The organism is Paenisporosarcina sp. NPDC076907, from assembly GCF_050269735.1.
Classification (GTDB): domain Bacteria; phylum Bacillota; class Bacilli; order Bacillales_A; family Planococcaceae; genus Paenisporosarcina.
In genome coordinates this window covers 1,428,149-1,484,623 of sequence record NZ_JBNNIX010000001.1, presented here as the reverse complement: position 1 = coordinate 1,484,623, position 56,475 = coordinate 1,428,149, and the positions used below count along the sequence as shown (strand labels likewise).

The 56,475-nt window shown below is 37.3% G+C and carries 65 protein-coding genes and 3 pseudogenes (2 of these 68 only partly in view); 21 read left to right on the top strand and 47 right to left on the bottom strand.

Going from position 1 to position 56,475, the window contains the following annotated elements; translation table 11 throughout:
- The 5 genes from lysA to ACQKEV_RS07230 form a co-directional block, all read right to left on the bottom strand.
- Positions 1-304 carry the start of a diaminopimelate decarboxylase gene (lysA, locus tag ACQKEV_RS07250; protein ID WP_427447933.1) on the bottom strand. The gene continues 1,025 nt to the left of window position 1, outside the view, so only the first 304 of its 1,329 coding nucleotides appear in the window; it begins with the start codon at positions 302-304; its stop codon lies beyond the left edge, outside the window.
- A 71-nt stretch (positions 305-375) separates the two neighbouring features.
- Positions 376-1,830: a spore germination protein gene (locus ACQKEV_RS07245; RefSeq protein WP_427447975.1), complete on the bottom strand. Its 1,455-nt coding sequence runs from the start codon at positions 1,828-1,830 to the stop codon at positions 376-378.
- Complete coding sequence (locus ACQKEV_RS07240) at positions 1,827-2,609, bottom strand: SigF/SigG family RNA polymerase sporulation sigma factor (RefSeq protein WP_427447935.1); 783 nt, start codon at positions 2,607-2,609, stop codon at positions 1,827-1,829. Before ACQKEV_RS07240 ends, ACQKEV_RS07245 begins: the two co-directional genes overlap by 4 nt.
- Positions 2,606-3,058, bottom strand: a complete 453-nt coding sequence (spoIIAB, locus tag ACQKEV_RS07235) for an anti-sigma F factor (protein WP_427447936.1) — start codon at positions 3,056-3,058, stop codon at positions 2,606-2,608. The genes ACQKEV_RS07240 and spoIIAB overlap by 4 nt, the downstream gene beginning before the upstream one ends.
- Positions 3,048-3,404, bottom strand: coding sequence for an STAS domain-containing protein (locus ACQKEV_RS07230; protein WP_016427460.1), 357 nt, complete (start codon positions 3,402-3,404; stop codon positions 3,048-3,050). Before ACQKEV_RS07230 ends, spoIIAB begins: the two co-directional genes overlap by 11 nt.
- A 541-nt stretch (positions 3,405-3,945) precedes the next feature.
- On the opposite strand from ACQKEV_RS07230, the gene ACQKEV_RS07225 reads away from it, so the two are divergent.
- On the top strand, positions 3,946-4,131 hold the full coding sequence (locus ACQKEV_RS07225; RefSeq protein WP_427447937.1) for a hypothetical protein: 186 nt from the start codon (positions 3,946-3,948) through the stop codon (positions 4,129-4,131).
- 223 nt (positions 4,132-4,354) lie between these two features.
- Here ACQKEV_RS07225 and ACQKEV_RS07220 read toward each other — a convergent pair whose 3' ends face one another.
- The 6 genes from ACQKEV_RS07220 to ACQKEV_RS07195 all read right to left on the bottom strand — a co-directional run bounded on the left by ACQKEV_RS07220 (position 4,355) and on the right by ACQKEV_RS07195 (position 9,680).
- Positions 4,355-5,659, bottom strand: a complete 1,305-nt coding sequence (locus ACQKEV_RS07220) for a pyrimidine-nucleoside phosphorylase (protein WP_427447939.1) — start codon at positions 5,657-5,659, stop codon at positions 4,355-4,357.
- 17 nt (positions 5,660-5,676) lie between these two features.
- Entirely contained in the window at positions 5,677-6,861 is a 1,185-nt protein-coding gene (gene deoB, locus ACQKEV_RS07215) for a phosphopentomutase (protein WP_427447941.1), read from the bottom strand.
- An 82-nt stretch (positions 6,862-6,943) separates the two neighbouring features.
- Positions 6,944-7,846 (bottom strand): site-specific tyrosine recombinase XerD, encoded by a 903-nt coding sequence (gene xerD, locus ACQKEV_RS07210; protein ID WP_427447942.1) that lies wholly within the window; start codon positions 7,844-7,846, stop codon positions 6,944-6,946.
- Positions 7,847-7,996: 150 nt separating this feature from the next.
- Positions 7,997-8,461 carry a Fur family transcriptional regulator gene (locus ACQKEV_RS07205; RefSeq protein WP_269924846.1) on the bottom strand — a complete coding sequence of 155 codons (465 nt, stop codon included), beginning with the start codon at positions 8,459-8,461 and terminating at the stop codon, positions 7,997-7,999.
- A gap of 100 nt (positions 8,462-8,561) precedes the next feature.
- Positions 8,562-9,080: a hypothetical protein gene (locus ACQKEV_RS07200; RefSeq protein WP_427457782.1), complete on the bottom strand. Its 519-nt coding sequence runs from the start codon at positions 9,078-9,080 to the stop codon at positions 8,562-8,564.
- A 51-nt stretch (positions 9,081-9,131) separates the two neighbouring features.
- Positions 9,132-9,680 (bottom strand): NUDIX hydrolase, encoded by a 549-nt coding sequence (locus tag ACQKEV_RS07195; protein ID WP_427447945.1) that lies wholly within the window; start codon positions 9,678-9,680, stop codon positions 9,132-9,134.
- Between the two features lie 70 nt (positions 9,681-9,750).
- On the opposite strand from ACQKEV_RS07195, the gene ACQKEV_RS07190 reads away from it, so the two are divergent.
- The gene (locus ACQKEV_RS07190) at positions 9,751-10,653 is read left to right on the top strand and encodes an aldo/keto reductase (RefSeq protein WP_427447947.1); all 903 of its coding nucleotides are present in this window, start codon (positions 9,751-9,753) and stop codon (positions 10,651-10,653) included.
- A 606-nt stretch (positions 10,654-11,259) separates the two neighbouring features.
- Here the strand turns inward: ACQKEV_RS07190 and ACQKEV_RS07185 are convergent.
- On the bottom strand, positions 11,260-11,922 hold the full coding sequence (locus ACQKEV_RS07185) for a carbon monoxide dehydrogenase (protein ID WP_427447948.1): 663 nt from the start codon (positions 11,920-11,922) through the stop codon (positions 11,260-11,262).
- A gap of 126 nt (positions 11,923-12,048) precedes the next feature.
- Here ACQKEV_RS07185 and ACQKEV_RS07180 point away from each other — a divergent pair.
- Both ACQKEV_RS07180 and ACQKEV_RS07175 read left to right on the top strand, forming a co-directional pair.
- Positions 12,049-12,243 (top strand): annotated as a pseudogene (locus tag ACQKEV_RS07180) (IS3 family transposase); the annotation flags it as partial.
- Positions 12,244-12,263: 20 nt separating this feature from the next.
- A pseudogene (locus ACQKEV_RS07175) lies at positions 12,264-12,335 on the top strand (IS3 family transposase); the annotation flags it as partial.
- Between the two features lie 55 nt (positions 12,336-12,390).
- On the opposite strand, the gene ACQKEV_RS07170 reads toward ACQKEV_RS07175, so the two are convergent.
- Together ACQKEV_RS07170 and ACQKEV_RS07165 are read right to left on the bottom strand one after the other, a co-directional pair.
- Positions 12,391-12,801, bottom strand: a complete 411-nt coding sequence (locus tag ACQKEV_RS07170; protein ID WP_427447950.1) for a hypothetical protein — start codon at positions 12,799-12,801, stop codon at positions 12,391-12,393.
- Between the two features lie 417 nt (positions 12,802-13,218).
- Complete coding sequence (locus ACQKEV_RS07165) at positions 13,219-13,719, bottom strand: hypothetical protein (protein ID WP_427457779.1); 501 nt, start codon at positions 13,717-13,719, stop codon at positions 13,219-13,221.
- A gap of 177 nt (positions 13,720-13,896) precedes the next feature.
- On the opposite strand from ACQKEV_RS07165, the gene ACQKEV_RS07160 reads away from it, so the two are divergent.
- From ACQKEV_RS07160 to ACQKEV_RS07145, 4 genes are all read left to right on the top strand, one after another.
- Positions 13,897-14,211, top strand: a complete 315-nt coding sequence (locus ACQKEV_RS07160; RefSeq protein WP_427447954.1) for a hypothetical protein — start codon at positions 13,897-13,899, stop codon at positions 14,209-14,211.
- Positions 14,212-14,323: 112 nt separating this feature from the next.
- The gene (locus ACQKEV_RS07155; protein WP_427447956.1) at positions 14,324-15,565 is read left to right on the top strand and encodes an ABC transporter permease; all 1,242 of its coding nucleotides are present in this window, start codon (positions 14,324-14,326) and stop codon (positions 15,563-15,565) included.
- An 11-nt stretch (positions 15,566-15,576) separates the two neighbouring features.
- Positions 15,577-16,458, top strand: a complete 882-nt coding sequence (locus ACQKEV_RS07150) for an ABC transporter ATP-binding protein (RefSeq protein ID WP_427447958.1) — start codon at positions 15,577-15,579, stop codon at positions 16,456-16,458.
- On the top strand, positions 16,458-17,570 hold the full coding sequence (locus ACQKEV_RS07145; RefSeq protein ID WP_427447960.1) for an ABC transporter permease subunit: 1,113 nt from the start codon (positions 16,458-16,460) through the stop codon (positions 17,568-17,570). The genes ACQKEV_RS07150 and ACQKEV_RS07145 overlap by 1 nt, the downstream gene beginning before the upstream one ends.
- A gap of 358 nt (positions 17,571-17,928) precedes the next feature.
- On the opposite strand, the gene ACQKEV_RS07140 is transcribed toward ACQKEV_RS07145, so the two are convergent.
- Entirely contained in the window at positions 17,929-19,119 is a 1,191-nt protein-coding gene (locus ACQKEV_RS07140; protein ID WP_427447962.1) for an IS110 family transposase, read from the bottom strand.
- Between the two features lie 418 nt (positions 19,120-19,537).
- Between ACQKEV_RS07140 and ACQKEV_RS07135 the strand changes: the two genes are divergently transcribed.
- Positions 19,538-19,831 (top strand): hypothetical protein, encoded by a 294-nt coding sequence (locus ACQKEV_RS07135; protein ID WP_427447964.1) that lies wholly within the window; start codon positions 19,538-19,540, stop codon positions 19,829-19,831.
- 251 nt (positions 19,832-20,082) lie between these two features.
- Here ACQKEV_RS07135 and ACQKEV_RS07130 read toward each other — a convergent pair whose 3' ends face one another.
- The 4 genes from ACQKEV_RS07130 to ACQKEV_RS07115 all read right to left on the bottom strand — a co-directional run bounded on the left by ACQKEV_RS07130 (position 20,083) and on the right by ACQKEV_RS07115 (position 23,162).
- Positions 20,083-20,370, bottom strand: coding sequence for a hypothetical protein (locus tag ACQKEV_RS07130; protein ID WP_427447965.1), 288 nt, complete (start codon positions 20,368-20,370; stop codon positions 20,083-20,085).
- Positions 20,371-20,455: 85 nt separating this feature from the next.
- The gene (locus ACQKEV_RS07125; RefSeq protein WP_427447967.1) at positions 20,456-20,926 is read right to left on the bottom strand and encodes a hypothetical protein; all 471 of its coding nucleotides are present in this window, start codon (positions 20,924-20,926) and stop codon (positions 20,456-20,458) included.
- 659 nt (positions 20,927-21,585) lie between these two features.
- A complete protein-coding gene (locus tag ACQKEV_RS07120) occupies positions 21,586-22,119 on the bottom strand; it encodes an SMI1/KNR4 family protein (protein WP_427447968.1) in 534 nt (177 codons plus the stop codon).
- Between the two features lie 11 nt (positions 22,120-22,130).
- Positions 22,131-23,162, bottom strand: coding sequence for a hypothetical protein (locus ACQKEV_RS07115; RefSeq protein WP_427447970.1), 1,032 nt, complete (start codon positions 23,160-23,162; stop codon positions 22,131-22,133).
- 100 nt (positions 23,163-23,262) lie between these two features.
- On the opposite strand from ACQKEV_RS07115, the gene ACQKEV_RS07110 reads away from it, so the two are divergent.
- Entirely contained in the window at positions 23,263-23,574 is a 312-nt protein-coding gene (locus tag ACQKEV_RS07110) for a transposase (protein ID WP_427447971.1), read from the top strand.
- 14 nt (positions 23,575-23,588) lie between these two features.
- Entirely contained in the window at positions 23,589-24,524 is a 936-nt protein-coding gene (locus ACQKEV_RS07105; protein WP_427457776.1) for an IS3 family transposase, read from the top strand.
- 1,174 nt (positions 24,525-25,698) lie between these two features.
- Here ACQKEV_RS07105 and ACQKEV_RS07100 read toward each other — a convergent pair.
- The 5 genes from ACQKEV_RS07100 to ACQKEV_RS07080 form a co-directional block, all read right to left on the bottom strand.
- Complete coding sequence (locus ACQKEV_RS07100; protein ID WP_427448180.1) at positions 25,699-26,199, bottom strand: hypothetical protein; 501 nt, start codon at positions 26,197-26,199, stop codon at positions 25,699-25,701.
- Between the two features lie 117 nt (positions 26,200-26,316).
- Positions 26,317-26,667: an Imm32 family immunity protein gene (locus ACQKEV_RS07095; protein ID WP_427448178.1), complete on the bottom strand. Its 351-nt coding sequence runs from the start codon at positions 26,665-26,667 to the stop codon at positions 26,317-26,319.
- Between the two features lie 204 nt (positions 26,668-26,871).
- Positions 26,872-27,345 (bottom strand): GNAT family N-acetyltransferase, encoded by a 474-nt coding sequence (locus tag ACQKEV_RS07090; RefSeq protein WP_427457773.1) that lies wholly within the window; start codon positions 27,343-27,345, stop codon positions 26,872-26,874.
- 402 nt (positions 27,346-27,747) lie between these two features.
- Entirely contained in the window at positions 27,748-28,836 is a 1,089-nt protein-coding gene (locus tag ACQKEV_RS07085; RefSeq protein WP_427444771.1) for a DUF4179 domain-containing protein, read from the bottom strand.
- A complete protein-coding gene (locus ACQKEV_RS07080) occupies positions 28,833-29,387 on the bottom strand; it encodes a sigma-70 family RNA polymerase sigma factor (protein WP_427444769.1) in 555 nt (184 codons plus the stop codon). Before ACQKEV_RS07080 ends, ACQKEV_RS07085 begins: the two co-directional genes overlap by 4 nt.
- 507 nt (positions 29,388-29,894) lie before the next feature.
- On the opposite strand from ACQKEV_RS07080, the gene ACQKEV_RS07075 reads away from it, so the two are divergent.
- A complete protein-coding gene (locus tag ACQKEV_RS07075; RefSeq protein ID WP_427444766.1) occupies positions 29,895-30,041 on the top strand; it encodes a hypothetical protein in 147 nt (48 codons plus the stop codon).
- Positions 30,042-30,101: 60 nt separating this feature from the next.
- Here ACQKEV_RS07075 and ACQKEV_RS07070 read toward each other — a convergent pair whose 3' ends face one another.
- Both ACQKEV_RS07070 and ACQKEV_RS07065 read right to left on the bottom strand, forming a co-directional pair.
- The gene (locus ACQKEV_RS07070) at positions 30,102-30,359 is read right to left on the bottom strand and encodes a YqkE family protein (RefSeq protein ID WP_427444763.1); all 258 of its coding nucleotides are present in this window, start codon (positions 30,357-30,359) and stop codon (positions 30,102-30,104) included.
- 17 nt (positions 30,360-30,376) lie between these two features.
- The gene (locus ACQKEV_RS07065) at positions 30,377-31,564 is read right to left on the bottom strand and encodes an acetyl-CoA C-acetyltransferase (protein ID WP_427444760.1); all 1,188 of its coding nucleotides are present in this window, start codon (positions 31,562-31,564) and stop codon (positions 30,377-30,379) included.
- 82 nt (positions 31,565-31,646) lie between these two features.
- Here ACQKEV_RS07065 and ACQKEV_RS07060 point away from each other — a divergent pair, with 82 nt between their 5' ends.
- Both ACQKEV_RS07060 and ACQKEV_RS07055 read left to right on the top strand, forming a co-directional pair.
- Entirely contained in the window at positions 31,647-32,549 is a 903-nt protein-coding gene (locus ACQKEV_RS07060; protein WP_427444757.1) for a hydroxymethylglutaryl-CoA lyase, read from the top strand.
- Between the two features lie 11 nt (positions 32,550-32,560).
- Positions 32,561-33,490, top strand: a complete 930-nt coding sequence (locus ACQKEV_RS07055; RefSeq protein WP_427444755.1) for an alpha/beta hydrolase — start codon at positions 32,561-32,563, stop codon at positions 33,488-33,490.
- 71 nt (positions 33,491-33,561) lie between these two features.
- Here the strand turns inward: ACQKEV_RS07055 and ACQKEV_RS07050 are convergent, their stop codons facing one another.
- The 6 genes from ACQKEV_RS07050 to yneA all read right to left on the bottom strand — a co-directional run bounded on the left by ACQKEV_RS07050 (position 33,562) and on the right by yneA (position 37,966).
- The gene (locus ACQKEV_RS07050) at positions 33,562-33,780 is read right to left on the bottom strand and encodes a YneF family protein (protein ID WP_427444753.1); all 219 of its coding nucleotides are present in this window, start codon (positions 33,778-33,780) and stop codon (positions 33,562-33,564) included.
- Between the two features lie 78 nt (positions 33,781-33,858).
- Positions 33,859-34,314: a sporulation inhibitor of replication protein SirA gene (sirA, locus tag ACQKEV_RS07045; protein ID WP_427444751.1), complete on the bottom strand. Its 456-nt coding sequence runs from the start codon at positions 34,312-34,314 to the stop codon at positions 33,859-33,861.
- Positions 34,315-34,593: 279 nt separating this feature from the next.
- Entirely contained in the window at positions 34,594-36,600 is a 2,007-nt protein-coding gene (gene tkt, locus ACQKEV_RS07040) for a transketolase (protein WP_427444749.1), read from the bottom strand.
- Between the two features lie 88 nt (positions 36,601-36,688).
- Positions 36,689-36,922: a DUF896 domain-containing protein gene (locus ACQKEV_RS07035; protein ID WP_269924832.1), complete on the bottom strand. Its 234-nt coding sequence runs from the start codon at positions 36,920-36,922 to the stop codon at positions 36,689-36,691.
- Positions 36,923-36,989: 67 nt separating this feature from the next.
- Positions 36,990-37,649 (bottom strand): YneB family resolvase-like protein, encoded by a 660-nt coding sequence (locus tag ACQKEV_RS07030; RefSeq protein WP_427444746.1) that lies wholly within the window; start codon positions 37,647-37,649, stop codon positions 36,990-36,992.
- Positions 37,649-37,966 (bottom strand): cell division suppressor protein YneA, encoded by a 318-nt coding sequence (gene yneA, locus ACQKEV_RS07025; protein WP_427444744.1) that lies wholly within the window; start codon positions 37,964-37,966, stop codon positions 37,649-37,651. Before yneA ends, ACQKEV_RS07030 begins: the two co-directional genes overlap by 1 nt.
- Before the next feature lie 170 nt (positions 37,967-38,136).
- On the opposite strand from yneA, the gene lexA reads away from it, so the two are divergent.
- Positions 38,137-38,757, top strand: a complete 621-nt coding sequence (lexA, locus tag ACQKEV_RS07020) for a transcriptional repressor LexA (protein ID WP_427444741.1) — start codon at positions 38,137-38,139, stop codon at positions 38,755-38,757.
- A 237-nt stretch (positions 38,758-38,994) separates the two neighbouring features.
- On the opposite strand, the gene ACQKEV_RS07015 is transcribed toward lexA, so the two are convergent.
- The 3 genes from ACQKEV_RS07015 to ACQKEV_RS07005 all read right to left on the bottom strand — a co-directional run bounded on the left by ACQKEV_RS07015 (position 38,995) and on the right by ACQKEV_RS07005 (position 40,909).
- The gene (locus tag ACQKEV_RS07015) at positions 38,995-39,240 is read right to left on the bottom strand and encodes a phage holin (protein ID WP_427444739.1); all 246 of its coding nucleotides are present in this window, start codon (positions 39,238-39,240) and stop codon (positions 38,995-38,997) included.
- Between the two features lie 189 nt (positions 39,241-39,429).
- A complete protein-coding gene (rlmN, locus tag ACQKEV_RS07010; protein WP_427444736.1) occupies positions 39,430-40,500 on the bottom strand; it encodes a 23S rRNA (adenine(2503)-C(2))-methyltransferase RlmN in 1,071 nt (356 codons plus the stop codon).
- A 223-nt stretch (positions 40,501-40,723) separates the two neighbouring features.
- Complete coding sequence (locus ACQKEV_RS07005; RefSeq protein ID WP_427444733.1) at positions 40,724-40,909, bottom strand: hypothetical protein; 186 nt, start codon at positions 40,907-40,909, stop codon at positions 40,724-40,726.
- A gap of 293 nt (positions 40,910-41,202) precedes the next feature.
- On the opposite strand from ACQKEV_RS07005, the gene ACQKEV_RS07000 reads away from it, so the two are divergent.
- Positions 41,203-41,376 (top strand): hypothetical protein, encoded by a 174-nt coding sequence (locus tag ACQKEV_RS07000; RefSeq protein WP_427444730.1) that lies wholly within the window; start codon positions 41,203-41,205, stop codon positions 41,374-41,376.
- 135 nt (positions 41,377-41,511) lie between these two features.
- Here ACQKEV_RS07000 and glnA read toward each other — a convergent pair whose 3' ends face one another.
- From glnA to ACQKEV_RS06985, 3 genes are all read right to left on the bottom strand, one after another.
- On the bottom strand, positions 41,512-42,846 hold the full coding sequence (glnA, locus tag ACQKEV_RS06995) for a type I glutamate--ammonia ligase (RefSeq protein WP_427444728.1): 1,335 nt from the start codon (positions 42,844-42,846) through the stop codon (positions 41,512-41,514).
- A gap of 39 nt (positions 42,847-42,885) precedes the next feature.
- Complete coding sequence (locus ACQKEV_RS06990) at positions 42,886-43,266, bottom strand: MerR family transcriptional regulator (RefSeq protein ID WP_427444727.1); 381 nt, start codon at positions 43,264-43,266, stop codon at positions 42,886-42,888.
- Positions 43,267-43,379: 113 nt separating this feature from the next.
- A complete protein-coding gene (locus ACQKEV_RS06985) occupies positions 43,380-44,645 on the bottom strand; it encodes an aminotransferase class I/II-fold pyridoxal phosphate-dependent enzyme (RefSeq protein WP_427444724.1) in 1,266 nt (421 codons plus the stop codon).
- A gap of 155 nt (positions 44,646-44,800) precedes the next feature.
- Here ACQKEV_RS06985 and ACQKEV_RS06980 point away from each other — a divergent pair, with 155 nt between their 5' ends.
- Positions 44,801-45,427: a trimeric intracellular cation channel family protein gene (locus ACQKEV_RS06980; RefSeq protein ID WP_427444721.1), complete on the top strand. Its 627-nt coding sequence runs from the start codon at positions 44,801-44,803 to the stop codon at positions 45,425-45,427.
- A 17-nt stretch (positions 45,428-45,444) separates the two neighbouring features.
- Here the strand turns inward: ACQKEV_RS06980 and ACQKEV_RS06975 are convergent, their stop codons facing one another.
- From ACQKEV_RS06975 to glpK, 6 genes are all read right to left on the bottom strand, one after another.
- Entirely contained in the window at positions 45,445-45,744 is a 300-nt protein-coding gene (locus ACQKEV_RS06975) for a rhodanese-like domain-containing protein (RefSeq protein ID WP_427444720.1), read from the bottom strand.
- 70 nt (positions 45,745-45,814) lie between these two features.
- The gene (gene hfq / locus ACQKEV_RS06970; protein WP_427444717.1) at positions 45,815-46,042 is read right to left on the bottom strand and encodes an RNA chaperone Hfq; all 228 of its coding nucleotides are present in this window, start codon (positions 46,040-46,042) and stop codon (positions 45,815-45,817) included.
- A gap of 65 nt (positions 46,043-46,107) precedes the next feature.
- Positions 46,108-47,037 (bottom strand): tRNA (adenosine(37)-N6)-dimethylallyltransferase MiaA, encoded by a 930-nt coding sequence (gene miaA / locus ACQKEV_RS06965; RefSeq protein ID WP_427444714.1) that lies wholly within the window; start codon positions 47,035-47,037, stop codon positions 46,108-46,110.
- The gene (locus ACQKEV_RS06960; protein WP_427444711.1) at positions 47,034-47,954 is read right to left on the bottom strand and encodes an alpha/beta fold hydrolase; all 921 of its coding nucleotides are present in this window, start codon (positions 47,952-47,954) and stop codon (positions 47,034-47,036) included. Before ACQKEV_RS06960 ends, miaA begins: the two co-directional genes overlap by 4 nt.
- Positions 47,954-49,597 carry a glycerol-3-phosphate dehydrogenase/oxidase gene (locus ACQKEV_RS06955; protein ID WP_427444709.1) on the bottom strand — a complete coding sequence of 548 codons (1,644 nt, stop codon included), beginning with the start codon at positions 49,595-49,597 and terminating at the stop codon, positions 47,954-47,956. The genes ACQKEV_RS06960 and ACQKEV_RS06955 overlap by 1 nt, the downstream gene beginning before the upstream one ends.
- A gap of 12 nt (positions 49,598-49,609) precedes the next feature.
- On the bottom strand, positions 49,610-51,100 hold the full coding sequence (gene glpK / locus ACQKEV_RS06950) for a glycerol kinase GlpK (RefSeq protein WP_427444706.1): 1,491 nt from the start codon (positions 51,098-51,100) through the stop codon (positions 49,610-49,612).
- Between the two features lie 326 nt (positions 51,101-51,426).
- Here glpK and ACQKEV_RS06945 point away from each other — a divergent pair, with 326 nt between their 5' ends.
- From ACQKEV_RS06945 to ACQKEV_RS06930, 4 genes are all read left to right on the top strand, one after another.
- Positions 51,427-52,170, top strand: a complete 744-nt coding sequence (locus ACQKEV_RS06945; RefSeq protein WP_427444703.1) for a metal ABC transporter ATP-binding protein — start codon at positions 51,427-51,429, stop codon at positions 52,168-52,170.
- Complete coding sequence (locus tag ACQKEV_RS06940) at positions 52,170-53,033, top strand: metal ABC transporter permease (protein ID WP_427444857.1); 864 nt, start codon at positions 52,170-52,172, stop codon at positions 53,031-53,033. The genes ACQKEV_RS06945 and ACQKEV_RS06940 overlap by 1 nt, the downstream gene beginning before the upstream one ends.
- Positions 53,034-53,055: 22 nt before the next feature.
- Positions 53,056-53,994, top strand: coding sequence for a metal ABC transporter substrate-binding protein (locus tag ACQKEV_RS06935; RefSeq protein WP_427444700.1), 939 nt, complete (start codon positions 53,056-53,058; stop codon positions 53,992-53,994).
- Between the two features lie 153 nt (positions 53,995-54,147).
- Positions 54,148-54,540: an SET domain-containing protein gene (locus ACQKEV_RS06930; RefSeq protein ID WP_427444698.1), complete on the top strand. Its 393-nt coding sequence runs from the start codon at positions 54,148-54,150 to the stop codon at positions 54,538-54,540.
- A gap of 23 nt (positions 54,541-54,563) precedes the next feature.
- Here ACQKEV_RS06930 and ACQKEV_RS06925 read toward each other — a convergent pair whose 3' ends face one another.
- The 3 genes and pseudogenes from ACQKEV_RS06925 to mutL all read right to left on the bottom strand — a co-directional run.
- On the bottom strand, positions 54,564-54,839 hold the full coding sequence (locus tag ACQKEV_RS06925) for a hypothetical protein (RefSeq protein WP_424471001.1): 276 nt from the start codon (positions 54,837-54,839) through the stop codon (positions 54,564-54,566).
- A 161-nt stretch (positions 54,840-55,000) separates the two neighbouring features.
- Positions 55,001-55,102, bottom strand: a pseudogene (locus ACQKEV_RS06920) (cupin domain-containing protein); the annotation flags it as partial.
- Between the two features lie 156 nt (positions 55,103-55,258).
- A protein-coding gene (gene mutL, locus ACQKEV_RS06915; protein WP_427444695.1) for a DNA mismatch repair endonuclease MutL crosses the window boundary here: on the bottom strand, positions 55,259-56,475 show its 3' portion. The gene runs 577 nt beyond the window's last position; the window shows 1,217 of its 1,794 coding nt (coding positions 578-1,794); the start codon falls outside the window, past its right edge — the gene reads right to left on this strand; it ends in the stop codon at positions 55,259-55,261.

Genomic DNA, 56,475 nt, shown 5'->3' with positions numbered 1-56,475 from the left:
CTGGAAATCCTGCGTGAATGGCTGTGTATAATTCGCCGCCAGAAACAACATCCAAAGACAGTCCTTCTTCAGCAGCAAGCTGATACATCGCAATACTTGAGAATGCTTTACTGGCATATGCAACTTGAGCTTTAACGTGCTCACGTTCAAATGTTTGAATAAAAGCTCGGGCACGCTCTTTTATTAAGGCAGTGTCGTATACAAACAATGGCGTTCCATAGTTTTTTGCCAATGTCAGTGCGGATGTTCCTCCAATAGTTAAATGACCCTGTTCGTCCACGGACTGTGTTCCAAATAAATGCATCTTCATCTCTCCCAGTGGTTTTTCAATATAAGAACTTTACCATAGGGAAAGACTCCGATGCAATGAATGGATTAGGAACGTTTACGTTTCGGCGAATGAACAATAAATGGTCTGAGTGCTCCATTGGATGAAGGGAAACGGATAAGTATTCGAGCCAATGCTTTAGGGAAAAATGGGACAAGTGGCCATAAATAAGGCACGCCCATCGGTTTAATTGATACAAGGTAAAAGAATACGAACAGGATGCCAACGAAAAAGCCATTGGACCCAAATGCGACGGTTGCTATTAGCAATACATTCCTAAACATTTTGGCAGCAACACTTAATTCATATGACGGTAATGCAAATGTTAAAATCGCCGATACAGCGGTATATAAAACCACTTCAGGAATGAATAGTCCCACATCGATTGCAATCTGGCCAATAATAATGGCAGCCACTAAACCCATTGCCGTGGATAGAGGTGTGGGGGTATGAATAGCTGCAAGTCTTAAAAATTCGAGACCGATATCAGCTATCACGATTTGAAGGAAAAGTGGTACCTCTCCATTTTCTTTCGGACCAATGTACGAAAGAAACTCTGGAACACGATCTGGTTCTACCACCAGTAAATACCAGAAAGGCAAAAGTGTTAAACTTAGGAAAAATCCTGAGAAGCGGAGCATGCGGACGACCGTTCCAATTATAGGGGCTTGTCGATATTCTTCTGCATGCTGCAAATGATGAAAGATTGTTGTGGGAACTAAAATTACAGAAGGAGACGTATCTACGATAATTGCGATGTGACCTTCCAGTAAATGAGCTGCACATGTATCTGCACGTTCTGTATATCGAACGAATGGTACTGGATGAAACTTTTGTTTAAATAACCATTCTTCAAGCGATTTGTCGGTCATTGTCAATCCATCATGATGGATTTTTTTCATACGCTTGCGAATATAATCGATGTGTTCTTCATTCGCTACACCTTTTACATAGGCAATAACCGTATCCGTTTGACCCCTCGTAGAAAGTTTCGTTAATTCAAAGCGTAGAGATACATCCCGTATTCTTCTGCGGATTAATGCCGTATTCTGCAAAATGTTTTCAGTAAATCCATCTCGTGATCCCCGGATGACTTTTTCATTGTCTGGTTCATCAGGTTGTCTGCCAGGATATGAGCGGACATCCACTGTGAAAACATATCCACCTGATGTCACGATACCCAGCTGTCCACTTAACACCGCGGACAGCCAAGCATCTTTCGAATCGTAAATCGTGACAGAATGATATGGAAAATAACTGTTCATTGCTTCAATTTCATGAATTTCCAAATTACGTTTCACTTGTGATGAGGTACTCTGTGTTAACGTCAAAATTTGAGTAAGTGTTGTCGAGTCAATCAAACCGTTCATATAAACGAATAGCGAAGGAATTGACCAAACATGTGCTTTTTTAACACCTACATCGAAGCTCTCTCCTTTACCAAACTTCGAATAAACAAAAGATTCAGCATCAGTAATATTGGCAAAAAGTGACTTATTTATTGAGATCCATCCTTTAATGTTGCCTGTTTAGGTAACATCCAACTTTTCAGTTGCTTGAGTATTTTCTTTTCTAGCCTGGACACTTGCACTTGTGAAATTCCGAGTCTCTCGGCAATATCACTTTGAGTACAGTCTAGGTAATAGCGTAAATAAATAATCATTTGTTCCCGTTTTCCGAGTTTCGATAAAATATCACGCAATGGAATATGATCGAATGAGCGCTCTGAACGTTCATCTCTCAATTGATCCATCAGAGTCAATGCATCTCCTTCACTCTCAAACAATTGTTCATGAAGGGAAGCTGGATCTCTCAATGCATCAGAAGCAAGTACTATTTCATCCATCGTCACATCGAGCGTTGTGGCAAGCTCCGACAAGGATGGCTGGCGTTCGTTAAGGCGAATAAATTCATCTGTGGCATGACGGATTTTAAAACTCAGTTCACGTATGGAACGACTGACTTTAACCATGCCATCATCTCTGAGGAACCGTTGGATTTCCCCAATAATCATCGGTACCGCATATGTTGAAAATTTCACTTCATACGATAAATCAAATTTGTCGACTGATTTCATTAAACCAATACAACCGATTTGAAATAAATCTTCTAAATCCGCTCCCCGTGAAGCGAATCGTTGGACAATAGACCAGACGAGACGGGTATTTCCTTCTACCATGGTTTGTCTGGCAACTTTGTCTCCTTGTTGGGACAACAAGATTAATTCTCGCATTTTTTCTTGAGTCAACAACACGGGTTGTTGTCCGATAGGCGTCGTCATCGTTCACCTAAAACGAAGTTGGATTGTATGGGTAAGAATTCCTTCGTAAAGGTAATCGCAGTTCCTTTCTGAGGCTCTGACCATACCGACAAATGATCTGAGAAACTTTCCATAATGGTAAAGCCCATTCCGGAGCGTTCTCTCTCCGGTTTGGATGTATAAAGAGGTTCCATTGCTTGCTCAACGTTTGGAATCCCTCTGCCTTCATCACTGATTGTCATCGTGATTGATTGTCCATTCCTTTTGGCACGTATGGTTACGATGCCCTCCCCATCCTCTTCATATCCATGAATGATGGCGTTTGTGACTGCTTCAGAAACAATTGTTTTAAACTCAGCTAATTCATCAATGGTTGGGTCAAGAGATGCAATAAAACTCGTCATCACCATACGTGCCAAACCTTCGTTTTCACTAATGGCAATAAACGATAGCGTCATTTCATTGTCCATTTAAAATACCCCCTAACTGTGCGATTGTTTCTTCTTCTGTTGTTGGCCAAACATAGGAACCGAGACCAGAATATTGAAAGATTTTTTTCATCGTTTCAGAAGGATGTAAAATTACGGTTTGTCCATTGGTAGGAACAAAATCTCTCATTCTTCCTAAGATAAGTCCAATTCCTGCACTATCCATAAAATGTAAGTCTTGCAAGTTCCAAATGATGGCACGAAGAGTTCCTCTATAAAGAGATTGTGAAATTTCGTCACGGATTGTTTGTGTGGCATGATGGTCAAGCTCGCCTTTTAAGCGAATAATTGCTATACCGTCTTCGACAAATAATAGTTGATGTTTCATCTAGTAACTCCTCCTTTCCGTGACTATTCGAGGTAAGCTACTTCAATTCCTTGTCGTTGACAAATAAAGGCTAAACCTCTTATTTCTCGACAGAAATTGCACCATTCTATTCATTAACAGTATGGAAAATCTTTCATTCATTTAAACATCACTGTTGAAAAAAAGTATAAGAATAAAAAGGAATGGATTGTGACAGCGTCACAACCCATTCCTTTTTTGTTTGACTCATCCCTACGGCTTTTGTGCGTTCTTTCTCTTACAACCGTATTAGTTCTCTGCTTTTTAATAAATTTCTTTTACTAAAGAATCGATCTCCTATTTAAATAGAAATTTATCCGAAGATAGAATTCTTCCTACTTTCTTCAACAAGGGATCATTGGTTCAACATTTTTGCACCTTACAACGCGAAATGGAATAACGAAATGCACAAGAAAACGATTCATTTTATGAGTTGAGATTCAAACGTTTTTCATAAAATTTAACATTGGTTCAACTTTCCTTTCATTGGTTCATATAATGTTTTGAGAGGAGGCGTTACCAAATGGATCGATTTATTCTCTTAATGTTAGCTAGTATTTTAGCTGGTTTTGCATTATTAAAGGTTCCCTTATCAGGCACTTTCTTATCAGGTTTAGAGCCCGTAACAAACGTAATCGGTGTTTTAGCTATAGTCATATTCTCTCTATTCCTGATATTTAAAGGTGTAATGGCATTACTGGGGAAATAAAATGGCGTTAAGAAAAAACTGCATCCTGACAGTTAGACACCGTCTATCTGTCAGGGTGCAGTTTTTGTGATCTTCTATGCCGAATCAACAAAATCTCCATATATATCTCCTTGTTTATCTACCATGCTGTTAGCAACTCGCACTTCTAATAAGCAACAATTAAAAAGTTAAACTTTGCCAAGAAAAAAAGCGATCTCCGAAGAGACCGCTTTTTTGATTTACATTATTGAGTGATGATTTCTTCTATTAATTTTGGTGCTTTGGTCGGTTCTTTTGAGAATTCAATGTATTTGTACATTATTTCCATTACTTTATCTACATTTTGAGAGTTAGCGTGGATTGTTGCAAGGGACTCGCCCTCTTTAACAGCGTCGCCAACTTTTTTGTGAAGAACGATACCGACTGCCAAATCAATTTCCGACTCTTTTGTGGCACGACCTGCGCCAAGAATCATAGCAGCTGTACCAATTTCGTCAGCTTCAATGAAAGAGATATAGCCACTTTCTTTTGATGGTACTTCAAACGTAAATTTAGCTTGTGGCAACAATTCTGGTGAGTCAACAACTGCCGGATTTCCACCTTGACCTTCAATGAAGTTTTTCAGAATTTCAATCGCTGATCCATTTTCGATCACTTCAAGAAGCATACCACGTGCTTCTTCCAAATCTTTTGCTTTACCGCCGACAACAACCATTTGACTACCTAGCACCATGCATAGTTCTGTTAAATCTTCAGGACCTTTGCCGCGAAGTGTATCAATCGCTTCTTTCACTTCTAAGGAGTTACCAATGGCAAAGCCTAATGGTTGACTCATATCAGAAATGATGGCCATTGTTTGACGACCTACATTGTTACCGATTTGTACCATTGCTGTTGCTAAGGCACGAGCATCTTCAACAGTTTTCATAAACGCGCCTTCACCCGTTTTCACATCAAGAACGATGGCATCTGCACCTGCTGCAATTTTTTTACTCATAATTGAACTTGCGATCAATGGGATGCTGTTTACAGTTCCCGTAACATCACGAAGCGCATATAATTTTTTGTCTGCAGGAGTCAAATTACCACTTTGACCAATTACGGCAAGTTTCATTTCATTAACTTGTTTCGTAAATTGTTCAGTTGTCAATTCAACGTGGAAGCCTTCAATTGCTTCCAATTTATCAATCGTACCGCCTGTATGACCAAGTCCACGACCACTCATTTTAGCTACTGGTACACCACATGCTGCCACTAAAGGTCCTAGCACAAGTGTTGTCGTGTCACCCACACCACCAGTTGAATGCTTATCTACTTTAATTCCCTCGATACCTGACAAGTCAATTTGATCGCCTGACTCAACCATCGCAAGAGTTAAATCTGCACGTTCACGATCACTCATATCTTTGAAGTAAATAGCCATCAATAATGCGCTCATTTGATAGTCGGGAATACTTCCGTTTGTATATTGCTCAATGAAAAAACGAATTTCTTCCGTTGTTAATTCCGCGCCATCACGTTTTTTTTCAATTAAATCAACCATTCTCATGAATGTTCACCTATCCTTCAGTTTAAGTGGGTCAAGAAACTGCGGCCAAATTTAGGCATAGAAACATTAAAGTTTTCCGCAATTGTCGCCCCTATATCAGCAAATGTTTCGCTTAGTGGAAGTTCTTTTCCTTCCGTAAAGCGAGGTGAATAAGCCAGCACTGGCACAAATTCTCGTGTATGATCCGTACCTGGGAAGGTAGGGTCATTTCCATGGTCTGCTGTAATAATTAGTAAATCTTCATCTGTTAAAGCGTCCAACACTTCTGGCATACGTGCATCGAAAGCTTCCAATGCTTCTCCGTAACCGATTGGATCACGACGGTGACCATACAATGCGTCAAAGTCTACAAGATTCAAGAAACTGATGCCATGGAAATCTCTTTTCACAACTTCAGCTAACTTATCCATGCCGTCCATATTGTCTTTTGTACGCAATGACTCAGTTACACCTTCATTGTTGAAAATATCTGAGATTTTACCAATGGCAATTACATCATAATTTGCATCTTTTAATTCATTCATCACTGTACGTTCAAATGGTTTCAACGCATAGTCATGACGATTTGTTGTACGCTTGAATTCACCCGGTTGTCCGATGAATGGACGTGCAATCACGCGTCCTACTAAAAACTCGGGTGCAAGTGTTAATTCGCGTGCAATTTCGCAGATTTTATATAGTTCTTCTAAAGGGATAATTTCTTCGTGGGCAGCAATCTGCAATACTGGATCTGCAGACGTATAAACGATAATTGCGCCTGTTTCCATATGCTCTTGTCCTAACTCGTCCAAGATTTCCGTACCACTTGCTGGTTTATTGCCAATGACTTTACGTCCTGTCTTTTCTTCTAATGCTTTGATTAATTCTTCTGGGAATCCATCTGGGTACACTTTAAACGGTTGATCAATGTTTAGGCCCATGATTTCCCAGTGACCTGTCATTGTATCTTTACCTACTGAAGCTTCCTGCATTTTCCCATAATAAGATGAAGGAATCGTTACAGGCTGAATACCTTGGAATGGACGAATATTAGAAAGTCCCATTTTTTCAAGGTTTGGCATGTTCAGACCATTCATTTTTTCTGCAATATGTCCAAGTGTATCAGAACCAGTGTCTCCAAAAGCATGGGCATCTGGAGCCTCACCGATACCTACTGAGTCCATAACGACTAAGTGAATTCGTTTAAATGATTTAGTTGTCATACATATCCTCCTTCAACTTCTATTCATATCTTAACAAATGTTTGGAAAAAATACACGTCAGACTTCTGACGAATTTAGTTGATTATGCTCTTGGATGAAACTGTTTGTACACATCTTTTAAACGGGTTTTGCTCACATGTGTGTAAATTTGAGTTGTTGAAATATCCGCATGTCCAAGCATTTCCTGCACCGCACGTAAATCTGCACCGTTTTCTATTAAATGAGTGGCGAAGGAATGGCGCATTGTATGTGGGGTAAGGTCGTTTTGTATGCCTGCTTTCATCGCATACTCTTTCATTAATTTCCATACGCCCTGTCTAGTCAATCCTTTCCCACGTTGATTGACAAAAATAATATCCGTCCGATGTGACGGTTTGATCAATTTTGGACGCCCTTCTTTCAAATATTGTTCACATGCTGCAAGTGCAGTCCGGCCTAAAGGAATAATTCTTTCTTTTCCTCCTTTTCCGAAGCATCTAACAAAGCCCATCGTTAAATGTAAATCTTCCATGTTTAAAGTAATACATTCACTGATTCGCATTCCTGTTCCGTAAAGAATCTCTAATAATGCCCGATCCCTCAAGCCCTGTGGTTTATCCAAACTTGGAGCAGCAATCAATTCCTCTACTTCTTCAATTGACAATATCTTCGGTAACGTACGATCCATTTGTGGCATTTCCAGATGCACTGAAGGATCCGAATTAGCTATTTTTTCACGAAGTAAAAATTGATGAAACGATCTGATCGATGAAATGTGGCGAGCTAAAGTACGAGATGATTTACCTCCTGCTTTTAAGGATTGCAAGTGAGAAAGAATATGAATTCGCTCGACATCATTCAGTGTGGACAATTGTTGAACTTTTGCAAGGTCCTTTATATAGACAAGTAAATCACGTTCGTACGAAGTTAAAGTATTGGTAGATAATTGTCGTTCTACTCGTAGAAAATGAAGATAATCTGCGACGGCATCTTGCATTTCTTTCATATTAAACCCTCCCTGTAAACTCACTTTTATGTACATATATGAATTGGTCAATTTTTTTTATTAAAGTAAACGTAAAAAAGGATAGCAATTCTGCCATCCTTTTGTTTTACAGTATAACATGTCTGAGTCTTGGCGTTAGCCGCTTTTCTGTTACTCAGATTCTTCTTTTTCATCATGGTTATCGTGGCAACGCCAACAAATACCATGAAACGTCAATCGATGATCTTTGATTTGGAAATTCCATCGTTTTTCAACAATGGCTTCCACATCTTCCAACAGGTCTTCCTGGATTTCATCTACGGCTCCACATTCAATACATACGAGATGGTGATGGAAGTGTGCTGCACCTTCCTGACGCAAATCGTACCTTGAAACGCCGTCTCCAAAGTTAATTTTATCGACGACTTTTAATTCTGTAAGAAGTTCAAGTGTTCGATATACAGTTGCAAGTCCAATATCAGGAGCTTTATTTTTAACGAGAAGATATACATCCTCCGCACTCAAATGATCTTCTTCATTTTCAAGAAGCACTCTAACTGTCGCTTCACGCTGTGGCGTCAGTTTATAGCTCGCACCATGAAGCTGCTTTTTTATCCGGTCAATACGGCTCTCCATGTGACGCCCCCCCAAACTTCCTTCATTATACCAAATTGGTCTTTCTCATTACAAGATAGAGAAAGTTAACCAAACGATAACAATTATAATCTAGTATGGATTATAAACCATGAATATATGGAAGGACAAACAATTCAAGTCCGATTAACACAATATAGATAAGACTAAGTACGCCTATTCCTTTAAAACTACGAGCTTGTTTGGATTGATTATAGGATGGTGGAGGCACAAGTAAGAAGCCGATTAGCAACAATAAAGAGCAATAAATCAACTGAAATGGAAACCACCACAATGCATATGCCCAAAATTCAGTTTCCTGCGCAATCAAGAACCCGGAGCAAATTCCCCAGAAAACTGCTCTCATTGTCCCTATTAATAGAATGGCATATTTTAGGATCAAGTGAGTAGCGAACAAAAGAAATAACAAAATCGTTACGAGTTGCGGGAGAATTGAATCAAAACCACTCGGTATATTTTCACTTAACAACCTAGGGTCGATCCAATGAATGACTCTTTCAACTTGATCAAAAGGCATTTTTGAATACAGCCATAATCCACCTAAATAACCGATGACTAACAATCCTAGTAAATAAAATATTGGGAAAGAGCGAGTCAACATCCGCCACCTACCTTTCATAGAGTAGCTTATGCGTGTCCCACTATCAATCATTCATCTTTTCTGTAAATATTCCTTTGCCCATAGAACGCTGTATGCTGTTTTGGCATCAAAGATTTGTCCAGACTTCATCATCTCTTCCGCTTCTTCCACGGTTGCCTCAATGATTTCAACGAACTCATCTTCATCCAGTGACGCTGCATTTTCTATTTTTGATAGTCCTTCTGCCACGAACACATGAATAATTTCATCAGCAAATCCAGGGGAAGTGGCGAAAGATTGAATATGCGTTAATTTTTCACAGCCGTAACCTGTTTCTTCTTCCAGTTCTCTTCTTGCCGTAACTTCAGGCTCTTCTCCCGGCTCTAGTTTCCCGGCAGGAGTTTCAATCAGCGATCGTTCCAGCGCTTTTCGATATTGCTCGACAAAGACAATTTTGCCTTCGTCTGTTATCGGCACGATGGCAACTGCTCCGGGGTGTTTAACCAGTTCCCGCTTCGAAGTTTTGCCATTGGGCAATGTCACTTCATCCACTCGAAGGGAAATAACTTTCCCCTCATAAATCGGTGTTGATGCTATAGATTTCTCTTCATATTTTTTCATATATTTCGCCCTTTCTGTTTGTCTATTTTCAAAGACAATTGTACCATTTATGAAATGAGGAGGCTGACTGATGAATAAACGTGAACTTGGACAAAGTGGATTGATGGTATCGGAAATCGGACTGGGTTGTATGTCGCTCCCTACAAATCATCGTGAAGCGAAACTGATAGTGGATGCTGCCATTGAACAAGGAATTACATATTTTGATACTGCGGATTTATATGATAAAGGTGAAAATGAAGAAGTTGTTGGTTACGCTTTGAAAGGAAAACGACAGGACATCATTTTAGCGTCTAAGGTGGGGAACAAGTGGAAGGAGGATGGTTCCGGTTGGACGTGGGATTCATCCAAGTCTTATATCACATCGCAAATAAAAGAAAGTCTTGGCAGGCTCCAAACAGATTATTTAGATTTGTATCAATTACATGGTGGAACAATGGAAGATGATTTGGAAGAAGCAATCGATGCTTTTGAATCCTTAAAAAAAGAAGGTCTAATTCGAGCATTCGGCATTTCATCCATTCGACCAAATGTTATTCATCGCTTCCTCCGTGACGGTAATGCTAGCTCTGTCATGATGCAATACAGTATGTTAGATCGCAGACCTGAAGAATGGTTTGAGATGATTGCGTCTCATGGTGCTTCAGTTGTTACTCGGGGTTCTCTCGCTAAAGGTCTTCTTACCAAAGATGCATTGAAACGTGCCGAAAAAGCAGATGGATACGGAGAATACAGTAAAGAAGCTTTAATCGAAACACTTTCACAACTTACTCAAAACACACAAAATCTACACAGTTCAGCATTGGCATTTGTGCTTCAACACGACAAAGTATCAGCTATATTGGCAGGCGCAAGCACAGCAAACCAATTAGAGGAGACGATGAATGCATATCATCAATCTACGACCGCGGAGCAGCTTGCACACTTGAAGCAATATTTAAGAGCGGAAATGTATACCGATCATCGTTTATAAGTATTTCTTGGAATACTCATTCATATCTTCGGTATTGCTCATGTTGTAACCATTGAAATAAGTTTGATTAAAATTTAGAGAGTATCCTCTATTTCAAGATATAAAAACAAACCTCGTATTTTCAACCAACATTGATTAAAATACGAGGTTTCGCTTTTTTATTTTTAATCATCTATATAACAAGATTAATTATTTCCGAAATCGAATCTTCAACTAAAGCACTCGTTAGTTGGTTGTGTGCGCTCGCCAAATGGGAAAAAAGCAATAAAAAAAGCAGGCGAATTGTGCCTGCCACCTTGCTCTTATTTACTTGACCTAACGCTCTTGAGATTCGTTCGGTAAGGCCAGGGGCAACGGGAAAGGAACCTACGGATTGTAGGCGTAACCGTACAAGACTTTGTTATCGGGCCTTTTAGTGCTGAAGAGACACGTTTAGATTCCTGGATAGCGTTCTATGCTGTCCTGGAACCTGTAGTGCCACCGCCCAACTTATCTCATCTTTTTGAACTAGGCATAGGGTAACAACGATTGTGATTTCGGACATAATTAGTTAATTTCACTTCACTACCCGGAAACAGAAAAAATAGAAAGATTCTCTTAAGGAATTTATTTCACTGAGTTAGCTATTCGAACTAATGTGTCAAATGTTTCTTTGTTGGATACTTTTTTATGAATTCCGAGTATATATTGCAAATTATTTTTTTCAAAAACAAAAAAGTTAAATAGGTGGTCTTCAAAATAAATGGCTTTACTACCATCTTGAAGTGTATACTCTTTACCTTTGAAGTTTAATTTATCTTTGAAGCTCAATTTATTTTTTAAAGAACGAATATCTATTTTATAAATATTTTCTCTTAAATCTTTATTAACAAACATGATCTGTAGGGAATCATTCATACTATTTTCCTTATCTTCATAAAATCTCCCGAATTTATGTGTAAAAGAAATAGAAGGCATAATTTTGGGTAACTTTACATCACATTCAAAATGATTTTCAAATTCCTTAACTGACACTTCCATGGATTTATATCCCACTTCAGTGAATTTCCCCTCAAAAGAAGGAGGTGTATTTTGGGGATTTGCAATAATCCCTTCTTTAGGATTTTCAAATTCCTTAATTGACACTTCCATGGATTTATATCCCACTTCAGCGGATCTTCCCTCAAAAGAAGGAGATGTATTTTGGGGATTTGCAATAACACCTTCTTTAACCGAAAATAAAATAATAATACTGATAATAGGTATCATATAATAAACTTTTTTTACCATTTGTAATTCACCCTCTTATCAATTAAATAAAAATCAATTCTGTTAGGTATAGCTATTCTTTTCACCATTAACCCACCTCCTTTTTATGTAAGTATTTCTTTAACGGTCGGAAATATACAGATACTGCAAGACAAAGCACAAGTGAGTTTTGAATTAAGGCATGTGTTTAAAATCATTAATTTGGTTAAAATCGGCGACATTCCATGCAGCACATATTATTACTGAGTCAAGCAAATGAAGCGTAATGATATGTATAGTGAGATCTTCAAGGGAAGAATAAAACAGAAATTCGAGGAACACCAAGGAAGATATGGATGCCGTCTACGATGGAGTTAACCATCAAACGGATTAAGGCAAAATTAAAAGGTATGAGCCCGGTTCAATACCGAATTCACACCTTAATTGCCGCCTAATATTGTGTCTAACTTTTGGGTTTAGAACAATTTTGGATGCTTTTTTACTGTATTTTTATTGAGAAACACTTCCTCTACCGAGACACCTTTTCGATGCGGAAGAATCCATACATGTTACTTTAACCCTATAGCTACCTTCTCTAGGTACTGCAATGAACTGTGTATCCGTGAATGCTATTTCTGAACTAATCGGAGTACCAAAAAGATCTACTAATTGAGTTACTAAATTAAATGGTCCATCAGATTGATTACTTACTGCTAATACTTGTCCCCTTGTTGCGTACACATAATCAGAATGATTAAAGTGCGTACCGTATGAAAAAACATTAACTCCCTTGCATTGGAAACCTGCAAAACTACAGTCGAACTTTGAAGATTCTGCCGATGCTACTGATACAAATAATGACAATAGTAATAATAAGCTTATTAAAGATGAAACAATAATTTTTCTTTTCCCTATAGTCAAATTTATCACTTCCTTTCTTGTAATGTAGATATTCGATGTATATATACCAATTTCATTTATTTTATACAAAAATTTCCTAAAGAATTTTTACGAGTCCAATATAGCGTATTTATTATTTACGAGGATGCGCTCAAAACACCCTTTCTGTAGAGACATAAAATATTGAAGGTAATCGGTTATGTAACAAAACTCGTCCTTTTCTGGACACGAATCACTGACATTAAAATACATCTCACTATGGATGTTAATTTGAGCCTGATTAAAGGCTTAATTGGCAATTCCAAATTTAAAAACCCATCTAACCTTCACATGAAAAGATTAGATGGGTTAATTAATTATTACATCCGCCATTTATTAAACGTTGTAAATGGTTCAATAAGAAAGTGACTGCTCATTGTGTAGCAATCGCTTCCGATTCTACTTCACAATAACCGAAAATCCGTAATATGCTTCGCCTTTAATATCTCCTTCAAATGTTGCAAAGTAACCATAATTGTAGCGTCCACTTTCGGTTGGGAGATTGAACTTGTTGTCCGAATTAAGGGGTATCTCTGTAACCTTATCGTCTTTAAATTGGTACAATTTAGTGCTCGTTGGAAGAGGGGCTTTTAATGCGGGATTAGCATCGAAGTGAAAACTAACCAATTCTCCTTTATCCATGAGTTGGGTCTTGTTCCCTTCAAGGTTTTTAGCAGGGTTCTCAATTTTTGTTTGGCAGATTGATACATCTTCATTCCAGCAATAGTCAACTAATACAGTTAATATTCCAACTTTTGTATTACCCGTCATCAACTCTCTTGGCTTCTCACCTGATTCGTAGAATGAAACTTCTTGTGTGATGATAGGTTCTAGCGGTTTTTCTGCACAACCTCCTAATAAAACTAATATAAAAATAGAAAACAATTTGTATTTTGCCATTCCTAAACCACTCCACTTATCAATCATTATTTTATTTGATTTTAACATAGCTCAAGACTAATAAATCTAATATTTTGATTATTTTTACAAAATAAGAAGGAGATTACAATTGTATCGAGAATAGTTAGATTTAGTGTTCGTAGACCGAACACACTAAACATAAAGGAGAAATTAATTATGAAAAAACTCATCATTGGAGCAAGTGCAGCTTTTTTAAGCTTAGGTTTATCGTTTGGAGGGTTATCGCCAACTCATGCTACGGGGAATGAATCAAATGTTGAGGCATCTTCTTATACAAAGAGTGTTTCTCAAACAAAATACTATTCTGGGAATATAACACCTCCTTCTAGCATTCCCTATTCTCAAAGTGGTTGGACTGGCACACTTTACTTGCAGTCAAAAGCCTTCGATGGTACATACACAATCGCTTCGTACTCAGGTAATGTTTCATGTACAAGCAATTGTGCGATGAGTAATAGTGAGGTAGAGTAATAGTTTTAATTTACTCTCCAAACATAATGACCTAAGGAAGCTCTATGAGTGAGCTTCCTTTTTACATTTAACATCAGTTTAAATTCAAAATACATTAAGGGAGGGAATTCCAATGCTATATATGATTAGATTGGAATGGAAGAAAATGAGGCGTACAAGGTTCTTCAAGATGCTTCTTCTCCTGCTGATACTCGGAATTGCTAGTTATTATACATATATCTATCTTAATACAGTACGATCTCATGAAGTTCTTGACAATCTAAAATCCCAACTAGAGGGAAGTGAAAAAAGACTGTCTGAACTGGAAAAAAAAGCACAGGAAAATCAAAACGACCATTCAGACTACAACCATGAGCTTGAATATTATCGTACTTCTGTTCCGTTATTAGAACAGGAAATGCAAGGTTTAACAACTCGTAATTGGGTAACGTGGGCAAAGTCCAATAGTCTCTCGAGGAATTTTGATGAAATGATTTCATCTAAACAAGATTGGGAGAGTACCTATCCCACACGCTTTACATTAGAAACTCACCAGTCCATACTCGAGTGGTTCGCCGAGGGGAATATTGAACCGATATGGCCAAGTGATTTCTGGATGACGAAATACGATGAAGTATTTGATGATGGTCTTGAACCAATCATTCGGGGCAATTTCGAGAAACGTCACGCATCAAATGGCAGTTATTTCAGCTATCACCTATTTGAACACTGGTTTTCCTTAATCGGTGTCGTCTTTTTTCTCTTCCTGTTTAGTGACATTGTTACAAAAGAAGGTGAAGGAAGGAACGGTCCTATACATCTTCTTCGTACACAGCCCATGAAGAAAGATCTTATCCTGGTCAGCAAGTTTTGCTCCGTTTTTTTAATGACGCTGTGCATATTACTTGGAGTGTTTGTTCTAACAACATTATTAGGTACTGTTTTTGATAGATTTGGCGATTGGGACTATCCAATTTTGATTTATGATAAAGAATACGCCTATCAGTTGATGCCACTTGGTTGGTTTTTACTCAAGAGCACAGGACTATTTCTCTTGATACTCCTCTTCAGCTACGCTCTTTTGTTCTTTTTCTCGGTTTTGACTAACCGAGCGATCATTTCAATAGGAATCACGCTGACTCTGTTGTTACTTGGAATCAACTGGGCGGAACAATCAGTTTTGTCTGAGAATGCACATTTTTTGCCTTTTCATTATTTAAATGTATTTCCAATCGTTTCGAATGAGTATGCGGTGCTGCATGATAACTTTGAGTTTTCCTATCAGAATGGGGTGCTCTCATTAACAAGCTTCTCTATCATACTGTTATTTTTCACTTATGTACTGTCAGTTTATCGTTACCGAACTCGAGGATAAGGGGTGTTGATATGATAATTAATGTAACCGATTTAAAGAAGAATTATAAGAACCAGGAAGTATTGAAAGGAATCGATATCCATGTGGAGACACCTCAAATCCTTGCTTTAGTAGGTCCAAACGGGGCTGGAAAGACAACACTTATGAACTGTATGATGAACCTGCTGCCTTTCAACGAAGGACATGTCACAATCCTTGGCAAGAAACATACCGACTCGTCCATTTTCTATGATGTTTCGTATATGCAAGATAACCGAGTCTTATATGGAGACTTGACTGCTCACGACCATCTATCCTTCATCTGTGATATCCAAAAGCTCCCGAAGAAAAAAATACAAGAGGTCGCAGAGCGTGTGGGAATGGTGAACTATTTACAGAAGCGCGTTCGGAGCTTCAGTCTAGGAATGAAACAACATCTCCTTTTAGCGATGGCAGTCATTAATGAACCGAAAATAATACTTATGGATGAACCCATTAATGGGTTGGATCCGACAAGTGCTATTAATATGCGTAATATCTTACTTGAGCTAAATACCGAGGGGACGACAATTCTGATTTCCTCACATAATCTTGATGAGGTTGATCGACTCACAAATACGATTTATTTTATGAAGAATGGCACACTTTTAAAGGAATCTCTTGAAGATTTTGCGACCAATCAGTACATCATACAAGTAGACAAACCGGAACAGGCTCGAACAGCACTGACAGAATCCAGAATTATCTTTCGGATGACTGATGCCCACGAACTGACCTTTGAAGAATCAAAACAATATTTAAACGAGGTTCTCGAGACACTCCATAATCATCAGATTCAAATCTTGCAAATTCAAAACGTTCGCATTGGAGCTGAGCGTCGTTATCTTGAGTTGTTTGGTAGCGGGCAAAGCTGATGAAACTATTATCATTTGAACTTAAAAAAATCTTGTTCAGTAAACGGTTTCTTTATCTGGTGCTTTCCATTGCTGTAGGCGTCATATTTTTATTTATCCGTAACTACATTTTTCAATCCTATATTGATAAGGAACGTGAGAAGGAAGTTATTGAAGAAATCCAGTATGGCCAGAGTCTAATTCGTCAATATCAGGAAAGCTTGGCACGTAATCCAGAACAATCCGACATCCAAGAGCAGCAGCGTCTAATCGGCTCAATTGTTGAGGTCTTATTTCAGATGCGTTCAAATCTTGAATCCGAGGATTGGGAGAGCCAATTATACCTTGAAATCGACTATCTCAATAAATTGACTGAGTTCCTGGCATCTGGTGGTCAGTTTCCAATCACGTCCAAGGAAATTAAGGATCGTATCATCACCAACAATCATTTGCTAGCAAAAGGAATCCCACCCGAACATGAGACATATAGCATTGCACCACCTAATTTTATGAAACAGACAGTCGATCTCTTAGCGACTGCTGGAGTCGTTATTTTATTACTACTTGCGATTGGTGATCTTCTGACATCAGAGTTTGAAAACAGGTCCTTACACTTTTTATTTTCGCAGCCTTTAAAGAAATCTAGCATTATTCATGCCAAGGTATGGAGTAGTATCTTAATATACCTAATCCTATTGATAGTAATGCTAACAACTTCTTGGTTGGTAAGTAATCTTTTTGGATCAAAGGGAACTTTCGATTATCCCATTTTGATTGAAAATAACCAAGGTCCCGCCTTCTTACCCTTGCATCAGTACATTCCTGCATTACTAACACTTGTTAGTGCAGTTGCTCTTTTAGTAATTGGGCTAACGATGAGCTGGAGCTTAATTGTTAAGAATTCACTTGCAACTCTTTTTGGCGCCTTAGTAACGATGGTTATCTTCTATGCCGTAACGTCAATTATTCATATACCTTCCTATATTAATCCGTTCCAATATGTGTTGCCGATTAACTCCCTATTGGACCAACCTGCGTATGCATGGTGGTCAGCTGTTCCAGTAACCGTTGGTGCATTTATCATTCTGTATTTGTTTTCTACTATTTATATGAGAAAAGTGAAGTTAAGTTAATATTAGTTAAATATGGTGATAAATCGAAATTATTCTTGTCGATATTAAGAGATTATGAAAATTTATTATAATAAGCTACTTATATAATAGAAGAAACTCATTAGCTTTCCAGTTGTAGATCTAACCAATAATTTATTTTTCTTCTATTAATATTGGAGCCTTACTACATGAAACTATGTAGTAAGGCTCCTTAAAGTTATTTAGTTCGGACTTCGAATCTTTAAGTAAACCAGCTAATAGGATGTCAATATTTTTCTCTAAAATTCTAATTAACCCTATGTTATACTATTTTGTGCATGACAAATAGCCCTCCAAAAACCTTTTGGAAGGTTTTCTCTTTATTACTTATAACCGTTAATTACGCTATATCTAGGAAAGTTTCTTTGCTATTTAATAAAGCATAAATCCAGTGAAGCAGTTTGTTAATGCAGGCTACTAAAGCCACTTTGGCAGGCTTTCCTTCTGATTTTTTCTTATCATAGAATTCCTTAAGTTTTTTATTTCTTGAACTTCGGATACCGCACAAAACGGCAAGATACAAGGCATGGCGTAATCTACTAGAACCTCTTTTGGTAATGCGATTATTTGTTGCAGTAAACTTTCCTGATGAGTGAACACTAGGATCTACTCCTGCAAAGGCAACAAGTTTTTTCGGATGACTAAACCGATCAATTTCACCAATCTCTGAGATAATCGTGGCAGCGATTTTTTCTCCGATACCGGGAATCGATTGGACAATCTGGTAGTCTTCCAGTTCATTTGCCAAGGTCACTATACGATTTTCTAACTCCGAAAGGTGTCCTTGGTACTGAAAAAGCAACTCAATATACATTTGAAGGTTGATTAAGTGACTGTGATACACCACTTTTTGAAATGGGTTTCGAGACGCGGAATCCATTATTTTTTTTGCCTTATCCAATGCCCATATAGGACAAAACTCCATAACACTCTCGGCTAGCTTACTTTCCCCAGCTGCTATTACGTCTTCTGAAGTAGGATATTGCTTTAACATCAATAAAGAAACCTTCGAATAAAGATCTCCAAAAACCTTGCGGTATTCCGGAAAAACTTGATCTAAAATAGTGTGAAACTGTAGTTTAGCCTCCACATACATATTCGTAATAATCTCCTGTTGTCTTGAAAGATTTCTAAGGTTCAAAAGTTGAATTCCTCTGTTTTTATGAGGTTCAAAATCTTCTTTATAGTAAAGAACACATAGCTGATACGCATCAATCTCATCTGTTTTTACTTTTCGTAAACTTGATCTTTTAGCCTGGTAAGAAATGATAGGATTAAGCAAGATATATAAAACCTCGTGCTCCTCCAAATATTGAATAACAGGAGAATGATAATGACCTGTAGATTCTAGAATGACCATAGGCATTTGCCCTGTCATCACTTCAATCTCATTTAAAAAACCTATAAAACTGTCTAATTCCTCTCTTGTATGCTTCATAGAATAGCTCTTTCCAAACGGCTTCGATTTATCTAAAAATGCCTGAACTTGGCTCTCTCCTTTTGCCACATCCAGACCAACTACTGGATTCATTTTGCTTCCTCCTTCTGACTACTTACTCACCAGTACCCCTAATCCTCCATGTAGTATCATAGCTTCGCTTGTTATACGAGATCTATGTCCCAACCAGCCTCAAACATGTTTCTACAAGTAGGGGGTGGACAGTTTAGTTCACGGGATCGTTGTCCCACGCACCCGTACGTCCTACCCTGGCTACTGATATATTAAATCCAATAAAAATAAGGTCAACCAGTAAAAACTGGTTAACCTTATAATACGAAGCACCCGTTAGTTGAGTAAGCATTTTCTATTCATTGAATGGTTGAACTGTCTATTATGCTCTTTTTTTTATTTGCAGAAATTCATATGTTTCCAAATTGTTCTAAGGTTACATATTTATAATAATGATAAAATTGATTGAATTCATTCCCTTATTTGGAGGCAAGGCAATATGACTGATATAGCAAATCAACCGTTGACTACTTTACTCCCTCAACTAACATACAATCCTTTATATATCTTGACAGTAATAATAGCTTTTGGAGTATTAATTTTCTTAAAAGATGAAAAGGGTTGTTTAATGTTTTTTTATAAATGTTCGGCTGTGGTCTATATAATCATATATTTACTAGCCATTTATTTTTGTATTGCCTTTGCTTTTGGTGGTCGTTCCCAAGTTACAAATACAAGAGTTGATAAACTTAATAGCAATAGCAAAAATATAGCTGATATTTTATTCATCTAATCACCTACCTAATTTTAAAGGTAGTATTACCTAATGATAAGACAATATTCTTGTTCAACTAAACATCACCTATTACTCAAACATAGCCTTAAAAAAAGCACCTCCGAAGAGATGCCTTAACTAACTTTAGAGGCTAGTGATCTTAGTTATTTGTCATGTGAAAACCTTGACGCTATTGGGTTGAACGTACTGAATCGTGCGTATTTGTATGACCGTCTTAATTTACTAAAGCACTCGTTAGTGAAAAATAATTATAATTTCACTGTCCAAATTTTATAGATAATTTGACCATTTATTTCTGTTTTTTCTGTACAGACATCGATTTGCATATTGTTATAAACAGCCCATTGAGGAAAAAGAGAAGCTAAATATTTAATTACCTTTTCATCAGGTGTTGCATATCCTACATTATTTTTATTACTTAAATAGGCAACAAAATCTGGATATAACGCTTCTGTCCATTCAATAACTTCAAACTTCGAATCAAAAATACGGTTATCCTCTTTATGGCTACCATTTATCCATTTAACATTCTCCATTGAATACACCTCATTTCCCAAAAAAAAGTTACCCTTACAGGTAGCAATTTGTGAGCTAAGCACCCGTTAGTTGAAGTAGGAAGCATTATTCATAAGAACCGTTAGGTTCTGGTAAATCTTTGTATTCTTCTTTATTTATAAGAATGCTATGAATATCTTCTGCCAGTCTTACCAATTTCAATGCATCCTCTGGATAGCCATCACAATAATTCTTAGTAGATATAGAATTAGTCTTACCATCCATTTGAATATTCCAAATAGTAAAAGATGGTGTACTAATGTCGCATTCATTTTCATTTTCATTTTCTACTACTAATTCACCCATAATATCAATACTCATCATTACATTATAAATTTGTTTCATCTCTTGTTCAGTAAAAGCTATGTTAGCTTCAATCGTTCCATCTTTTATAAGGTCCTTTATAACAGTATTATTAAAGGTATCTACTTTTTGTTTTCCATAAGTACCGTAAATCAGGCTAAAGTTAAAGTCTTCAGGCATTTCAGGATTAATATCGTCTGCATTTTCTTTTGAGCACCCCGATACCCCAGACAATATGATTAAAAATGCAAATAAAAGAAAAGACAGTTTTTTGATATTCAGTGCAAAAACCTCCTAAGAATTCGATTTAAAGCATATTCACCTCTATACACTCTTTCTTATTGAATTAACCTGCTGCGTTAGTTTAAGTGAAAGCCTTCACATTCTTCTGTTAATTTTAACATAAATATCCAGCTAACCATCTTTAATTATTTAGATATGAAATAATGAAGGTAATCGGTTATGTAACAAAACTCGTCCTTTTCTGAACACGAATCATAGGATGTTAATTTGCGCTTGCTTCAAGTCAATAATCTGAGAAATCAAAAATGGAATGAAAAATACTTTCACCATGTCTCTGGGCTTCACAATTATTCATTTCTAAATTACTGTTTATTCGATAAATCAAATACAAGAGACATCGGAACAATAGAAATTGCAACTTCTGCCGATAATGAAATTCATTCTTTTGCTATTTGGTCTGACGAAGAAGGCGGTCATTACGTTTGCTTGCCATTAACTAATTTGTATTTGATGAGAATGATAAAGGGGACTGAATGACGTATTGTTTGCGGATATATAAAATCAATTTAATTACATTAAAAAACAAGCCCCTCTATTTAAAAGGCTTGTTTTTTTAACTTTTAAGGTATGTTTGATTTTAATTAGTTCTACTAATGATAGTAATTTACCGCAGTATAGATTGGCCATTCCCAAAATACAGACCCTTGCGATACGATAAATCTATCCAAAAATAATTCCACATTAAGGTGGAGTGATCTTGGTCCATCTATATGGTCTAATAGAAAAAGATAATTAGGGTTCTTTTTTTCAATCGCCTCTAAACTTATGGTGAGAAATTGTTGTTCCACTTTACCTATTGGTAATAATTTGTTATTAGGGTCCATGTATTCTAGATTCTGTACTATTTCTTGTATCGAAAATAATTCAAGACCGCCACCAATGTTTCTTCCATCAAGCAACTCCTGGAAGATCTTCACTCCATTAAACTTCACCAGAAATAAACGATAGTCATCGGGTAATCGATACCCAATCTTTTCTTCGAACTGTAGAACGTTTTTTTCTTCATTAGGTTTGTTGATTGAACTTGTTACTGAAGTAAGCCGTCCACCAGTTTTAACTAACGTATGTCTTTTTTGGCTATCCATAGTTTGTATAAGAGTGTGTATAATCTTCGTCACATCCATATCGTCACTCCTTAGTAATTACTCCACCAACCATTATTACCATGAACAACCTTTTGGTGAATGTATATAGTAAGTCCAAAAAGATTTAACATAGAATGAGTTCCTCCATATTGAAGAGGAACAACATGATGCACCTCATAGTCAGACCAATTAAATTTAGGAATTCCATATGTCTTTTCATAGTATTTAATATAATTAGCTCTATATGGCACTAATTCTCTAGGTACTCTTTTATCAACTGGAACTATAGCTATATCGGCTTTGTAAGGCATTGGTAAATATTGTTTGCTGTGAGCATTAAATACTTTCGGATAAATTATTGCCTTCTTGTTTGCAAGTACCGAGTAAGTTTGGGATTTTTCAGTCTTTGGATAAGAACCAGTCCACCCTGTGGAGGTAGTTGATTTAGTAATCCAAAATTTTGTGGATGACACCTTGAAGGTTTTAGAATAAGATTTTCCTACATAAACTTGTGCGCCAGTCCACTCCACATCAAATCCTGTCACTTTTGAATAAGAACCTTCTAATGTATTACTACTATACAAGTCTGTTCCTGTCAGAATAATACTTGGTTTATTACCAATTATTTTACTAATAGTTTGTTTTAGGGTTATCGTGTTATTGCTACTATCAAAAATGATATCTCCAATCACTTCAACATAATTCAGTTGTACTTTGGCATCAGGTGATACTTCAGTATTAATATTAGTTGTATTAACTTGTTGTTCGAGATTGTTGCTATTTACTCCAAGCTCTTCTAATTTACCATAATAATCTACTAAATAGTTTTCTTCAGAATCTAGATTTGGTTCATTAAGTTGATAACTTACCGGGTTTTCCAAGTCATTCAATTCCATGTCATTGTAACTTATCTGAACATTTTGTTTCAATTCATCTTCTGTTTGAAAAGGGATCTGATTGTTTTCAACATCTGAAATACCCAATAATTCCTTATAGCTAATTACTTCTACCACTGGAGTATGCTCCAGCGTATCCAAATCGTCGCATATATTGCCAACCTCATTAACATTTACAGTACTCATCTCTTAAGCCCCCTTAAAGTTTTAGACACCATAAAGTAAGCGAGTTACAATATAACCAAACTTGTGAGCGGATGTTTAAATCGAATAGGAGGGGAAAGAAATGCCTAATAAGAAAATTGCCGTGGTTGAAGAAGTGAAAAAGAAATATGTTCGCATGGCATTAGAGACGGGAAACAATGCTACCATTGCACGAAAAGCTGGAATCGATCGTTCAACTTTAAAAAAGTGGATGATTGAATACCAAGATGAGGTTGGCAATCAAATGGAAAAAGAGGATATTTCCATCCTTTCGGATGAGCCTACTCATGACGAGCTCCAGAAGAAATATGATCAGGCCATGAAGCTGTTAGGTGAAAAAGAACTTGAAGTTGCCTTCTTGCGAGAAATCGTAAAAAAAAACACTTTAGTGTGAAGGAACAGTTGAAGATGGTAAAAGAATGGCATGAAGAAGGGTTTCCCATTAAACGGATGATGAAATTCCTTCGTTTAACCCGTTCCATGTTTTACTATAAGCCAGTCGCTCAAAATCCTGAAAAAGAGGAAGAGCGTGGACGTCCGTGTCCTGGTTTTTCCTTAACGAACAAAGAAGAGCGAATTTCGGATGAACAAATTCAAGAGTTTCTGATGGAAGCGATTGAGGGTGAAGAAAGCGTGTACGGTTACCGAAAACTTACCCACCACTTAAAGACTGTGTATGATTTAAAAATCAACGCAAAGAAGGTGTATCGCCTCTGCAAAGAGATGGGCATCCTCTTGCCGCAGCGCAAGAAGAAAAGCAAACACCCACGGCGTTTGGCAAGAAATCACGTTATTACAGGTCCAAATGAGATGTGGCAATTAGACATTAAATATGGATCTATCGAACAAAGTGGTCGTTTCTTCTTTGTTGCAAGTGCAATTGATGTTTTTGATCGTTCAATCGTTGGCTATTATCGAGGATCTGATTGTAAAGCTACGAGTATAACCAATATGATTCAAGATTCCTTGATACGTCGTAACGTCCCTCGTCCCAAGGACGATGAAAAAGAGAAACGATTGATCATTCGGACAGACAATGGTCCACAATTCGTAAGCGAACACTTTGGCGGTTTTTGTGAGGATAAACGGATTTATCATGAACGAATTCCCAAAAAATCGCCGAATTCAAATGCGTATATCGAATCATTTCATAGCATCCTAGAACGAGAATGTTTTCAGCAACACGACTTTGAATGTTTTGATCATGCATATGAAAAATTGGATGTATTTATCGATTTTTACAATGAACGACGATATCATGGAAGCTTAAACTACCTTTCACCTTGCCAATTTTTAGAACGTTTTCAAGAAAATAATGACCATTCACAAAAGATTAGTCTTTAATTTTCAAAGATGGTGTCTAAATAGAGGGGGCCAAACCGTCATAGTCATACTTTCTTGCTGAATAGGTGGTTTAATTGGGTCGATAATATCACCTGGTGGTGGCTGTGTTGGCACTATCACTCCTGGTGGATTTGTCGGGGTCTGATAGCAATCCTCCATAAAATAAGTTGCTGCAATAGTTGAAGGGGTTAAACTCATTAGCAATAAAAGTAAAGTAATTGCAAAGATAAAGGATTTCTTCAAATAACTCTCTCCGTTTTATTCAAATTTTAAAAACCTCGTCCACCCCTTCAATTCCCCCTTATATTTCAGGCATCAGATAAATAATATCATTTGTAGGAAAAGATGTAAGCGTAAATATTTAAATTTTCTAAATTATTAGTTTAAAGTCTTGTGTTATATAATAAGAATTTTAATTTCCTAACATCTATTGGTGTAATATTTTTTATGTTAAGTGATTTTGTATTAAATTCTCCACCTATTGATTTGAATTTCTTTTCATTAGTTTTGTGTTAATTGGGTTGATATCAATTTTTATTGCATTGCTTAGAGTTTTCAACATAAGGCTAAAGAAGTATACTAAATTGTTTTTCTTCTCTAAGTAAACTGATGCTTAATTGAAAACTACATATCCGACGAAGAATAATGGCAACGCTCAGTAAAACTGAAAGTTTCCATTTTTTGTATTTACTTTTTCTCAAAAACGATAGTTATTGAGATTTTTTATTTTGATTTCATTTTGAGGAGAATCATAGGTTATTTATGTATCAGAATATTGCTCAAAATCTATGTATCAATAACTACTGTTCGATCAGTTCGGTTATATGCGTGTCATTAACAAAGATCGTAAGGTATACGGCTAGAGACCATGAAAAAGTTAGGATATGAAAAGGATATTTTCACAATTGCTTAAACGCATCTTCCGAAAGAGTTCTTTATATTCATTTAATAGTTCGATTCTGCTGGAACAAAAAAACTTATTACAAAGATGCTTTTATAATAGAAGAAACTCATTAAATTTCCATTTGTAGCTCTACAATTAATATATTTTTTCAGATAATATTGGAGTCTTACTACATTAGACTATGTAGTAAGGCTCCATATAAGTTGTTTAATTCGGACTTCGAATATTTAAGTAACGCACCTCGTTAGTTGAATAACACATACTGTGTATTCAATTAACGGAATTAGCCATTTTTAAAAAATCCTTAAGTGTATAGTTTTTCTTCTCTCCCTTGTAAGGAGGTATCATTAAAACGATGTCCACATTATCTTCGCTATCGTGCCACGAAATTACGTTAGCATCTCCTTGTTCATCCCATTTAGCTTTTATTCCATTACTTAACTTCACTGTTTCTTGAGCTGTAACCGTATCGTATGCCTTCGTGAAAAGGTTGGATACGTGTAATACATCTTGTTCACCAATAAATACAATATCGATTAATAGGGGATCTTTATCTTTTATACTGGTCGGTAAGGGAGTTATTTGCACACTTTCAACTTGAAACGGAATAGTTGTATATGCTGGTATTTTTATTTTGTCTAGGATATCTTCAGGGATTTCTTCTTGGTTAGTTTCCAGTTCAGGATTACGAGTCATCAATTCTTCCCAATCACTTTCCTTTGGCTCTTGTTCTGTTCCTGAACATCCAAATAACAAAGTTACGAGTATCAAACTACTAAATAACCTAACTAACGTATTTTTAATTAGAAACACCCTTTCAGTTTTGAAATACATTCTTCTTCAACTAACCTGCTGCGTTAGTTTAAGAACATTGTTTCACAATCTTAATTAAACCTCTTCTTTTGTATATTCAGTAAATGATTCGAAATCTCCACAACCCAATATAAGTTCACAACTCTCTGGATGAAGCATAATTCCTATAGACTGGACTACATATTCTTTGGTTATCGGTTCTATATGGAAGTGCTTTCCATTACCATAATCGTGTGCTAAACGAATTAACTCAGTACCTAATCCGAGTAATGCATTTTTACTTAGAGTAATTTGTACTCTACAATTCGTCGTAATATCATTTCCGCTACTATCCATAACGGTTACTAATGCTATGTTGTCTCCTGATATTTCAAAAGCTTCTTCTTTATCAAAATCGTTATCTAAATCGATAATGTATTTAGACATAATTAACCAACATCCGTTCTAATAAATTTTTAATTTTCCTTAATTTCTCGTTCAACTAACCTGCTGCGTTAGTTCAAGAAGGAAAAATGCTTTACTCCTTCTTGAAGCAAAGCACCCGATAGTTTAAGTGAATCACTTCACAAGAAAAATCTTTTAAAACTTATTATAATTTTCTTTTAAGCGAATTGATCATTGAGAATTAGTTCATATCTTTTCCAAATCCAATATATATATATGTTCTCCTTCATCTGAAGAAAGAAAAGTAAAATTAAGCTTTTTAAGTAAGTTGATTGAAGCAAGATTTTCAGGTGAAACGCCCGCATTTATTCTGATACAACCTTTTTGCTTAAGCCAGGAAATAATTGCGACAAGTACTTCATATGCATAGCCTTGCTTAGCGTGAAAAGGACTTATTGTGTATCCTATCCAAAAAGTGCAATTTTCACTTTTTAAATAAATATCACCAATCAATCGATTAGTTGTATTGTTGATTATAGCAAGTTGCACACCTTTTAAAAGAGAGGGTTCGCTAAGTAATTCTTTAGCATACATTTGCTTGGTCAATCCTTTGAATCCTTGAAATTGCATCCAGTTTTCATTATTTCTATATTCCATAAAATCATCAAGATTTTCTTTTACAAATCGACGTACAGTACATCGTTTAGTCTTTATCTCCATAATACCTACCGCCTTTTTCTGCATATTTCCATTCAACAATCCTGCCGCGTTAGTTTAAGTGTAAACCTTCACAAACTCACCCATATTTTAACATATATATCCAGTTATCGAGAATATAATTTAATCCGATTTAGGGTAGGTGTCAACAATTTTACGCTAAATCAACCATTTCCTTTAAAATAGCCAATAACTAACTAATACCTCTACTTCAAGAAGTACCTCCTCTACTGTACCGGTGAAAGTGAAAGTGAAAGTAAAACTTTCTTAATCATCAGAACAGCCAGCAAATAATAAACAAATTAATAATAACAAAAACGCCCAAATTCTTTATAAATCAAGGAATCTGGACGTTTCATGAATGGTTTGTTATTTGCTTTAATTTTTATATAAAATAAAAATACATTACTTATTCAATGGTAACTGTATTGATTCAATAGCGTATGGTTCTTTAACCAGTTCAAGTGAACCATTATTGTCTATCATTTTGTAAACACCAACAATGGGTGTTATGGTTAGGGTTATTGCTTCCTCATGAAAAACTGTAGTAGTTATACGCGAATAATTCACATAATCCTTGAAATCTGTGCTATGCCCTGTACCATTATAATGAATAGTTTTGTACTCATTTCCTAAATTATCAGATACACGATATTCAATTAGTACACCACGCCATTCTTCATCCTCTTTCGCTATTTTCCGAACATCTGCAAATTCTGATAAATATAATGTTGTGGATATAGGTGTTTCCGTCATTTTTGTAACTACAACTCCAATATCTTCCTCTTCATTTTTTATACTATCAGCAAATTTTTGTGTTTTACTTTCAAGAGCATTTAATGAAAATTGAAATGACCAATCTCCATGAAAAGTATTATTTACATTATTTAAATTAAGAATTTTGTTTCCATGCCATGTTATATGAACTTCATCCGGTTTGGGACCATCTATTAATTCGTAGATATATAATACTGCGTACTCATTGTCGTTTATTTTTTCTATAACATAACTGTCAAAGTAACCACTATCCTTATACATATTTTTAAGTTCATCAACAACCCATTCCCCCATTAAAACGGGTCTTTCTCCTAAATCCTGTTCACTTTTTATGGTATAAGCTACCGTAATATTTTCCCCATCATATACAGCATCTGTTACCGTTACACTAATCCCATTACTTTCTTTTGTAACCCCAATTTCTGTTGAATACGTATCATATTTCTCAAAAACATATTTCTCATCATCATTAAATAATTCAAATATATTACCAATAACCGGAATTTTCGCTGCAAAGGTAGGAAATGCAAAACTTAGAGTGATGCTTGAAGCAACGAAAAATGCAACTGCAACCGACATGTTTCTTGAAAAGTGATTCTTCTTTTTCCCTTTCAATACAGTCCTTTTAACCCTTTCCTTTTCGAGATCGCTTACTTCCATTGGTTGAATATCCATCTCAATATTCAGTTTAGAAAATTGTTTATATAGTTTTTTCAAGTCAATAACCCTCCCAAACGAATTTGTTGTAATCTTTTTTTCCCACGATACAATCGATTATCAACAGATGCCTTTGTTAAACCAAGGTGTTGGGAAATCTCTTCATTTTTCATATTTAAAAAGAATTTCATCGTGAAAATATCACGGTCTACTGGTTCTAATTGCGTCATCATTTTTAAAATATCTTCTGTTGATGACCATATTAAATATTCCTCTTCGGCTGATTTCACAGCATTCTTGATTTCATTAATATTAGTAACTATTTCAGATTTTGACAGTTTTCTTTGTTTATCAATCGCTTTAAACTTAGCTATGGTACAAATCCATCTTCTGAAGTCTTCCTTATTCCCCTCAAATTGTCTGGAATTATCATAGACGCCTAAAAACGTATCATTTATACATTCTTCTACCGACTGAGGATCATTATAGGATTGGAGGGAATTGTAGATAATTGCTTTCACAATTCCGATATATTCCTCAATTACATATTCCAGTGCTTCTTCTCTCTTTCTTTTAAGATGTTTTATAAAATTTTCACTTGTAATTCTCATACAACAACTCCTAATTAGATTTTAAAGGCCTTAATACTTAAAACATCGTTCAGATTTGGATATATTCTCATATTATTCATTGGAATTTATAAAAAGATAAAAATATTTATTTTCAATATGAATAACATTTGAAACAAATGTCGTTATTTTTATTAGAATTTCAAGGTCTATATTAATTGGCAATTTATTATAGTGCTTCTTAAAATAAGCTACACTGTTATTTGAGTGTAACATTCCACACTGGATCCACTTGATGTTTTGGACGTAAAAATAGACCATCGAAATGATGGTCTTGTTTTACTGAAAAATAAGTTAGGTGATGTATATTACTTTATATTAAATCAATTATTTTAGTCTTCACGATAAGCATATCGATTCCCATTAGTAGCTCATATATGTGATAATTTTAATCAAACTCTTTTTAGAAGGATGAAACTATTTATATGTGGAATCTTTGTCTTAGTCTGAACACGTTACTTAAATATGTTTCAATAGGAGGCAATGTGAGTGCCAAAGTTTATTGATGATTTTGCTGGTGCCATATTTGATATCTTTAAGTTCGTGTTAAAAAGCATGAGTTATTTTATAGCTGGTATGATGATCGTTGGCGTGCCTCTATACTTGATTGTCTTAGTTATTAATTCCTTAAAATGAATAGTTTCATCTAATAATGACAAAGCAAAAGGACTTCAAAAATTTGAAGTCCTCTTTTGCTTAAAACTTATTGCCCTTCATGCCATACTCATCCAGAAGTTCAGCAAATGATTTATTTTTTTCTTTTTGTTTACGATCAAATTCAGCTTGCGCCAGGCGTTCTTCTTCCTGTTGATGCTCTGTATCTTGCAACTGCTTTTTAGCTGACTTCAGTTTTTCAAGCACATCCCCTTGCAATTGATCTGCTAAAGTATTGCCTGATTGTTCAGATCGCTCAGGTTGTCTGCGTTGTTGCTGTTGCTGTTTCTTTTTTGCCATCTTTTTTCACCTTCTGCCTATGCTCTTTTCACAATTGTTGCGACCCCTTGTCCGCCACCAATACATAATGTTGCTAACCCTGTCTTCGCATCTTGTTTCGTCATTTCATGCAAAAGAGATACGAAAATACGTGCGCCACTCGCGCCAATTGGATGCCCTAGAGCGATCGCTCCACCATTTACATTCAGCTTGTCATGATCAAATGCAAGTTCGCGATCAACCGCAATTGACTGTGCGGCAAAAGCTTCATTCGCTTCTACTAAATCAATATCTGCCATAGATAGACCTGATTTTTCGAAAACATTTTTAACCGCTTGAACCGGACCAATTCCCATCACTGATGGATCGACACCAGCTGATGCGTTCGCTACGATCGTTGCTAACGGAGTTAAACCTAACTCGTCTGCTTTTTCTTTAGACATCACGACAACCGCAGCAGCTCCGTCATTGATACCTGAAGCATTCCCTGCAGTGACACTGCCTTCTTTTTTAAATGCTGGACGCAATTTACCTAATTTTTCAGCAGAAGTTCCTCGTTTTGGATATTCGTCCGTATCGAATACGATCGGATCTCCTTTGCGTTGTGGAATTTCGACAGCTACGATTTCTTCATTAAATTTCCCAGCATCTATTGCTTGCACGGCACGTTCCTGTGAACGAGCTGAGAACTCATCTTGCTGTTCACGGGTAATTTCGTAACGATCACAAAGATTTTCTGCTGTAATGCCCATGTGATAATCATTGAATGCACACCATAAGCCATCAGAAATCATGCTATCCACTACTTTTTGATCCCCCATACGGAAACCTTCGCGTGCATTTTTCAATAAATATGGAGCCTGGCTCATGTTTTCCATTCCACCTGCTACAACAATGTCCGCGTCCCCTGCGATAATTGCCTGTGTTGCCAAATGAACCGCTTTCAATCCAGATCCACATACTTTATTAATTGTCATCGATGGTATCGTCTCTGGTAGACCCGCCTGAATCGATGCCTGTCTCGCAGGATTTTGACCAAGACCAGCTTGTAAAACATTCCCCATGATTACTTCACTTACTTGATTAGGTTCAAGACCTACTTTTGCTAACGCTTCTTTTATGACAATCGCACCTAACTTCGTAGCCGGTACGTCTTTTAATGACCCTTGAAATGAACCAATTGCTGTACGGACAGCACTCACGACAACCACTTCTTTTGTTGACATTATAAATCCTCCTAATCCCCTAAGAAAATATATTTGCTAGCACCCCTATCCCATCATTACAATAGAATGAAGGAGGGATGATATGTTTAGTTTACCAAACAATGTGACAATTATCGAGGTCGGCCCAAGAGATGGTTTGCAAAATGAGAAAAAAGAGGTTACTACAAATAACAAATTGGCATTTATTCATGCTCTGCAAGCAGCTGGTATTGAAGAAATGGAAATCACTTCTTTTGTATCCCCAAAATGGGTTCCTCAAATGGCTGATGCATACGAAATTGTAAAAGAGGTTCACAAGCAAGGACGCCAAATCGTTTTGACACCAAATTCTAAAGGGGTTGAACGTGCACTTTCTGCAGGAGCAAATAGTGTGGCAGTTTTTGTTGGTGTAAGTAATTCATTTAATTTAAAGAACATAAATAAAACCACAGCGCAAAGCATGCAAGATTTGAAACCTGTCATAGCGGAATTAAAACAACAAGGGATTTTTGTTCGGGCGTGTATTTCTACATCTTTTTATTGTCCTTATGAAGGTAAAATCGATAGTAAAGATACTTTGGCTTTATGCAAGGAGTTCGCAAACTGGGGTGTTGATGAACTTAGTGTGGCTGATACGATCGGCATGGCTAATCCACAGGAGAGTTATGAACTATTTTCTTTATTAATTCGCGAAATTCCACATGTATTAATGAACGCACATTTTCATGACACAAGAAAGATGGGCCTCGCCAATATTTATGCTGCTCTTTTGGCAGGTGTTACACGATTCGATACTTCAGCAGGTGGATTGGGCGGTTGTCCTTTCGCTCCTGGCGCAACTGGAAATGTAGCAACTGAAGATGTGGTGAATATGTTACATAAAATGGGGGTAAACACTGGAATCGATCTGAACAAACTATGTGAAGCGGTTTCGATTATAGCTCCTCACGTTTCAAGACCAATTGATACGGGCATGTTTAGACTATACGAGTTAAATCAAACATAGGAGGAATTCCCATGAAGCGTCGCATTCTTTGGATCACCAGTATTCTCTCGAGTATTATGACCGCAGGAGCGGCGATTTTTGGTTTTGTGTTTACGAACAGACTTATGTATTTGAAGAAAAAAGACGATGATTTTATTTTAAATCGTGAGATAACGGCCAAGAGATTTGACGAGGCATGGTTCAAGGTAGTGAGGAAAACTGAAAAATGGATTGACAGTCCTAATGGATACCCGGTCAAAGCAATTTTTCTGGAACCGTTAGACACGAATAACTTCGTCGTCATATGTCACGGTGTAACAGAAAACAAAATTAATTCAGTAAAATATGCACGTCTCTTTGAACGGCTAGGTTTTAATTCCGTTGTCTATGATCATAGACGACATGGTGATTCCGGAGGGAAAACAACCAGTTTTGGTCATTATGAAAAAATGGATTTGCAGGCTATCGTCAAGGCTGTAAAAAATTATGCTGGAGAAGATGCAATTATAGGGATTCATGGAGAATCGATGGGAGCGGCTACGACTATTCTGTACGCAGGGACTTTGGAAGATCAAGCTCACTTTTATATAGCGGATTGTGCGTTTTCTGATTTTACCGATCAACTTTTATATTTAATGAAGAAAGAAACTCCTCTCCGAACGAGTCTTGCCATAAAACTGGCAGATGTCTTTTTAAGGGTACGCGACGGTTATTCAATGAAACTCGTTTCTCCTCGCGAAGCCGTATCACGTATCGAGAAACCCGTCTTATTCATTCATAGTCTGCCCGATGATTTTATTTTACCAGAAATGACCAAGGAACTTTATGAGTTGAAAAAGGGACCTAAACAATTGAAACTCTTTGAAATTGGTCCTCATGCCCAATCATTTAATCAAAATGCTGAGGAATATGAAAAAACAGTTGCAGAATTTCTTCATACGTATAAACTTTTACCAAATTAATAAAAACGTAATCCGCTTTCAAAACTAGATAAACGAAACCATAAAAAATAGCACTCTCGGAGTGCTATTTTTTATTTTTGCATTTTATTCATTTGGTTCATCATTTGTTTTACTTGTTTTTCAGATGGTTTACGACCCATTTGAGCCATCATCATGCGAAGCATTTGTTCATTAATTGGTGGGTTTTCTTTTAAGTACTTCATCATGTATTGACGTGCAGCATAGAATCCGATTGCAGCTCCAGCTAATAACGCCACGATGATTAAAGTAATTGCTAACCATAAAGCCATTGCTATTTTCCCCCTTCTCGGTGTTTAACCTTACTTTCTATCTCCAAGAAGGATTATACAACAAAACCTAACTCCTTACTAGGCGAAGTCCAGAATTTCTGTAAATGAATGAATGGAACCGATTTTGATGGGCTTTAACCAACCGAAGGAAGCTTCTTCTTGCTGGAACGCCATATAACAATCACTCGACTCAGACAGTCCTGCAAATAAATCAAGATCGAGCATATGTGATCCTTTACACCAGACGTGGACACAGTATGGTTCAAACTTCATGTGAATCGTACCCTTTAAAGGATGCTCTAGCAATAGTTTGTGAAGATCCTGTTCATTATGCAAGAACAAGCGACTGAGTTTTCTTTCAAGACTTTGCTTGATGAAATCTTCATCGATTTTCTCGCAAACATACGTCATTTCATTATGATCCTGATTACCTTGCAAATTATCTTTTCCCAGTATTTCCTGTAACATTTTTTCCCGGCCTAAAACGAAAGGTTGGTATGCTTTTTTAATGTGAAAAATTTTATATGTTCGCATATATTAAACCCCCACTTTTATGGCTCTGTTCTTTAATTTGTTATTAATAATCGAGAACCTGCTCCCTCTCCACGAATTAGCTAACTAGCTCGCTCGAATCTATCTGCAAAGGTTATGCACTCCCTATTACTATGAACAATATAACTTTTATCAGAGCCCTTTTTATAAAGTATAAAGGGTGACCTTCGCTAAAGTTGTCGAACTGCGATTCCGCAACGTCACTTTTATTGACGAAAAAAAACAAGTAGTGGCGAATGCTCACTACTTGCTTTTATATTATTATTTATTCAATAAAGATTTTACACGAGCAACTACGTTTTCTTTAGAGAAACCATATTCCTTCATGACAATTTCTCCTGGTGCACTTGCTCCAAAACGATCGATACCCAACACGCTGCCCTCGTCGCCTGTGTAACGGTCCCAGCCGAATGAAACACCCATTTCAATTGCCAAACGTTTTTTAACCGTTTGTGGCAAGACGCTATTCTTATAATCAGCATCTTGTTGCTCAAAACGATCCCAAGACGGCATTGAAATAACAGCTACATCAATTCCTTCTTCAGCTAACTGTTGTTGTGCATCCACAGCAAGGGAAACTTCAGAACCTGTTGCTAATAGCAAAGCATCTGCTTGTTCTTTGTTAGCTGGTGATACAACGTATGCGCCTTTTGCTACACCTTCCGCTGCAAGAGAAGCAGAGTTTTCAAGTACCGGTAAGTTTTGTCTTGATAAGATCAATGCAGTCGGCACTGATTTCGAAGAGACAGCTAATTTCCATGCCTCTGCAGATTCGTTGGCATCTGCCGGACGAATAACGGACAAGTTTGGCATAGCACGTAATGATGCCAATTGTTCCACTGGCTCATGCGTTGGACCATCTTCACCAACTGCAATACTGTCATGTGTAAATACATACGTAACAGGAAGTCCCATTAACGCTGATAAACGCACAGCTGGTCGGACATAGTCGCTGAATACGAAGAATGTACCACCAAATACGTGTAAACCACCATGCAAGGCCATACCGTTTAAGGCAGCACCCATAGCAAATTCACGCACACCGAACCAGATGTTACGGCCTTCATATGAATCGCTTGAGAAATCTCCCGCTCCCTTGATCGTCGTTTTATTAGAACCGGCTAAATCCGCACTTCCTCCGAAGAATGATGGAACAGTTTTAGCGATTGCATTTAAAACTTCACCTGAAGATGAACGTGTTGCATGAGAAGTACCAACTTCATAAACCGGAATCTCTGAATCGTAGTTTTCTGGCAGTTTCCCTTGAATTGCAAGCTCTAATTGTTCTGCTAGCTCTGGATATTCCGCTTTATAAGAAGCAAATTGCTCATTCCAAGCCGCTTCGTTTACACCGCCAAGTTTCTCTGCCGCTTCTTTAAAAGCAGCATAAACTTCGTCAGGTACATGGAAGTCTTGTTCGAATGTCCACTTGTAGCTTTCTTTTGTTAACAATGCCTCATCTTTTCCTAGTGGCGCGCCGTGTACGTCTGATTTACCAGATTTATTCGGAGAACCAAAACCAATAACCGTTTTCACCTCAATAAGTGTAGGTTGTCCTTTGTGGTTTTTAGCTGATTCAATGGCATTTGTAAGTTCTTCAAGTGAATTACCATCGGCTACATGTATATAGTTCCAACCGTAAGACTCAAAGCGTTTTTGGATTTTTTCAGAGAAAGATTTATTTAAATCTCCATCCAACGAGATGTCATTACTATCGTAAAGTACAATCAGTTTATCCAATTGCAAGTGTCCTGCAAGAGAAATTGCTTCTGCTGCAACACCTTCCATTAAATCCCCATCACCACATAACGCATAAGTAAAATGATCTACGACTTCATGGTTCGGCTTGTTGTAAACTGCAGCCAAATGGCGCTCTGCCATTGCCATACCGACTGACATCGCAATACCTTGTCCAAGTGGACCTGTCGTTGCTTCAACTCCGGCAGTATGGCCGAACTCAGGATGTCCTGGTGTTTTAGAATTCCATTGACGGAAGTTTTTAATTTCTTCCATTGGTAAATCATAACCACCTAAGTGCAATAAACTATAAAGCAACATGGAACCATGTCCTGCTGAAAGAACAAAGCGGTCACGGTTGAACCAATTAGGATTTTTTGGATTATGACGTAAATGTTTTGTCCAAAGAGTATACGCCATAGGTGCTGCACCCATAGGTAAACCTGGATGACCTGAATTTGATTTTTCAATCGCATCGATTGATAACGTGCGGATGGTAGTGATGGCTAACTGATCTACGTGTTGAGACATGATTGACACCCTTTCTGATACAAAAGTTTTCTTCACACTTTAGTTTAGTCAACTTTTGATAAACTGACAATGGTTAGCAAATGATGATTTAATTCAGAAATTTCTTTTCTTTTAATGCTTTTACTTTATCTGGTGTAACATCATTGCCTTCAGGGTCCACAACTTTAACATTTTCAATGGTACTTCTCATGGAAGAACGAAACGTTTCCAGGTATTCTTTGCGTAAAGAAGTTTGTTCTTTGGCTTCTTCTATAGTAAGACCTACAGACTTTGATTTTTTGGATAACTCATTGATTCGTGAAATTTTATCTGGAGATAACATTCAAAACACACCTTTCTTCTAATAACCTTATTAAAAGGTATGCAAAAAAGACTTGGAGCGCAAGTATTTAGCCTCCAAGTCTTTCTTTATACTCAATATATCGTCTATGAACTGTGGCTTTGCTCACAGGAAAACCGAAACCTCTTAGTGTAGATGCGATTTCTTCATATGTCAGACCATTTGTACGTAATTTCACAATTTCTTCAATTGGAATATCTTTTCTTTCTCTTCCTTCTGGATTCCCTTGATCTTTGAGGTTCTTTTCAGGCTTGAAACCATGCTCCACTGCCCTTCTCATTCCTCTACGAATTTTAGCGTTATGCAATTTTCGTTGATATTCTTCTACCATCGCTAAAATTTCCAACATCATAGTATCCATCTCATTTAAGCGGATAAAACCACCATCGTTTAAAGAAATAACTTCGACCTCTAATTTTTTTAACATATGTAAGATCGCCATTCGGGAATTCCCTCGACCTAAGCGTGTCTCATCTTGAATAAAAACAGTGGAGATTGAATGCATTTTAACATAATCCATTAAATCAAGTAATCCTTCTCGCTCAACGGAATATCCACTATGCTGATCAATAAATACGGCTTTTACAAAATATTTTTGTTCATGAGCAAACTGACGTAACTCTTCTTCTTGTCGGGCTAGCGAAGTTTCCTGTGCCTCTTTCTCCGTACTGACACGACAATATATAACTGCTGAATGAGAATTGCCCATCATTCTGTGTCTCCTGCAAATTCGACACCATGATCTGGAGCATATTGCTGCAGAGAGTTTGGAATGATTAGAGAATCACCGGAATGAATCATTTGCGTATTCAGATTGTTTACTGCCATCACTTCTGATATCCAGTCCTGTTTTGGCGTATTGCCTCGATACTTTTCAGACAATGTCCAGAGAGTATCACCATCTTTTATATAGATTTCATTGTATGATTCTTCATGGCTCACATTAAAATGCACAAAAAATAAGGTACAACAGAATGTAACACCTATTAATAATGAAATAAATTGATTATCTTTAATCCAATTCATGTAAATTCCTCCTCGAACCGAATGTTTGTTCGGAATATATGCTCCTACTATAAACCGAACACTTGTTTCTTGTCAACAATAACTAGAACCTATGTTTGCATTTTTGGAGTTGGATTGTTATACTAATTTTAGATGAATGAGACAACCATTTAAGTGAAGAGGTGAACTAGTTGAAAAAAGTATCGAAACGACAAGAAGATATATTAGCTTTTATTAAAGATGAAGTTCGAAAAAAAGGATATCCACCTTCCGTACGTGAAATAGGAGAAGCAGTTGGACTTGCTTCAAGTTCGACAGTTCATGGTCACTTAGCTAGATTGGAAAGCAAAGGTTTAATACGACGCGACCCTACGAAACCACGTGCTATAGAAATTTTAGAACTTGATAATGTTACAGAATTGAGACCGAACGTAGTGAATGTTCCTTTGGTTGGTAAGGTGACAGCAGGTTTACCGATTACTGCCATCGAAAATATCGAAGAGTTTTTCCCTCTTCCTGAAACTTTCGGTACTTCTGAAGACAATCTGTTCATGCTCGAAATTATGGGCGATAGTATGATAGAAGCTGGTATTTTAAATGGTGACTATGTTGTGGTTAAGCAACAGCAGACTGCCAATAATGGAGATATCGTCGTTGCCATGACAGAAGATGATGAAGCAACGGTTAAACGGTTCTTTAAAGAACAATCATATTTCCGTTTGCAACCTGAAAACTCATCAATGGAGCCAATAATTGTTGAACAAGTTTCAATACTTGGTAAAGTTGTGGGTGTTTATCGTCAGATCCATTAAATACTTAATAAAAGGCTGACCCAAAATCTATTAAATAGACTTTGGATTAGCCTTTTATTTAAGTTTATTATTATTATGTTGCTCTTAGATGAACTATACCAAAAATAATATTGATGATAATTATAAAGTATGCTATACTATTTTTGAGCCGATATCACGCCGACTGACATTTTCATCTTCAGTCGGCCTTTTTGTGTTCATTTTCCCGTAGAAACATTTCTTATAGTGGTAGACCTTTTACTTTAATCCTTTATCTTTCAAATATTGTGTATTACGTCTGGCTTTAAACCGTACATCATTGTTTTTCCACCAGGCCCACATAGATGCTGCGAAAGTAATGAGAATTGTAATCTCTTCACTATTAATAGGTAACGGACTATTCCCATTTAATACTAAATACTGATTTAGCCAAGCTAATAAAAGAATTGCGGTCCGAATAATCATCATTTTATCAAACGGAGCTTGATTCTTTGTTTCACTCACTGATAAACCTCCTTATTATTTTGGTGTTAGCTCATCATATGACAAAAACTTGAGAGCTAGTATTAATTCCTTCATACTTTAAACATTTTTTCGAGTTTTTCTTACGTTTAACTAAATAAATTTGTAAAAAGACGAAAAACGCCCCATATTCATGTTGGCGTTTTTCGTCTTTTATCACAGAATAACTAATTATATTGACGCTTTGTCTGCTTTTTTAATTTGTTTACTTCTTAACTGCCCGCAAGCTGCATCAATGTCAGCACCTTGTTCATGTCTTACTCCACAGTTAATTCCTTTTTTCTTTAGTGCATCATAAAACGCACTGATTGCTTCAGGCGTACTTTGCTGATATTGACCATGCTCATCAACCGGGTTATATGGAATCAAATTGACGTATGACAGGTGACGCTTGTTTTCAAGCAACTTGGCTAGTTTCACCGCTTCTTCCACGTGATCATTAACATCACGAAGAAGAATGTACTCAAACGTAATGCGTCGGTTCGTTTTTTCCAAGTAATAATCGATTGCATCCATCAGCTTTTCAATTGGATACGCTTTATTAATTTTCATAATTCGTGTACGTAATTCATTTGTCGGCGCATGAATGGAAATGGCTAAGTTGACTTGCAGACCTTCGTCAGCATAGTCATAAATTTTCGGAACAATTCCACTTGTTGAAACTGTGATGTGACGCGCTCCGATTGCAAGTCCTTTTTGAGAGTTTACAACACTTAAGAAACTCATTAAATTCGTATAGTTATCAAACGGTTCGCCGATTCCCATTACAACAATATGGCTTACTCGTTCTTCTTTTTTCACTTCATCCAGATGCTGTTGGACTTTCATGATTTGCTCGACGATTTCTCCAGAAGTTAAATCACGGCTCTTTTTAAGTAAACCACTTGCACAAAAACTACAACCGATGTTACAGCCAACTTGAGTAGTTACACAAACGGACAAACCATATTTAAATCGCATCAAGACAGTTTCAATCAAGTTTCCATCTTTCATTTTGAACAAGAACTTGATGGTTCCGTCTGCCGATTCCTGTTTAACGCTCTGTTCCAAAGTGTAAAGAACGAAGTTGTCTTCCAAAAGTTGAATACATTCTTTACTAATGTTTGCCATTTGCGAAAATTCAGTAATACGTTTTATATATAACCAATCCCAAATTTGTTCAGCTCGGTATTTTTTTTGTCCGTTATCTATAAGCCATGCTGTCAGCTGTTCTAATGTCAATCCAAAAATAGATGTTTTCATTTGATACCCTCTTTTCATAAAACAAAATCAGTACTCATTCTACTAGAAACAAGAGAACATAACAACTGATTGAATTTTCAATGATAATTTCTTTCATTATGAACTTAAATATCATCTTTATTCTAAGGTGACTCAGACTGTAGTCATATTGCTGTCAGTTAAAGAAAAAATAGATTTCCATGAACAAGACCCCACTTAAAATAAGTAGGGTCTTGTCATTGTTTTATTTACTTTGCTCATTAATCCACCAGTCGATATGATTTAGATCGAATATAAGGATAGTACTTATAGGACTGATGTGAGGTAACTCTTTTCGCGCCATTAGATCGATTAAATTTTCTTCAGTCATTGGATAGTTGACTGAATCGAAATAAGCCATCAAACTTTTGACACCTTGTACCTTTCGCATTTAATCACCTCCCACTAAACCTTCCTTTTCAACAAAAGAAAGCTTAGTGATAGTTACTAAATGAAATGATTATATTATTTTATACCCATACTCTGTACATTTAATCCTAATTTCAATGCAATAGTTCCAAAAAATTTATTATTTTTATCATTTCTTCACTTTTCATTTGTATATATCGATTTCTGGCCATTGAGTACTATTCTTTGTTACATGTTTAATCGAATCATGCCATTCAAGTTAAAAGAATAAAACCTTCTATACAGAGCAAATTAGAATCTAGGAGGTGAAAATCCATGAGCAAAAACAACAAAAAAACATTGAACGAAAGAACGCATAACCCCTTTGGAACATATAAAACCCCCAACAATCAGAAAGAAGAATTTGCTGTTACAGAATTTGATTCCCACCCTAAAAATATTGTTAACAACAAAAACAAGAATCAACAAACTAACAAGAAAAATAAATAATCTGGTTTAAATGCGAGAACTATATGGGTTTTCGACCTAGTTTGTGTTGTATCCCAAATATTCAAAATTAATGCAGGTCTTTCATAAACTTTTTCAAAAAAACGTTGGAAGTCTCAAAGACTCCAACGTTTTTTCTTAGTACATTTTCAAATATTGTTCGCGTTCCCATGGGTGCACAGTCGTGCGGAACATATCCCATTCGATTTCTTTTGAATCCACGAAGTTAGCATATATATGCTCACCTAGAGCTTCACGAATCGTACTATTTTTTTCAAGTTCTTCTAAAGCCAGGTGTAAATTAGCTGGTAGATCCTCTACTCCGTTAGCAAGGCGTTCTTCTTTATTCATTACATAAATGTTGCGATCAACTGCTTTTGGTGGAGTAAGTTTGTTTTTGACTCCATCAAGACCAGCTTTTAAAATTACTGCCATTGCTAAGTAAGGGTTAGCAGCTGGATCCACTGAACGCACTTCTACGCGTGTACTTATTCCGCGTGAAGATGGGATTCGGATTAGCGGGCTACGATTTTGCGCAGACCAAGCAACGTAACATGGAGCTTCGTATCCAGGTACTAATCGTTTGTACGAATTTACTGTCGGATTAGTAATCGCTGTAAATCCTTGTACGTGTTTCAGAATACCTGCCATGAATTGATAAGCTGTTTCACTTAACTTCAAGTCACCAGTCTCGTCAAAGAATGCATTCTCTTTTCCTTTGAATAAAGAAACGTTCATATGCATCCCTGAACCATTCACACCAAACAATGGTTTTGGCATGAACGTCGCATGCAATCCGTGTTTACGGGCAATTGTCTTAACAACTAATTTAAACGTTTGAATATTATCACATGCAGTTACAGCATCTGCATATTTGAAGTCAATTTCATGTTGTCCTGGGGCTACTTCGTGATGGGAAGCTTCGATTTCAAAGCCCATTTCTTCTAATTCTAGAACGATATCACGTCGGCAGTTCTCCCCTAAATCCATTGGTGCCAAGTCAAAATAGCCACCAGCGTCATTTAGTTCAAGCGTAGGCTCACCACGTTCATCCAATTTAAATAAGAAAAATTCTGGTTCTGGCCCTAAATTGAAATCTGTAAAACCTAACTCTTCCATTTCTTTTAATACACGTTTTAAGTTACTGCGTGGATCTCCTGGGAATGGTGACCCATCGGCTTTATTTACGTCACAGATTAATCTTGCAACTTTCCCTTTACCCGTAATCCATGGGAAGACTACCCATGTGTTCAAATCAGGTACTAAATACATATCTGACTCTTCAATACGAACGAATCCTTCGATTGAAGAACCATCAAACATCATTTTATTGTCGAGAGCTTTTTCAAGCTGGCTTACAGGTATCTCAACATTTTTAATCGTCCCAAGAATATCAGTAAATTGTAAACGGATAAAATTAACCTCTTGCTCTTTAACAAACTTATGAATGTCGTCTTTTGTGTACTTGCTCACTTCTTGTCACTCTCCTAAAAATTTTATATTCTTACTCGCTCAATGATAAAAACGAGATAAATCCCCTTGTCTTAATGAAGCTTTCTGAAATCTACCTGCCTGTTGCATTTCAATACGCAAGATGTTTCGAAGTTCTGCATCTGTCAATTGCGCTTTCGGTTCTTGAACGATTGGCTGGTTTTTCATTTCAAATAATTTCTTAATTCCCGCCATATTGATTCCTTGCTCAAGAAAATCTTTAATCTCAAGTAAAGTGTCGACATCAATCAATGAAAACATTCGTCGATTTCCTTCGGTACGTGCAGGGTGTATCAAATCATGATCTTCATAATAGCGAATTTGTCGTGCAGTTAATTCTGTGAGCTGCATGACTATGCTAATAGGTAGTAATGGCATTGACCTTCTTAATTGCTGACTCACAAAAGTCACCTCCGCTTTCACAAGTCTTATCATAATATATGTAAGGTTTCCTGTCAAGTTCATGTCATATTATCTAACATGAAAAAATTCCTCCACATAAAGGAGGAATGAATTCATTTGTCAACTTGTCCTGTTTGCAATTGTTGCACAGCTGAAAGAATGGCGAATTTCACGTGCTCATACGTTAACCCGCCTTGAATAAACGCTGTATATGGAGGTCTGATGGGACCGTCTGCTGTTAATTCAATACTGGATCCTTGAATAAATGTACCTGCCGCCATAATGACATCATCCTCGTATCCCGGCATATATGCAGGCTCGGGTGCGAAATGAGCATTAATTGGAGAATTAGCTTGAATAGCTCTGCAAAAACGAATCATTTGTTCAGCTGTTTTAAAAGATACGGATTGGATGAGGTCCGTGCGTTTTTCCAAATAATGAGGAGACGTATCCATTCCAACATTTTCAAGCATTGCTGAAGTGAAGATTGCCCCTTTAACCGCTTGCGCAACAACATGTGGTGCCAAGAAAAACCCTTGATACATATCTGCCAATGTATTTAAAGATGCCCCAGCCTCTCCTCCTATACCCGGAGAAGTCATACGATAAGCGCACATATCCACATATTTTTTCCTCCCTGCTATATATCCCCCGATTTTAGCAAGCCCACCACCTGGATTTTTAATAAGAGATCCGGCCATTAAATCGACTCCAACATTGGTCGGTTCAAGTTCCTCTACAAATTCACCGTAACAGTTATCGACAAAAATAATGGCTTCAGGTTTTAAAGTCCGAATTTTTTTTGTCATCACTTCAATTTGTTCGATCGTAAATGACGGTCGGTTTGCGTACCCCTTTGAACGTTGAATGGCTATGACTTTTGTTTTTTCAGAGATGGCTTGTTCTACTTCTGACCAATTGATTTGTCCATCATATTGTAAATCGACATGTTGATAGGAAATATTAAAGTCTTTTAAAGAACCCGTATCCTGCTCGCCACCGTCTACAATGGATTGCAAAGTATCATAAGGCTTACCAGTTATATAAAGAAGTTCATCACCTGGGCGAAGGACTCCAAATAGACTTATTGTAATTGCGTGTGTACCGGAGATAATTTGCGCTCTCACAAGTGCTGCCTCACTCCCGAATACTTCAGCATACACTCTTTCTAAATTGTCTCTTCCCTCATCGTCATATCCATAGCCCGTTGAAGGATGTAAATGAAAATCGCTAACATGGTTGTTACGGAATGCAGTGATTACTTTTTCCTGATTTAAAAAAGCGATTTGATTCGCAGCTTCATGTTGAGAGGAAATAATTAGTTCAATTTGTTTGGCTTTATCTAATAAATTTGATGTCAATGTTGTCTGAAATGTCATGGTTTACGCCTCAATTCTTCTATTTTCCTTTTTCATCTTATCAGCCCCACTAGTATCGTCAACTATTTATATAGGGAACCAACTGAAAGCTATTGTAATTGACTGAAAATCTGCTACAATTTAATCCGTTCTATTGATTTATGGAGGAATGTAAAGTGGCGTGGGATGTATTAAGTATAATTGGAACAATTGCGTTTGCGGTTTCTGGAGCAATTGTTGCGATGGAAGAAGAATATGATTTATTTGGAGTGTATTTACTTGGAATTGTTACCGCATTTGGTGGTGGAGCAATTCGAAATTTACTTATAGGTGTTCCGGTATCTGCACTTTGGGAACAGGAAATGATGTTCCAAATTGCACTAATTGCGATTACCGCAGTCTTTTTATTTCCACAAAATTTATTGAAACATTGGAATCGTTGGGGAAACTTCTTCGATGCTATCGGCTTGTCCGCCTTTGCCATTCAAGGTGCTTTATTCGCTGTTCAACTCGAATTGCCGATTAGCGCAACAGTAGTTGCAGCTGTTCTGACAGGTTCAGGTGGAGGGATCGTACGTGATGTCTTGGCCAAACGAAAACCTTTGGTCTTACGAAATGAAATTTATGCAGTATGGGCTGCGGTTACTGGATTAGTTATCGGAGTTGGATTAGTCGTTAGCGACATATCACTTTATATATTGTTCTTGATTACGACGACCTTACGAGTTGTTTCCTATATGAAGAAATGGCGACTGCCATTCCGGACTTTGCAACAATCTGAAAAAAACAGCTTAACTCAATAATGAGTTAAGCTGTTTTTTTATTGTTGAACTTCGCCTTTCCAATCTAACATTCCGCCAGAAAGGTTAGTTACATCGAAACCTTGAGATTCTAATAACTGACATGCTTGTCCACTGCGACCACCAGAGCGACAGATCATAACATATTCTTTACTTTTATCTAATTCTTGATGTTTAAATTCAACTAATCCTAATGGCAAATGCTGTGCACCAGGAATCATCCCATTTGCAACTTCATCCGCTTCTCGTACATCGATCATGTGAACTGTTTCACCAGCGTCAAGTTTTGCTTGCAATTCTTCAGGTTGAATCGTTTTCATGTTTATTCCTCCAATCAAATAAATACAATCATCATATTATACCCTTATAGGTATACAGTCAAATAATTGATTATACTTCTTCAGTAGAAATAGAAATTGCTTTCGCTGGTACAAAAGTAGAAATCGCGTGTTTATAAATTAATTGCTGTTTTCCGTCCGACTCCAACAACACAGTGAAATTATCATAAGATTTTATAAGGCCTTTTAATTGAAAACCGTTTAGTAAAAAGACAGTCACGAACATATTGTTTTTTCGACATTGATTTAAAAAAGTATCTTGCATATTAATTGATTTCATCGTTTGGTTCCTCCAATATCAACTCAAGAGTGGGTAATTAATTATCTCACTGATAGTATTCGCTTTTAAAGAGTGGATTCCTGCTTAATATTATTTATTATTGGAAGAATTTCCGACATGGAAGTCTTTGGCCCAATCCACTCCACGGGTAATTTATTACGGAAATAAGTTAGTTGCCTCTTAGCATACCTACGTGAATTCTGTTTGATTTGCTCAATCGCTTCTTCCAATGAAATTTCATCCCTGAAATATGAGAATATCTCTTTATAGCCGATGGCTTGTACTGACTGAGTTTCTCTTATGTTTCCATCCCACAAAAGCTTTGCCTCTTGAACCAAACCTTGGGCAATCATACTGTCAACTCGCAGATTAATACGTTCATACAGCACTTCCCGGTCGACATCAAGTCCCAAAATCACATGGACATACATTGCTTCATGCCCATTATTATGCGGTTCGGCAGATTTTGTTGTATCCGTATGTTCTGCAATTTCCAACGCCCTCACTACTCTGCGGGTGTTATTAGGATGTATTATTGCGGCACTTTTAGGATCAATTTGCTTAAGCTTCTCATGCATGGCAACAGGTCCCAGTGCCGCTAATTGCTCATAATATTTGTTTCGGGTCGTCTCATCAACCCGCTCCTCAGTGAATTGAAAGTCATATAAAACTGATTGAACATAAAGTCCGGTACCGCCCACAAGAATAGGCAACTTACCTTTTGCTCTAATTTCATCAATTTTCGAACGCACCAATTTCTGATATTCGGCAACCGAAAAAGTTTCATCCGGTTGTTTTATATCCAACAAATGATGTGGGATTCCTTCCATTTCGGCAGAAGTAATTTTGGCAGTTCCAATATCTAATCCTTTATAAACTTGCATGGAATCACCGTTAATTATTTCACCATTCAACATCTTTGCAAGCTTTATTGATAAAGCTGTCTTACCGGACGCAGTTGGTCCAACTATGGATAACACTTCTAATTCTTTCATTTCTTCTCCATCCAATTAATAATGAGTTCAAATGTTTCTTCTCTATTAATTTCATTTAGTAATTCATGTCTTTTACCTTCTACTAGAACAACCGTAATATCAGTGAGTCCTGCTTTCTTAAGTTTTTCAGCAACTCCCCATAGTTGTTTTCCGTTTTGACTTACGGGATCTAACGTCCCGGAAACCATTAAAATCGGGAGGTATTTAGGGATTTTAGCTATTTCTTTTGAGTCATGTATCTTATCTAATCCTGTTATTAAATCGACAAATAATTGATTACTAGCTACAAATCCACAATAAGGATCATTCAAATACTTTTGAACTTCGGCAGAATCTGAAGATAACCAATCAAATTCCGTTTTTGCATCAGTAAATGCTTTATTGAATTTGCCAAATGTCATCTTATTCAGTAAAGGGTTCTCAAGTTGAGTTCCTTTTACTCGCGCAAATCCAGAAGCAATTAATTTTCCTATTTTCCCTGAAAAACCAGCTGGTCCCCCAGTTCCTGATAAAACAATTTTAGAAACGGAATGCCCATATTTTTGAATATAGCGTCTGCCAATGAATGAGCCCATACTATGAGCAAAAAGAATCGGACTATCACAGCTTAAATCTGTTCTCACATCTTGTAAAACTTCACGAACATCTTCTGTCACACGTTCAAAACCGTCCATTTCCGCAAAGAAACCCTGTTGATTATTTTTTTGTCCTGTAAAACCATGCCCACGATGGTCATGTCCTGACACAACATATCCTTTGTTAACCAAAAATTGAGCAAATTCTTCATACCGTCCGATATGCTCTGCCATGCCGTGTAATATGTGGATATGACCAATCGGAGTATTTTGGGGTTTATAGACTACGGTATACACTTCATGACCATCAGACATCTTTACATAATGGATACTTTTCGTCATTATGCATTCTCCTCTCGGAATGATGTGGCTGCATTCAATTGATTTTCTAGGTCAAAACGATAATAATCCAATTGTTCATCTGTATAGCCGAGTTGTGCTTTCATCATTTGACACACTTGTTCTTTATAAGAATAAACTTCGCCAATGTTGAAGTACACATCTCCTGTTCGGCGAACAAAGAAATCCGCTGGTGTACAAGTCATTTCAAAATTTATACCATACGCAAGTCTCGCCGCCAAAGGCAGTGGCAAGCCATAGACATTTCCTTGGAGAACACTCGCATAGGCAAATAATTGATCGACATTAGTTCCATAAAAAGCTGAAAGTTGACGTGCATCGTCATATGTCAATCCATATCGTTGACCTTCCAAAGCTTTCATTTCCACAAAGGATGCAAACCGTGTTGACCCTCCCATATCTCCCCCTGATAATGGAAGGTTTTTGGTTCTAGAGGTACCATAAGGTAATTTGGAAATTGCAATGACACGGTCGACAACCATTTCCGCCATTTTGCGATAGCCCGTTAGTTTGCCGCCTGCAATCGTTATCAAACCAGTTGCCGATTCCCAAATCTCATCTTTGCGGGAAATTTCCGATGGATCTTTTCCTTCTTCAAAAATGAGCGGCCTAATACCAGCCCATGTTGACTCTACTTGTTGAGGTGACAACTGTATGCTAGGAAACATTGACGTTATGGACTCAAGAAGATACTTGACATCTTCACTAGTCGCCAATGGGTTTTTGGGATCACTATCATAAAAAGTATCTGTAGTACCGACATACGTTTTACCGTTGCGAGGTATTGCAAAAACCATGCGTCCATCATGTGTATCGAAATAAACTGCCTGTTTTAACGGGAAATCCTCTTGATCTATCACAACATGTATCCCTTTTGTCATACGAAGCTGTTTGCCATTTTCAATTGAATCCTTAGCACGGACTTGATCTACCCAAGGTCCAGTTGCATTGACTACCTTAGTCGCATGAATCGTTGCCAATTCCCCTGAAAGTTGATCAACTACATCAACACCTACAATTCGATCCTGTTCATATATAAATGATTCGGCTTTTACATAGTTTACGCAAACGGCCCCTTTTTCAGCCGCTTTTTTAATGACTTCAATTGTCAGACGCGCATCGTCAGTACGGTATTCCACATAGTAACCGGCTCCCCGGAGCCCTTTTGTTTTCAACAGTGGTTCTTTTTTCGACGCTTCTTCTGAAGACAGCATTTTACGGCGTTCATCTCTTTTGACTCCGGCTAAAAAATCATACACGCGAAGTCCAGCTGAAGTTGAAATCGGCCCAAATGTTCCACCTTTATGAAAAGGCAATAACATCCACTCGGGTTCAGTTACATGCACAGCATTTTCATAAACAATTTCACGTTCTTTCCCCACTTCTGCCACCATTTGCACTTCCAATTGCTTCAGATAGCGAAGTCCACCGTGAACAAGTTTGGTTGACCGACTGGACGTACCTGCAGCAAAATCTTGCATTTCAACTAAAGCGACTGATAAACCGCGTGTTACAGCATCTAATGCAATCCCAGCGCCTGTAATGCCCCCTCCGATGACGAGTAAATCGAATTGAAAGGAATTTAATGTTTTCATTAATTTTGGACGTCCAATTGCTGATAGCATAAGTATCACTCCTTATTTGAACAGACGAGTTGCTTCCACTGCTTTTTGCCAACCACTGTATAGCTCTTGTCGTTTTGTTTCTTCCATTTTAGGTGTAAAAGTTTTTTTACTACTGCGCATTTTTTCGATTTCATTTAAATCTGACCAAAAGCCAGTAGCTAAGCCTGCCAAGTAAGCCGCACCAAGAGCCGTTGATTCATTTAATTTTGCCAATTCAACTTCAAGCTGAAGCAAGTCACTTTGGAACTGCATCAAAAATTCATTATTAACGGCTCCTCCGTCTACTCGCAAGATTTCCACTTTCATGTCTGCATCCTGTTCCATAGCATCTAGAACATCTTTTGTCTGATAGGCTAGAGATTCAAGTGTAGCACGAATAAAATGCTCTTTTGATGTTCCTCGCGTTAGACCGAAAATTGCTCCTCGAGCATCTGAATCCCAGTATGGTGTCCCAAGTCCGACAAACGCGGGCACAACGTATACCCCGTCTGTTGAATCTACTTTCTTAGCATATGATTCACTATCAGTAGCATTTTTCACCATTCGAAGACCGTCACGTAGCCATTGAATGGCAGAACCTGCGACAAACACACTACCTTCCAAAGCATACGTTACGTGACCACCCAATCCCCATGCAATGGTTGTTAACAAACCGTTTTCAGATGTAACAGCGGTATCACCTGTATTCAGCAACATAAAGCATCCTGTACCGTAAGTGTTTTTCGCCATGCCTTTATCAAAGCAACATTGTCCAAAAAGTGCCGCCTGTTGATCTCCAGCTGCTCCGGCTATAGGCACTGCAGCTCCATAGAAAACTGAAGGATCTGTTTTTGTATACACTTCAGAAGAGGATGCCACTTTAGGAAGCATCGTTAATGGAATGTTTAACTTTTCACAAATTTCTTCATCCCATTTCAAATCATGGATATTAAATAGTAGGGTCCTTGATGCATTTGAGTAATCGGTCACATGCACTTTCTCACCAGACAACTTCCAAATCAACCAGGAGTCTATTGTTCCAAATAATAAATCTCCCTGCTTGGCTAAATCTTCAGCACCTTCTACATTTTCCAATATCCATTTAACTTTTGTTCCTGAGAAATAAGGATCTAAGCGAAGTCCGGTTTTTTCCTGAAACCACTTTTCCAAGTCTTCTTCTTTTAGTTCATCTACGATTTTTTGAGTTTGTCTGGACTGCCAAACAATGGCATTGTAAATCGGACGACCAGTCTTTTTATTCCACACCACTGTCGTTTCGCGTTGATTGGTAATTCCGATCCCATCAATCTCAGTCGGTTGAATACCACTTTCAGTCAGTACAGCGGCAATTACCGATAAAACTGAACCCCAAATTTCATTTGCGTTATGTTCAACCCAGCCAGGCTTAGGAAAATATTGTTGAAATTCTTTTTGTGACGTATGTACAATTTCACCCTTTTTATTAAATAAAATCGCTCTCGAACTAGTTGTTCCTTGGTCAATCGCCATTATAAATTCGCCCATACTCAAGTCCCCCCGAAAAATTACTCCTAACTTTACATCGTGTCGATTTTCAAGAAATTATTTCCTCTAATTATACTGTTTTTCCTAAATCAATGTACATGAAACGCCAATTGATCATTTCGATCATAAGAATTTATGCTGCTAAATCGCTAAGTATATTTTCTTCAATCAAGCCCTAAAAATAAAATTCTTACTATTCTGTAGTTGCTTAATTTCAAGTTCTCGCATATAGTTGTTCTAAGGAAACTTTTTTTCGAGCGGGAAATAATTATTTTCATATAAAAATTTCATGTATATAGATATTTATTTATTAGGAGGGGTTAAGAATGACAACAGCTATTGCCGTAAACGATTTATTTGTTTCGTACAACGGAAACGAAGCTTTAAGAAATGTCACTTTTACAGTGGAAGAAGGAAATTTAGTAGGGATTATAGGGCCCAATGGAGCAGGGAAATCTACTTTGTTGAAAGTCTTATTGAATCTCATCAAAAAAGATACGGGTAAAGTTGAGATACTCGGCAAATCGATTAAAGAAATGAAGACCAAAGTTGCTTATGTTCCTCAACGTAGCAATATTGATTGGGATTTTCCGATTACCGTAATGGATACGGTCCTAATCGGCACCTACCCAAACTTGGGGATTTTCAAGCGCCCTAAGAAAGAACATAAAGATTGGGCTTTGGAATGCTTAAAGAAAGTTGGCATGGCTGACTATGGGAATCGCCAAATTGGTGAACTTTCTGGCGGACAGCAGCAAAGAGTATTTTTGGCTCGTGCGTTGGCTCAGAAACCTGAAATGTACTTTCTGGATGAACCATTCGTCGGTGTGGATGTGACAAGTGAAGAAAAAATCATTTCGATTTTAAAAGAACTTCGTGATAGTGGAAAGACTGTCGTTGTTGTCCACCATGACTTGAGCAAAGCCAGTGATTACTTCAATGAATTGATTTTACTTAATAAAGAATTGATTGAGCATGGTATTGTTGAAAAAGTATTCCAACCAGCCGTCTTGAACAAGGCTTATACAAATCAATTCTCTCCAATCCTTGGTACGGAGGTGACATCATGATGAATTTTATTGATGCTTTAATACAATATGAATTTCTACAAAAAGCGTTGCTCACGTCGATGATGGTCGGCATCATTTGTGGGGTCATCGGTTGCTTTATTATTTTACGGGGCATGGCATTAATGGGAGATGCAATTTCTCACGCTGTCCTTCCTGGTGTTGCATTGTCCTACATGCTTGGCATTAACTTCTTTATCGGTGCCGTCTTCACTGGCATTTTGACCGCGATTGGCATTGGTTACATCAGCCAGAACAGCCGAATTAAAAATGACGTATCGATAGGGATTATGTTTACTGCTGCATTTGCATCTGGAATTATTCTTATTACATTTATGAAGAGTAGTACTGATCTGTATCACATTTTATTCGGGAATGTCTTGGCAGTTAGACCGACTGAAATGTGGTCAACACTTGCGATTGGAATTTTTGTGCTCATTAGTATCTTTATCTTTTACAAAGAACTTCTTGTCAGTTCATTTGATCCAACAATGGCTGCAGCATATGGACTTCCAACAAAAGCCATTCATTATTTCTTAATGGCACTTCTGACATTGGTAACAGTTGCTTCTTTGCAAACAGTTGGAATTATTTTGGTGGTGGCTATGCTCATTACACCGGCATCGACTGCGTATTTGTTGACTGATCGCCTATGGGTCATGATTTATCTATCTGCTGGAATTGGCATATTGTCATCCATTCTAGGTTTGTATTTCAGTTACACCTACAATTTAGCGTCAGGTGCAACAATTGTTCTTGCAGCTACCGTTTTATTCATACTTGCATTTTTATTTTCACCAAAGCAAGGTGTGGTATGGAGATCATTAAAGAGTGCACGAAAAAGAGAAATGCATTCTCAATCATAAAAATTATTGGAGGATTTTAAATATGAAAAAAGTAACCTATTTCTTAAGTGCCATGAGTATCGTTTTGCTCTTACTCATTTCTGGCTGTGGAAAAGAAAACAATGCAACGAAAGATAGCAATGATAAGATTCAAGTCATTGCTACGTATTCAATCATTTACGATATCGTTAAAAATGTTGGTGGCGATCGCATCGAAATTCATACATTAGCACCAGTTGGATCTAATCCACATGAGTATGACCCCCTTCCAAAGGACGTTCAATTAACAACGGATGCCGATGCAGTCTTTTATAACGGCCTTAATCTTGAGGGAGGAAACTCATGGTTTGAGAAGCTTCTTCTTACTGCAGGAAAAGCCAAAAAAGATGCCCCTGTTTACCGTTTAAGTGAAGGTGTGGAACCTAAACATCTGACGACTAAAGGAAAAGAATCAGAAGAAGACCCACATGCATGGCTTGACATTCGTAATGGCATAAAATATGCTGAAAACGCTAAAAATGCATTAGTGAAAGTTGATCCAGATCATGCAGATGTATACGAGAAAAACGCGGAAGCATATATTGCTGAATTGACGAAGTTACATGAAGAAGCAGTTGCCCGTTATAATGAAATTCCTAAAGAAAAAAGACTGTTGATTACAAGTGAAGGTGCTTTTAAATATTTCTCTGATGCCTATGGCTTTGAAGCGGCTTATATTTGGGAAATCAATTCAGAAAATCAAGGCTCACCGGATCAAGTAAGTAAAGTCGTTGATTTTATCAGATCTAAAGAAGATCCAGTACTTTTCGTAGAAACAAGTATCGACCCGCGTAGTATGGAAACCGTGTCTGCAGAGACAGGCGTACCGATTTACGGGAAAGTTTTCACAGACTCCATCGGCAAGCCTGGTGAAGATGGCGACACTTATATCAAGATGATGGAATGGAATATTGACACGATTTTCAATGGCTTGACTGAATAATAATGGTTTTACTTCTGCTTTGATTAAACATTTACCTTAGCGATTGATATTTAACATGTTATACTTATAGCTTGCGTGTAGAGATAAGATACGATAATATCTTCCCAAACACGCATGTCTTTTACAGATAATCGAATCGAGAAGGTGAAATCAATGATTGAAATAAAAACATCGACATTAAGTGATGGCGAATTAAATCGTGGCGTTTTTGCTACGCGAGATATTAAAAAAGGTGAATTGATTCATGAAGCACCTGTTCTTCCGTATCCAAATGAAGAACATGAGCATGTTGAAAAGACGTTGCTTGCTGACTACGCATTTGAATATGGGATCAACCATACGGCACTCGTGCTCGGCTATGGGATGCTGTTCAATCATTCATATCAACCAAATGCCGTGTATGACATCAATTTTGATAATCATACGTTTGATTTCTTCGCTTACAAAGATATACAAGCTGGTGAAGAAGTTTTGATTAACTATAATGGTGAAGTCGATAATGAAGATCCTTTGTGGTTTAACGAAGAAAACCCAACAACTGACTAGTTCTAGTCAAGTGTTGGGTTTTTTTATGAGGTTCGATATGACTTCAATGTTGTTTTAATGGATGCAAGCGTGCCGATTGCTGCAGCACTATAGAAAAATCCCATAAATATTCCGGCTGATAGGTTTTCACGGTGGCTGATGAAAATCGAAATAAATAAGCCAATCAATGTTGCACACCCCGGAACATATTTTGGAGGTACGTGAACAAAGAACTTGAGAACGATGACCAATATCATAATTACCGGAATCGCCCAAAGTGCATCCCAAATATTCGTATGTATGATGGGAAACTCAGTCATTAAATAGTCTCCTTCAGTAAAATTCTTTTTCACTAAGCATTTACATGACGGAGACTTTTCAAACATAAATTTTTCAAGCCCAGCTTTCAGACTTAATTAGATTCCAAACAAGATGGATTGTAATTTTCACAAGGATACAGACAGCTTAAGACATCTTTCTGCTAATGTCCCTCTTCTGCAGCTAATGCATCTGCTTTGGTTGAATGAACCGAACCAAACGAATGATTGGGAGGAGCATATATCGAATATAGTTTGAGTGGAGTAATCCTTTACAGTTTTGAAATTATCCTATGCAACTTGTTAAAGGAATGTACTCAGACTCAATTTTTGCTCGATGAATAAACCGTTTTGTTTAACATTAAAAAACGACCGAATATGAAAATTCGGTCGCTGTCTGATTTAAATAATATTTCATATTATTACATAACACGTTTGAACATTTTTTCAATTTCATATGTGGAGAAATGGACAATGACTGGCCGTCCATGCGGGCATGTGAATGGATGCTCTGCTTGTTTCAAATCACCCATCAGTTTAATCATGTCTTCTCTTGTCAAATAGTGATTGGCTTTAATGGACCGTTTGCAACTCATCATAATGGCTGCATCTTCACGTAATTTTTTAATATCCGTTTTTCGGCTGGTCAGCACTTGTTCGACCAGTTCTTTCACAATCTCTTCTTCAAAACCTTTCGGAAACCAGACCGGGTACTCTCGTACAATAAAGGTCGTCGGACCAAACTCTTCTAGAAAAATGCCTACTTCTTCAAGTTCATTTGCATATTCCTTTAATCGCATCGCTTCGTCTGCAGAGTAATGCATCGACAATGGAATGAGCAATGATTGCCTCTCATTGGCCTGTACTTCCCCCACTTTGTCCCGGAAAAATTCATATTTTATCCGTTCCTGTGCCGCATGCTGATCGATTAAATAAAAACCATCCGAGCTCTGGGCAACAATATAGGTTCCATGAATTTGTCCGACGATATCAAGCTCAGGAAAAGGTTCCTTGGTTGATACTGGCTCTAGCTGTTCGATGAATGAATCTGGTGATGACTGCACGGCTTCCATTGGTTCTTTGACCATTAGAGACTCTGGTCTTTTATTAAATGTTTGCATCGGCTGGAATGGAGCAGACGTGGCCTGGGAAGGTCTTGATTTCCACAAATCCATTTGTTCGCTTGGCGCAACAACCTTTTTCGGTTTTTCTGCAATTTCAGGTGCACGCATAACGGTACGAATACTCTTCCGAACCGTCTCTTCGACCAGTTGCTGCAACTCTTTTTCTTTGCTCAATCGAATTTGTTGCTTGGAAGGATGAACGTTAACATCCGTCAAGTAGGGATCTCCTTCAATATGCAGGATGACCAGCGGAAAACGTTCGATTGGTAAAAACGTGTGATACGCATTGACAATCGATTGTTGCACGCTATAATGTTTCACCCAACGTCCATTCACAAACAGAGTCAAATAATTTTTCGATGCACGCGTGATTTCCGGTAATGAAGCATAGCCATGGATTCGGTAATCCGCCGACTCCCCTTCAAAAGGAATCATTTTTTTGGCGATGGCCATGCCGTAAATAGCGGCTACAACTTGTTGGAGATCCCCTCTCCCGTTTGTATGCAGTAGCACTT

Excerpts from the sequence above, each read along its gene's own strand:
- rlmN (WP_427444736.1), bottom strand. The coding sequence starts at position 40,500 with ATGAAAACATCTATTTTTGGATTGACATTAGAACAGCTGACAGCATGG.
- ACQKEV_RS07150 (WP_427447958.1), top strand. The coding sequence starts at position 15,577 with ATGATAATTAATGTAACCGATTTAAAGAAGAATTATAAGAACCAGGAA.
- ACQKEV_RS07190 (WP_427447947.1), top strand. The coding sequence starts at position 9,751 with ATGAATAAACGTGAACTTGGACAAAGTGGATTGATGGTATCGGAAATC.
- ACQKEV_RS06945 (WP_427444703.1), top strand. The coding sequence starts at position 51,427 with ATGACAACAGCTATTGCCGTAAACGATTTATTTGTTTCGTACAACGGA.
- ACQKEV_RS07160 (WP_427447954.1), top strand. The coding sequence starts at position 13,897 with ATGAAAAAACTCATCATTGGAGCAAGTGCAGCTTTTTTAAGCTTAGGT.
- sirA (WP_427444751.1), bottom strand. The coding sequence starts at position 34,314 with ATGCGAACATATAAAATTTTTCACATTAAAAAAGCATACCAACCTTTC.
- ACQKEV_RS07165 (WP_427457779.1), bottom strand. The coding sequence starts at position 13,719 with ATGGCAAAATACAAATTGTTTTCTATTTTTATATTAGTTTTATTAGGA.
- ACQKEV_RS07000 (WP_427444730.1), top strand. The coding sequence starts at position 41,203 with ATGAGCAAAAACAACAAAAAAACATTGAACGAAAGAACGCATAACCCC.
- ACQKEV_RS07090 (WP_427457773.1), bottom strand. The coding sequence starts at position 27,345 with ATGGAGATAAAGACTAAACGATGTACTGTACGTCGATTTGTAAAAGAA.
- ACQKEV_RS07035 (WP_269924832.1), bottom strand. The coding sequence starts at position 36,922 with ATGTTATCTCCAGATAAAATTTCACGAATCAATGAGTTATCCAAAAAA.
- ACQKEV_RS06940 (WP_427444857.1), top strand. The coding sequence starts at position 52,170 with ATGAATTTTATTGATGCTTTAATACAATATGAATTTCTACAAAAAGCG.
- xerD (WP_427447942.1), bottom strand. The coding sequence starts at position 7,846 with ATGAAAGAAATGCAAGATGCCGTCGCAGATTATCTTCATTTTCTACGA.
- ACQKEV_RS07195 (WP_427447945.1), bottom strand. The coding sequence starts at position 9,680 with ATGAAAAAATATGAAGAGAAATCTATAGCATCAACACCGATTTATGAG.
- ACQKEV_RS07130 (WP_427447965.1), bottom strand. The coding sequence starts at position 20,370 with ATGGAGAATGTTAAATGGATAAATGGTAGCCATAAAGAGGATAACCGT.
- ACQKEV_RS07240 (WP_427447935.1), bottom strand. The coding sequence starts at position 2,609 with ATGACGACGCCTATCGGACAACAACCCGTGTTGTTGACTCAAGAAAAA.
- deoB (WP_427447941.1), bottom strand. The coding sequence starts at position 6,861 with ATGACAACTAAATCATTTAAACGAATTCACTTAGTCGTTATGGACTCA.
- ACQKEV_RS07220 (WP_427447939.1), bottom strand. The coding sequence starts at position 5,659 with ATGAGAATGGTTGATTTAATTGAAAAAAAACGTGATGGCGCGGAATTA.
- ACQKEV_RS07140 (WP_427447962.1), bottom strand. The coding sequence starts at position 19,119 with ATGAATCCAGTAGTTGGTCTGGATGTGGCAAAAGGAGAGAGCCAAGTT.
- ACQKEV_RS07185 (WP_427447948.1), bottom strand. The coding sequence starts at position 11,922 with ATGGTAAAAAAAGTTTATTATATGATACCTATTATCAGTATTATTATT.
- ACQKEV_RS07205 (WP_269924846.1), bottom strand. The coding sequence starts at position 8,461 with ATGGAGAGCCGTATTGACCGGATAAAAAAGCAGCTTCATGGTGCGAGC.
- yneA (WP_427444744.1), bottom strand. The coding sequence starts at position 37,966 with ATGAATTGGATTAAAGATAATCAATTTATTTCATTATTAATAGGTGTT.
- ACQKEV_RS06935 (WP_427444700.1), top strand. The coding sequence starts at position 53,056 with ATGAAAAAAGTAACCTATTTCTTAAGTGCCATGAGTATCGTTTTGCTC.
- ACQKEV_RS06955 (WP_427444709.1), bottom strand. The coding sequence starts at position 49,597 with ATGCTATCAGCAATTGGACGTCCAAAATTAATGAAAACATTAAATTCC.
- ACQKEV_RS07155 (WP_427447956.1), top strand. The coding sequence starts at position 14,324 with ATGCTATATATGATTAGATTGGAATGGAAGAAAATGAGGCGTACAAGG.
- ACQKEV_RS06930 (WP_427444698.1), top strand. The coding sequence starts at position 54,148 with ATGATTGAAATAAAAACATCGACATTAAGTGATGGCGAATTAAATCGT.
- ACQKEV_RS07050 (WP_427444753.1), bottom strand. The coding sequence starts at position 33,780 with ATGGCTTTATGGTTAGCAATTACTTTAATCATCGTGGCGTTATTAGCT.
- miaA (WP_427444714.1), bottom strand. The coding sequence starts at position 47,037 with ATGAAAGAATTAGAAGTGTTATCCATAGTTGGACCAACTGCGTCCGGT.
- ACQKEV_RS07115 (WP_427447970.1), bottom strand. The coding sequence starts at position 23,162 with ATGAGTACTGTAAATGTTAATGAGGTTGGCAATATATGCGACGATTTG.
- tkt (WP_427444749.1), bottom strand. The coding sequence starts at position 36,600 with ATGTCTCAACACGTAGATCAGTTAGCCATCACTACCATCCGCACGTTA.
- ACQKEV_RS07005 (WP_427444733.1), bottom strand. The coding sequence starts at position 40,909 with ATGCGAAAGGTACAAGGTGTCAAAAGTTTGATGGCTTATTTCGATTCA.
- ACQKEV_RS07030 (WP_427444746.1), bottom strand. The coding sequence starts at position 37,649 with ATGGGCAATTCTCATTCAGCAGTTATATATTGTCGTGTCAGTACGGAG.
- ACQKEV_RS07105 (WP_427457776.1), top strand. The coding sequence starts at position 23,589 with ATGGTAAAAGAATGGCATGAAGAAGGGTTTCCCATTAAACGGATGATG.
- ACQKEV_RS07060 (WP_427444757.1), top strand. The coding sequence starts at position 31,647 with ATGTTTAGTTTACCAAACAATGTGACAATTATCGAGGTCGGCCCAAGA.
- ACQKEV_RS07080 (WP_427444769.1), bottom strand. The coding sequence starts at position 29,387 with ATGAGAATTACAAGTGAAAATTTTATAAAACATCTTAAAAGAAAGAGA.
- ACQKEV_RS06960 (WP_427444711.1), bottom strand. The coding sequence starts at position 47,954 with ATGACGAAAAGTATCCATTATGTAAAGATGTCTGATGGTCATGAAGTG.
- ACQKEV_RS07145 (WP_427447960.1), top strand. The coding sequence starts at position 16,458 with ATGAAACTATTATCATTTGAACTTAAAAAAATCTTGTTCAGTAAACGG.
- ACQKEV_RS07200 (WP_427457782.1), bottom strand. The coding sequence starts at position 9,080 with ATGTTGACTCGCTCTTTCCCAATATTTTATTTACTAGGATTGTTAGTC.
- glpK (WP_427444706.1), bottom strand. The coding sequence starts at position 51,100 with ATGGGCGAATTTATAATGGCGATTGACCAAGGAACAACTAGTTCGAGA.
- ACQKEV_RS06985 (WP_427444724.1), bottom strand. The coding sequence starts at position 44,645 with ATGACATTTCAGACAACATTGACATCAAATTTATTAGATAAAGCCAAA.
- ACQKEV_RS07230 (WP_016427460.1), bottom strand. The coding sequence starts at position 3,404 with ATGAAACATCAACTATTATTTGTCGAAGACGGTATAGCAATTATTCGC.
- hfq (WP_427444717.1), bottom strand. The coding sequence starts at position 46,042 with ATGAAATCAATTAATATGCAAGATACTTTTTTAAATCAATGTCGAAAA.
- ACQKEV_RS07120 (WP_427447968.1), bottom strand. The coding sequence starts at position 22,119 with ATGGATGTGACGAAGATTATACACACTCTTATACAAACTATGGATAGC.
- ACQKEV_RS07065 (WP_427444760.1), bottom strand. The coding sequence starts at position 31,564 with ATGTCAACAAAAGAAGTGGTTGTCGTGAGTGCTGTCCGTACAGCAATT.
- ACQKEV_RS07135 (WP_427447964.1), top strand. The coding sequence starts at position 19,538 with ATGACTGATATAGCAAATCAACCGTTGACTACTTTACTCCCTCAACTA.
- ACQKEV_RS07070 (WP_427444763.1), bottom strand. The coding sequence starts at position 30,359 with ATGGCAAAAAAGAAACAGCAACAGCAACAACGCAGACAACCTGAGCGA.
- ACQKEV_RS07055 (WP_427444755.1), top strand. The coding sequence starts at position 32,561 with ATGAAGCGTCGCATTCTTTGGATCACCAGTATTCTCTCGAGTATTATG.
- ACQKEV_RS07110 (WP_427447971.1), top strand. The coding sequence starts at position 23,263 with ATGCCTAATAAGAAAATTGCCGTGGTTGAAGAAGTGAAAAAGAAATAT.
- ACQKEV_RS06925 (WP_424471001.1), bottom strand. The coding sequence starts at position 54,839 with ATGACTGAGTTTCCCATCATACATACGAATATTTGGGATGCACTTTGG.
- ACQKEV_RS07095 (WP_427448178.1), bottom strand. The coding sequence starts at position 26,667 with ATGTCTAAATACATTATCGATTTAGATAACGATTTTGATAAAGAAGAA.
- ACQKEV_RS06975 (WP_427444720.1), bottom strand. The coding sequence starts at position 45,744 with ATGAAAACGATTCAACCTGAAGAATTGCAAGCAAAACTTGACGCTGGT.
- ACQKEV_RS07225 (WP_427447937.1), top strand. The coding sequence starts at position 3,946 with ATGGATCGATTTATTCTCTTAATGTTAGCTAGTATTTTAGCTGGTTTT.
- spoIIAB (WP_427447936.1), bottom strand. The coding sequence starts at position 3,058 with ATGGACAATGAAATGACGCTATCGTTTATTGCCATTAGTGAAAACGAA.